Raw genomic sequence first — 57,671 nt, 5'->3', positions numbered from 1 at the left:
CTATATCCGGCGAAAATTTACCATTAAAAGCAGCATGAGCTTTGGCTGCCAAAATCAGGTTTTGCGAAGCACGCGGTCCGGCACCCCAATCCAAATAATTGTTTACGTATTCAGAAGCCAAGTTGCTTTTCGGACGGGTTTTGCCTACCAAAGTCACCGCGTATTCAATTACATTGTCGGCTACGGGAACGCGACGAATTAAATGCTGGAAGTCGATGATTTCCTGGGCGGTAAACAAAGCATTAATAGTAGCCTTAGCATCGCTGGTGGTACTTTTCACCACTTGAACTTCCTCTTCATAGGTTGGATAATCCAATTTAATGGCAAACATAAAACGGTCTAATTGCGCTTCCGGTAATGGATAAGTGCCTTCTTGCTCAATTGGGTTTTGGGTAGCCAATACAAAATACGGCAAGGACAATTTATAGTTCTGACCGGCTATGGTTACCGAACGCTCCTGCATGGCTTCGAGCAAAGCAGCTTGCGTTTTCGGTGGTGTTCTGTTGATTTCATCCGCCAAAATAATATTGGCAAAGATTGGTCCTTTGATGAACTTGAACTGACGGTTTTCGTCTAAAATTTCACTTCCTAAAATATCGGAAGGCATCAAATCAGGTGTAAACTGTATGCGTTTGAAATCCAATCCCAAAGCTTGCGAAATAGTGTTGACCATTAAGGTTTTGGCCAAACCGGGAACGCCGACTAACAAAGCGTGTCCGCCGGAAAATATGCTCAACAAAATCTGGTCGACTACGTCTTCCTGACCTACAATAATTTTGGAGATTTCCTTCTTGAGTTCAATTCTTTTTTGAACTAAATTTTGAATGGCAGCTACATCAGACATTAGATTTCGAATTTATGCTGTTAGGGATTAGTTTAACAAGTACAAGTTACATTAAAATTCAACCAAGACACTATTTTTTCAACCAATTATTGAGAAACAAACAATCTCTGTATTCTCCATTGATCTTGATGTAGGTTTCTTTGATTTTCTCATCGGTCCATTTGGCAATGGCTTTGATTTGCTTTTCTTTGAGCGCTAAATCTTTGATTTTGATATAATCTTTGGCGTAATCCGCAGTATGCTCATTGATACGGTTGGTTACGGTTATGATTTTGTATTTTTTCCCACTTCTCGGATCGTCATCTAAAATCGGAGCCGTGATGGCGCCATCTTTCAAGTTAGACACTTCACTGTACAAGGTTGGATCCATTTTGGTCAATTCGAAACGTGTATCTTGGGTTTTCGGATTGATCAAAGTTCCGCCATTGGCTCGGGTTTCTTTCTCATCAGACAAAGTTCGAGCCGCTTCGGCAAAAGTAAGCTCACCTTTTTCGATGCGAGATTTGATGGCTATAATTTTCTCACGGGCGTCTTTTAGAGCTTGGTCGGACACTTTCGGCATCATTAAAATATGACGCAACTCAACTTCTTGACCTCTGATTTTTTCTACCATAATGATGTGGTATCCATATTCGGTTTCGAAAGGTTCTGAAATTTCACCTTCGCCCAAACTAAAAGCCACATCTTTAAATTCTTTCACAAACTGTGTCTTTCTGTTGATTTTATAAAATCCACCGCTAGAAGCCGATGCACGGTCGTCGGTATAAATAACGGCTCTGGTTTTAAAGCTGGCACCGGCCAACACCTCTGCTTTAATTTCTTTGAGTCGGCGAATCACACGTTGTTTTTCTTCATCCGTAATTTTTGGGATAATCACAATTTGAGCCACTTCCATTTCAGCACCGAAAACCGGCAATTCGTCTTGCGGAATCGATTTGAAGAAAGTTCGGGTTTCTTCCGGCGTAATTTCTACAGCATCTACAATTTTTCTGCGCATTTCACCCGAAAGCTTATTGGTTTTGATAATATCGAACAAATCTGTTCTGAAATCGTCTTCCGTATCTTTTTTGAAATACTGGATTACTTTTTCCATAGAACCTAATTGCTCCACCATATAAGCAATTTGCTCGCTCATTTTCTCCTTTACTTCCTCGTCTTTTACCACTATACTGTCTTGTATGGCTTGGTGAGCGTACAATTTGTCTTCTAACAAACCGCCTAACATTTGACAACGACTGATGTCTTTGGTAGATTGACCTTGACTGGCCAACTCCAAATAAGCTTTATCAATATCGGAATCCAAAACCAAATAATCGCCTACAGTAGCAATAATGCCGTCTACCTTTAATTTTTTGGTTGGACCGGCTTGTGGTTTGGGTTTAATGCTGTCTTTGATAATTTCTTGTGCATTGACAGCGCCAACGGAACAAATCACCGCTAAAACGGCTATAGCCAGTTGGTTATTTATATATTTCATAATCATTGTTTTTAATGGCATCATCGGTAATTTCTTTTTCAAACTGCTTTATTAATTCTAATTTTCTTTTGTTCAGGATAACTTCCTTTAAGGTGGGTTTGATGTATTCAAATGGTGACACTTGATTTTTATCAATCACATTGGTTATTTTTATCAGATAGACATCGTCATTCGATTGTATTTCTGCTTTTTTTCCGGGTCTGATGATTTCATCTCTGTTGTCGGGATTGATCACCGGGAGTTTGTAATACACCTGGCTCAAATCGACCCAAACCGAATCATTCATAGCGAAACTTTTAAACTGTAACGCGTAGGTATCCCAGAACTTTTTGTCTTTCTTACTATAATTAAAGAACTTATTTCTAATGGTGGCAAAGCGTGGATTATCTTTGGCAACATTGATAAACCGCAGGCGGACTAACGTACCGTTGGTTTTAAAATTTTCTTTATTCTCTTTGTAATAGGCCTTTAATTCGTCCTCATTCACCAAAGTATCAACCGTGTTTTTTACGACTTCTTCGATATAAGCCTTGGTGTACAAATCTATTTTATATTGCTTGATTAAAGCATTGTACTCGCTTTTCTTCTTATCACTCAAGTTGCGCTCAGCTGCTTCAATCAGAAGTTTTTGACTCGCCCATCGATTGATAAAATCCCGAACCAAAAGAATACTGTCGGCTTTAGACGTTCCTGCCGGAACCAGCGTAGCAATATCACTTTTGTACAAGTAGCTTTTTCCGACTCTGGCAATCGATTCCGGTTTTTGTTCAGGCTTGAAATAATTACAAGAAGCGAACAAACATAAGAGTAAAAAAAAACTACTTCTGATCATTTAGGGATGCAACTGTTTTTTAACACGCTCAAAGACGTCTTGGTTGACTTTCACGTTGAATTCTTGCTTCAAGTCATCTACCCATCTTTGTTCTAAATATTGTTGGTATTCGTTAACCAATTTACCGCGACACTCGTCTAAGGTTTTCACTGCTGCCGGCAACACTTTGTCGACTTTCACCACAAAATAATATTCTCCTTCTTTAAAGATATCCGAAATACCTACTTCAAACTTGGTAGCTTTCGGCAAGGCACTGTTGCCTTCTTCAAACTTACCGGTGTTGGCCATAATATTAACTACATTGTCAACATTAAGCTTGTCTTTAATCGCTTGCGGATCCGTATTCTTTTTCAACAAAGCCAAGGCTTTCTTGATGGTTTCCATTTTGGTGGAAGACAAGATAGTGGCTTCAACCCTATTTTTCCACATGTGGTTGAATTTGGTCGAATTGTAAAAACCTTGTAAACCTACCGTATCAGTCTTAGCACGTTCCCAAATTTCTTTTTCCATTAAATCAAACAACAGCAAACCATCGCGGTATTCGTCCATCACATAGGCAAAATCAGGAAACTCTGTCTCTAAATTTTCATCATAATAAGACGTCAATTGCTCATCCAAAAATTGCTCATAAAGTTGATCAATTAAAAGAGATAGCGGTTTTACTTTAAGACCGGCTTTTTGCTTTTTGTCTACAAAATCCAAGAACTTCTTACCTTCAATTTTTTTAGCATTGATGGTTAATAATATGCCGGTATAATCTTTGGCAGCTTCCGGTTGCGACCATTTTGATTCGTAAAAATCAGGAGTAATCCATTTAGCCAATTGAGCGTAAACTTTAGTATCTTTTTTATAAGTGTATTTTTTTCTGAGTTTCTCGTTAAGTGAAGCCGTTATTTTTTTGGAACGATCATCTTTACCGATTTTATTTTCCAATTCCATTTTCATTTCAGACATGGTACGAATCGGATGTTTTTCGATTAACTTCACGATATGCCATCCGAATTCTGATTGAAATGGTTTAGAGATATCGTTAGGCTTGGCAAGAGAAAAGGCTACTTCTTCAAACTCCTCTGAGCTAAGTTGACCCGATCCGAATTTACTCAGCAATCCGCCTTTGGGTGAAGAGGATTTGTCTTCTGAAAATTGTTTGGCTAAGTCTTCGAACTTTTCGCCTTGTTGGATTTTTTGGTAAATCTCGTTGATGGTTTTTTCCGGTTTGCCTTGGTCAGCATCTTCCGGTTTCGCTTTTAAAATCATAATGTGTGCCACCGTAACCTCGCCTCTGTTAGGCCTAATATCATTTACCTTTACAATGTGATATCCAAAACGAGTGCGGGTAATTTTAGAAACTTTCCCTTTAGCAGTGTTGTAAGCGGCATTCTCAAAACCGTATACCATTCTGAATGCGGTAAAATATCCCAAGTCACCTTTGTTTTCTTTGGCCGACGGGTCTTCGGAAAACTGCTCCGCTAAAACCGCAAAGTCTTCACCGTTATTAGCTCTTTTGACAATATCTTCAATTTTTTTATAGGCTTTTAGCGTGTCTTCGGGTGTCGCATTTTCGTCAACTAAAATTAAAATATGAGACGCTCTGACTTCTTTTTGCAATCGATTATAAGCTTCTTCGATTAAGGCTTCGGTAATCTTGGTATCGTTAAAATAGTTTTTAGCCAATTGATTTCGGTACGATTTCAACTCGGCTTGGTATTTAGCACTGTTTTGCAACCCTAATTTATACGCCTTGTTTACTTTTAATTTGTAACCGATAAAAAGTTCTAAGTATTGGTTTAAATCTTTTTGAGATTCGTCTTTCACCAAGTCTAAGTTTTTCTTGTAAACCCTTGCAAACTCATCAGTATCGTATGCTTTATCATTGATGGTAAACAAAACTTCTTTGGTGTTGGTTTGCCCGAAACCGGCCGCAGCCACCAACAGGAACAATCCTAAAAAAAACGGTTTTATACTCATAGGTCTTTGTTTCTTTGTAAAATCAGCATTAAATTTTTGATTTCGTTGCCACATCTTAAACAAATCATTTTATAGTGGTAACAATCAACAAAAGTAACAATTCAAACACATTATACAAGTATAGCGCTGACTATTAACAAAATTTTATTAACAGAATTTTAGGGTCATTTCAGAAGAAAAAAAACTCCGAAAGATTAGGAGCTCGAATTCTGAGTAAATAATAGTATTTTTGCAAACCATTTATCAAAAATTCATGAGTTTTTTAAAAGAAATACAACGTCGCAGAACATTCGGTATTATTTCGCACCCCGATGCCGGTAAAACGACCTTGACGGAAAAATTATTGCTTTTCGGAGGTGCTATCCAAGAAGCTGGTGCCGTTAAAAACAACAAAATCAAAAAAGGAGCTACTTCCGATTTCATGGAAATAGAGCGCCAAAGAGGGATTTCGGTAGCCACATCGGTTTTGGCATTCAACTATCAAGACAAGAAAATCAACATACTCGATACTCCGGGACACAAAGATTTTGCCGAGGACACTTTCAGAACCCTAACGGCTGTAGACAGCGTAATTGTGGTAATTGACGTAGCCAAAGGGGTTGAGGAACAAACCGAAAAATTGGTGGAAGTTTGCCGAATGAGAAACATTCCGATGATTGTTTTCATTAACAAACTCGACCGTGAAGGAAAAGATGCTTTTGACTTGATGGATGAAGTAGAACAAAAACTCAAACTGAGCGTTACGCCGTTGAGTTTCCCTATCGGTATGGGTTATGACTTCCAAGGAATTTACAATATTTGGGAGCAAAACATCAATCTGTTTAGCGGCGACAGCAGAAAAAATATTGAAGACACTATTGCTTTTTCCGACATCAATAGTCCGGAATTAGAAAAAATTATAGGCGAGAAACCGGCGGTTAAACTGCGAGAAGAATTGGAATTAATAGATGAAGTTTATCCGGCTTTTGACCGTGAAGCTTATTTGAACGGCGATTTACAACCGGTGTTTTTCGGATCGGCTTTGAACAATTTCGGGGTTAGAGAACTATTGGATTGCTTTGTCCAAATTGCTCCTTCCCCAAGACCGAAAGAATCGGAAACCCGTTTAGTACATCCGGAAGAAGAAAAAATGAGCGGCTTTGTCTTTAAAATACACGCCAATATGGACCCGAAACACCGCGACCGTTTGGCTTTCGTAAAAATTGTATCGGGAACTTTCGAAAGAAACAAGCCTTACACCCATGTTCGTTTGAATAAAAATTTAAAATTTTCGAGTCCAAATGCTTTTTTTGCCGAGAAGAAAGAAATTGTAGACATTTCATATCCCGGTGATATTGTAGGCTTACACGATACAGGTAATTTTAAAATCGGTGACACTTTGACTGAAGGTGAAATGATGAGCTTTAAAGGGATTCCGAGTTTTTCACCGGAGCATTTCCGTTACATTAACAATGCCGACCCGCTCAAAGCCAAACAATTGGACAAAGGTGTTGATCAATTAATGGACGAAGGTGTAGCACAATTGTTCACCTTAGAAATGAACAACCGAAAAGTTATCGGTACGGTTGGGGCATTGCAATACGAAGTAATTCAATACCGTTTGGAGCACGAATACGGCGCCAAATGCAGTTATGAAAACTTCCCGGTTCACAAGGCTTGCTGGGTAAAACCGAACGACCCAAAAAGCGAAGAGTTTAAAGAATTCAAGCGCATCAAGCAAAAGTTTTTGGCGCATGATAAATACGGACAATTGGTATTCTTGGCAGACTCGGAATTTACCATTCAAATGACGCAGAGTAAATTCCCGAATGTAAAATTATTCTTTACTTCTGAATTCGATTGATAACCTGAATTTTATCGGATAAATTTTTTAAGTTTAAAAATGATTGCTATATTTACCATCTGAAATAAAATGACTATGAAACACTTATCAAAAATATATTTGCTGGCCTTTTTGGTTTTCGCTGATATAACAGCTTTTGCCGGACCTGGTGATGATACCGGAGGAGGTGAATTAGGAGGAGGCGACCCGCCAGCGACACCGATAAATACTTATCTTATAGTTATGATAGTTTTAGGTTTGCTTATGGGGTTTTATTCTTTTAAGAAAACACAGAAATCAAATTAGTTCCTTTCCCAAACAAAAGACTTTTAAAACTAAAATAAAAAAAACCATCTTTTCAGATGGTTTTTTTGTTTTATATGACAACTATTTTTTATAATTAAGTTTAACTAATAACATCCATAAAACCATTTTTATCATTAACCATAAAAAAAACCACTCAGTTGAGTGGTTTTTTTATGGTATAATAAATTCTGATTATTCGTCTTCAGCCACTTGAATAGTTGAGATTTTAAGGTCTTTTCTGAGCGTTGTTCTTGGAAACAATACTTTTTTAGTTACCGATTTACCGTCTTGGGTTTTAATCTTCACCAACAATACTTCGGTAGCAAAACCAACCTTAATTAAAGCTTGACTATTGTTAATGTCTTTTTGTTGGAACAACAAGCGACCTGCCAAATCGTAAATCATTACATGGTCCATTACAAAGTTTCCTGTATTGATGGAAATCTCGTTAGATGGCGTTTTGTAGATAACCACTTGGTTCTCAGTCAACACCGGATCTGTAACCCCTAAAGTTGACGCTTGGAATACTACTTCAAAACGAGCGTTAAAAGTACCCGATTCAGTAGCAAACGAGTAAGCACCATCGGATAAATTATGAACCGTACCGGTTACAGTATCTCTTAAATATACCGCTTGTCCTGAAGCAAACAAACCATCTACTCTATCCACAGCTATACTGTAAGTACCGGCTGTAGTAGCAGTAAACTGCATCGGAATCACATCAGAAGTCGAGAAAGGCAAGGCTTTACATTGGATAGCGTAAGGTTCAGCATCTAAAACAGAAGCCAAAGCAATTTCACCATCGTTAATATATTTACCGTCGTAGTTCATATCGAAACCATTAGTAGCATTGGTTACATAACCAATCATGGCTTGCGAGAACGCTCCAGCTGCATTGGTAACATTCAACCAAATTCTGTTTCTTTCCACAGTATTAGCAGAATGGGCAGTATTAGCCGTTCTTAAGAAACTGTTGGTATGATCGTCAACACGCATAGTATTATCAAACACTACATTTCCTGAACCCGCTCCGGTACCTTCCACAAAGAATCCTTGTCCGGTTTGAATTACTTGATAAGGTAGGTTAGCAACTTCATTAGCTCTCTCTTCACCGTTAGTAATAAAACCACCTAAGTTGAACGTACAGTAAGAAGGCTTATTGGAACCATTGGTTTTACGCCACAAATACAAAGTACCGGTGATAGCAGCAGCATTATTAGGATTAGTAATAAATGCCTCAGGATCCATTGGAGACGGATAAGGATTACCCACTAAGGTAAAGCGTTTACCGGGACCAAAGTTAGCCAACGGAATGGTATAAGTACCACTATTTGGTACTCCGGTAAAAGTTCCTGTCCATGATTGAGGTTGTGAAGCTGAGTGTGTATTAGCCACGCGAATTAAAACTCCTTTAGCCGTTTCAAAAGAAGTGGTTGACGGACTTGTAACAACAGTATAAAAATTAGTATTAGAATCATAATTATAAAAACGGTTTGCCAAAGTTAAAGGCGAAAAAGCTTGCATTTGTTGTCCGGCTACCGGAGCAGACCACAAAGTATAATCTAAACGTTTGATTGGAGACGAATTGGCCTTCACAATTACAGTACCACTATTTAAGTTGGTTGTACCACTTTGAATTAAATGGGCTTGGGCTTCAAAAGTCATAGTACTTCCGGTAGTTACCGTTAATGCGCCTGATAAAATTACACTATCTTGCGGCACTACAGTAACCACGGCGTTATTTTGAACGGTTAAAGAACATCCTTGCAAATTATAATTAGCACCCGGTGAGGTATAATTAGCCGAAATAATCAAAGCTTTATTAGCTGTAGGCTCTCCACCAACCCAAGACGTACCGTTCCAAGTAGTGGAAGCGAAAGATAAAGTAGCTGCAGAAGAATAAGCTTCAGCACAAGCACCGTTTTGAACAACAGCTCTAAACTTAGTCTCTTGCGTTAAAGCATCACTAGTGTAAGTTGTTGCCGTGTTGGCAATTGGAGTCCAGGTGGTAAATGGACTTACTGCACTTTCCCAACGAATCACATTACCGGTGTGACCGGATAAAGTTAACAATCCGCTAGTGGCACCGGAACAAATTGTAGCAGTTCCAGAAACCGACCCTCCTACTGAAAAAGGAGACACAGTAACTGTTCTTGTTGCGGTAGCATTAGCACAACCTCCTGTTCCTGTTACGGTATAGGTCATTGTAGCTGTTCCGGAAGTAACCGGTGTTACCACTCCTGAAGCACTATTGATAGTAGCTACAGCAGTATTACCCGAAGTCCAAGCACCTCCTGATACAGAAGAACCAAAGGTAGTAGTACCATTTGAACAAATCGTTTGAGTACCACTTAAAGTTCCTGCTGATGGTGCTGCGGTTACAGTAACGGTTCTGGTAGCAGTAGCATTAGCACAACCTCCTGTCCCTGTTACAGTATATGTCATAGTAGCCGTTCCGGCAGCAACCGGAGTTACTACTCCTGTAGCACTATTGATTGTTGCTACAGCTGTATTACCTGATGTCCAAGCACCTCCTGATACAGTAGAACCAAAGGTAGTCGTACCATTCGAACAAATCGTTTGAGTTCCACTTAATGTTCCGGCTGTTGGTGCGGCAGTTACTGTAACAGTTCTGGTAGCGGTTGCATTCGCACAACCACCTGTACCTGTTATGGTATAGGTCATAGTAGCCGTTCCGGCAGCAACCGGAGTTACTACTCCTGTAGCACTATTGATTGTTGCTACAGCTGTATTACCTGATGTCCAAGCACCTCCTGATACAGTAGAACCAAAGGTAGTAGTACCATTCGAACAAATCGTTTGAGTTCCACTTAAAGTTCCTGCTGTTGGTGCAGCAGTTACTGTAACAGTTCTGGTAGCGGTTGCATTAGCACAACCTCCTGTCCCTGTTACGGTATAGGTCATTGTAGCCGTTCCGGCAGCAACCGGAGTTACTACTCCTGAAGCACTGTTGATAGTAGCTACAGCAGTATTACCCGAAGTCCAAGCACCGCCTGACACAGTTGAAGCAAATGTAGTTGTACCGTTAGAACAAACAGATTGAGTACCGCTCAAAGTTCCTGCTGATGGTGCAGCAGTTACTGTAACGGTTCTGGTAGCGGTTGCGTTAGCACAACCTCCTGTCCCTGTTACGGTATAGGTCATTGTAGCAGTTCCGGCAGCAACCGGAGTTACTACTCCTGAAGCACTGTTGATTGTTGCTACAGCTGTATTACCGGATGTCCAAGCACCGCCTGACACAGTTGAAGCAAATGTAGTTGTACCGTTAGAACAAATAGATTGAGTACCGCTTAATGTTCCGGCTGATGGAGGAGTACTTACAGTAATGGTGGCTGAGGCTGAACTAGCTTGAGCACAATCTCCACTTTGAACAATCGTTCTAAATCTTGTTGTTTCTGTTAAAGAACCACTTGTATAAGTGGTATTGGCATTTACAATTGGCACCCATGTTGTAAAAGGACTCACAGCACTTTCCCAACGAACAATGCTTCCTGTATGACCAGATAAAGTTAAAAGACCACTATTGGATCCAGCACAGATATTTGCTGTTCCAGAAACTGAACCTCCTACAGTGGCAGGTGTAATTGCTACAGAAGAAGTACTAGCAGAAGCCGAACATCCGAATGAGTTTGTAACAGTAACTGTGTAAACTGTAGCAACCGTTTGAGTTACTCCTGTAGGGTTTTGTAGTGATGAAGTAAATCCTGAAGGAGTTGATGTCCAAGCATAAGTAGGCGCAGGAGGTGTAGCAGCGGTACCCGTTACACTAACATTGTCTATAGCCCAATAATACGCATACACTCCTGCATATCTAAAACGAATAGAGACAGTGGGCTGATTTAAATAACCCGATAAGTTTGTGGTTACCAAAAGGAAACCATTAGAAGCACCTTGAGTGGTAGTATATGTATTTAAAGCAGTCCAATTAGTACCATCAGTAGAAACTTCTACATAAGCAAAATCGGTCCCATCCCAGTCTCGGTAATAGTGAAAGAAATTCAAACTTGCATCGGTTAAGCCTACTGTACTGAATGTTGGAGATTGCAATATAGTAGCAGTTGTACCACCACTACCTTGACGATCACTGTCTGAAAGATAAAAACTAGAACTGTCATTACTATTCAAGTTTTCTGTAGTTCCACAAGTAGGACATACACTGTAACCATTAGTTCTAATTGTCCAAGCAGAATTCGCAGGCGTACCACCTGCACTGGTATTCGCAGTTGTCCACCCTGTGGCAGAACCGTTGAAATTTTCATTAACTAAAGTGACCGCAGTACTTGAATTAGAAGTAGCTGATGATGTTAAATTGAAAGGTGAACCAGCACAAATTGAAGTAACACTGGCACCTGCAGTAATAGCAGAAGGAAGTGGATTTACCACCAAAGTTTTTGAGGCTGTTGCCACACCACAAGATCCTCCTGATGAAGTAAGCGTTAAGGTAGCCGTTCCAGAATAATTTGCCGGAGGCGTCCAAGTTGCATCTAAATTAGTTGCATTTGGGGTAAAAGTTCCACCGGAAACACTTGAAGACCAAGTACCACCTGTAGCAGAACCTCCGACACTACCGCCTAAGGCTGCTGAGGTGCCGCCCTGACAAATCGCTACCAAAGCACCACCGGCATTAGCCGTTGCCGGCACACATCCTTTGAAAGAGACACCGGTCATTGACCCTAAAGTAGCATTACTCAAATTTGTAGAACAAGTTGAACTGGTATTTGAGGTTGGAACACTCCTGTTTCCAACACCGTTTCTTACCCCATCAGTAGTGGTCCATGTTTGTTCATTAGCACTGGTAAAGTTAGTCGGAAAAGAGTATGTTCTGGGAGTAGTACTACCACTTCTCAAACTACTAACCACTAAAACTGCTTGGTCATTTGCATTGATAGTTAAAGCTGTACCAAACACAAAAGGATCTGCAGTACCGGTACCGGTATTGTAATTTTCAGAGTCTGTTACTGGGGTAGTTTGATCAACATAATCAAAAACAGCGGCCCATACGGTGGTTACTCTTGTAGATTGCCCTGAAACCCTAAACACTAAGTTAGTGTTACTGGCAAGATCAAGATCAGCTTCATTTAAATAATAAATAGCTGTATGCTGCCTCGGAGTCGTTGAAGTCATGTCACCGGCAGCGAGCGTCAGGTTCCTCCCCCCATAAGAAATGGAGACAGTTCTTGAACCGGCACTAGTCTGAGACGAAGCAATGGCAACCGCTAAAATCCTGTTACTATTAGAACCGGTTGGTACAGTATAAGACACTGTTTGCTGGTTTGTGGAAGTATTGTTATACAACACTGACCAGTTTTGTAAGGTGGTTACCTGCGCGTTAGCAACAGTGCCACCAAGAAGCAAAACCAGCAAAAACAAAAACCGGCTTACATGCTTTGTAGATTTAGGCATTGGTAAAAAATTTCTCATAATACTTTGTAGGTTAATGATATTAATTTGTTTTTCGTTGACAAAGGTGATTTAAAAAAACAGGTCGAATCAAAAAAAATCGATAGCAGTGCAATAAAATCGATAAAGTTCAATTTTTGTACGTATTTCACCACTTTCGAACAGAATCTAACCCATTCAAGCTAAATCAACAATCAAAAATAGATTAAAAAAGGATTACAAACCAAATTTTTTATCGACAAAATGCAATTTTTATCGATTATTTACATTTTATAGTGTTTTTTATAGTCTATATATTACAATATGATAGAATTTAGCAACAAATTATTAACTATAAAATTTAAAGCTATACTTTGGGTAGTTTAAATTGCTTTACTTTGACCAAAGCAGTAAAGTAAAGCCTATAAAAAAACCTGTCTTCGCAGACAGGTTTTTTTATAAAATATGTAAGGTGAATTTATTTAACGAACTTCTTAGTAATGGTTTCTCCGGTAACAGCCGTAATTTGCAACAACACTACTTGATTGGTGGCCGGCAAAGCCAAAGTGGCTTGTGAAGCATTGATAGCATTGCTCTCCGTTAACAAACGACCTCTGATATCGAACACTTTAATACTATTCATTACTATAGTACCGGTAGCAACAGTAACACTATAAGCATCTGCAGCGTAAACTACTACTTGATTTTGGGTTAAAGTAGGCGTATCAGTACCTAAAGTAGCTTGATATACCACTTCAAAACGGCTATCAAAAGCACCGGCTTCTACTGCAAAAGTATAAGCACCATCATTTAAATTGTGGGTAACCCCCAAAACATTATCGCGCAAAAATACAGTTTGATCGTTGGCAAATATTCCATCAGCATGGTCTATGGCAATAGTGTAAGTTCCGGCAGTAGTAGCTTTAAAACGCATTGGCACTACATCGGCAGCGTCAAACGGCAAAGCACGTCCTTGGATAGCCATAGGGTTGGCATCCAATAAGGAAGTCAAAGCAATCTCACCATCGTTAATATATTTACCATCAATTTGAGCATCAAATCCGTTAGAGGCATTAGTCATATAGCCAATCATAGTTTGTGAAAACGCACCGGTGCCGTTAGTAGCATTCAACCAAACACGATTGCGTTCTACTGAAGTAGTAGTTTGCGCATTACGGAAGAATTGGTTCGCGTTATTGTCGGCACGCATGGCATTGGTAAATAACAATTGGTTGTTCGTTCCGGTAGCTTCTACAAAGAAAGCCTGACCGGTTTGTATTACATCATTTAAGTCGAAGGTTTGATCGTCATTATTGGTAACAAAACCTCCTGAAGTCCAAGTACAATAACTAGGATTAGCGCTACCGTTGGTTTTTCTCCAGAAATATAAAGTACCGGTAATGCTACCACTGTTGTTAGCATCTTCAATGAAAGATAAGGCATTAATAGGTGACGGATAAGGATTTCCAACCAAGTTGAATCGCTCACCGGCCACAGCATCCTGCATAGTCACGCTGTAATCACCATTATGAGGCACACCCACAAATTGTCCGGCAAAAGCCGTTGGCGTAACCGCAGGGTGGTTATTAGGTACACGAATCAAGAAGCCTTTTCCGGCATCAAAAGTAGTAGTAGACGGACTAGGAACTGATTCATAAAAGTTAGTAGTCGAATTGTAAAGATAAAAACGATTCGTAAGGGTTTGCGGAGAGAAGTTCAATAAATTTTGACCCACTACCGGCGAAGACCATAACGTATAATCCAAACGTTTTAACAAAGAGCTGTTGCGTTTAACGGTTACTGAACCGGTATTGTCAACATCTGCCGTTTGAATCAAATTGGCATTGTTTTCAACCACCACATCAGCAGCTGTTAAATTGTTTACCAATTCATTTACAACAGTAATAGTATTTCCTGAATTAACAGTTAAAGAACCCGAGTTAACGGTTACTTTTTTTGCGGTAAACTCGCCGTTAACAGCAGTACTGTAAACACCGGCAATAACCGCTTCAATATCGGCATCCGGTCCGGTAGTATTGGTCCAAGCAGTACCGTTCCATGTACAAGATACCGGTTTGGTGGTTACTGAAATTTCATTTGAACTTCCGGTAGCAACTGTTCCGTTTACGGCTCTCACACGGTAAAAATATTGTGTTTCAGGATCAAGACCTGTTACAGCATAAGCAGTAACATTCCCAACATTTAAACTTTGGTATCCTGAAGCATAAACCAATGATTCACTATCTACAGTCACTACAATATCGTCAATAAAGAATCGAGCGTTGCTAATTTGAAAAGCTCTGAATGTAACTTGAGTTGCAGCAGTAGCACCGGTTACATTCACTGTATAGTTGGTAAAAGCTCCTTTAGTCATGGTTACCGAACTTTGACTCAAAGTTCCGCCACCGGTTACTTCTAAAAGTAGCGTGGTTTGCTCTGAAGCACTATCCCAAGCACCGGCTCTAAAAGTCACAACGGCATTACCGGCAATTCCAAAGGCTGGAGTAGTTAAAGCACCACGAGCACTACCCGCTCCCATTTTAGCACAATTGTCTCCTTTGTATCCTGATGCGTCTGTCCAACTAACAATATCAAAGGTATTACCGGCAACACTTCCGCTCCATCCGCCGGAATTCCCTCCGGTACCATTGGTTGTTCCTAAATTGGTCCAAGTAAAATCTTGGTTAATTACCTCTGTAACACCTCCGGTTTTAGTATAAACATCTAATTCATAAGAAGTCGCTCCCGAAACAGCATTCCATTTTGCTGTAAATCCAACCGGTAACACTGCAGTAACTGCCGTAGCCGTTGGTACCGTTAAAGCGGTAATGTCAGCTGATAAACCTGTGGGTTGCGAAACACTGTAATGAGCCGCTTTGGTACCTGCCAAACTGTAACCGGTTACCGTAACCGCAATGCCTACGCCAGGTAAAGCGGAAGCAAAAGTAGCCGTTGGCGTACCTGTAATAGATACAGCAGACTCATCGCCTGAAACGAAACCGCTCAATCCCGGCGCCCCGCTTAAAGTAGCAGTGGTTGTACCATCTTGCACTTTATCATCTGCCACCACTCCTGTTATGGTTAGGTTTTTAACCGCAACCGTCAAGTTTTGATTAACAGCAGTAGCTGCCGTATAATTAGCATTACCGGCCTGAGTAGCCGTAATAGTAGCTGAACCTGCTCCCAATATAGTAACCGTATTACCCGAAACGGTAGCCACAGCAGTATTAGAGCTGCTGTAGGATACTGTTAAACCGGAAGAGGCAGTAGCCGTTAATGCAAAAGCAGCATCTCCGTAAACTTTAGACGCCAATGTTCCAAATGTAATAGTTTGCGAAGCCTGACTTATAGTAATAGTAATTGTTGCAGCGGCACTGGTTCCACCACCGTTGGCAGCTGTAACGCCTACTGCAAAAGTCCCCACTTGCGTAGGAGTACCGGAAATTAAACCGGTAGTAGTATTTAAACTCAATCCTGTTGGTAGTGTACCCGAAGCCACAGCGTAAGACGTTGGCGCATTGGTAGCAACTACATTATAAGAGAAAGCTGTATTATAAGTACCTGTTGGGGAAGCCGGAGTAACTACCGGAGTAGCGGCATTCACGGTCAATACTCCATTATCGGCAGTAGTATCCCAAATACCATTGGTGTCACCATAACGGTATTCTGTGCTGCCGGTTCTTTGGAAACGAGACGCATAATAGTAAGTACCCGGGGTCAATCCTGTCCCTAAGTTAGCTACATATTCATCGTCATTGCCTTGATCGGCATTGAAAGTTGCCGGCACCCAATTGGTCCAAGTATTTGGATTAGTATTCGAAGTACTGTATCCTATCCAAGCGGTAATACCGGCACCCGGACTACCTGCATTGGTTACCCCGCCCAAATATACTTTAGCGTATACATTATAAGCATCGCCGGCAGTTATAGTCCCGGAAGTAGGATATTGTACATTACACCAATCTACCAATAAAGAAGTTACGGTTAAAATACGATTGTCTGTAGTACTATTCCAAATACCATTGATATCACCATAAACATATGAACCCGCTCCGATTCTATATCTGTAAGCCAAGTAATAGGTAGCCGGAGTTAAACCTGTTAGCGCTGCTTTATACTCATCATTATTACCTACATCGGTATTATAAGTCGCAGGAACCCATGTCCAACCTGCTCCACTAGGATCACTATTAGTCGTACTGTAGCCTAACCAAGCATCAATAAGTGTTCCCTCTCCGGCGCTATCAGTTAATCCAGCCGAATAAACTTGACCATAATATGTTATAGATGAACCCTCGTTTATGGAAGTAGTAAAATCAGGATATTGAATATTGGCATAGGTTATAGAGTATGCCGATGTGGTTGACCCATTTCCGGAACTTTCAGCTGAATAATTGAATGCCTTATCAGCCGTGTAAACTTTATACCAATACTGAGTCCCTTGAGACAAACCCGTATCTGTAAATGAAGTCCCAGTACCAACATATCTAACAGTTCCCACTAAAGAACCTGTACCATTTGAAGTTGTATTACCAACTCCATAAATCCCGTTTTGGTTAATATCATTATCGGCATTGGGAGCACTAGCATAGCGAACAACAACATAACCTCCTCCATCAACACCTCCCGTAGCAGCTGCCCATGAAACGTTAAGAGTTGAAGTTGTAGCAGCTGAAACAGTTACAGTTCCCGGCGAATTAGGAGCAGTATTATCTATCGCAGAACCGGGATAAATTACAAAATCGTCTACAAAAAAACTACCGGCAGCAGCTCTTCCTGCAATACCAATTCCTGATGTTGTTACTGCTGTTGTGGCGGTTGACAACACATAACTTACTTTAGTCCAAGTGGCATTTGCAGCTAATGTTGCAGCCGTTGAGTAAGCAGGATTTGAAGTCCCATTGGTAGTAACAGCTGCTTGAAAACTGTTAACACTTGCCGCATTCTGCACAAAAAACTGAACCACATACGAAGTATTGGCTGCTGGGCCGGCAGAGGCAGTAGCACTCTGAGGCGATTGTAAGTTTCTTGAAACAGTAGAAACACTCACCGCCGACGCATGTTTTGTACCACTTCTGGGTGAGGTCGTCACAATACTGGAAGAAGCTCCGGATTGATTCTGACGGCTCCAAGCGGCACTAGATAATGTAGTACCAAGGGCCCCTGTTGTTTGATTTTCAAATCCTCCATCCATAAAAGGAAAAGAGCCTATGGTTTGTGTTTGTGCAAACACAATTGATGAAGTTAATGCATTTGTTATTAAAAACAAAAACAGCACTACTCTTCTCAACGAGAAAAGATTCGTAATTTTATTCATAGTTTGATTATGTTTAGAAACTGTTTCCGAGCATCCCCACGATACACAAAAACAAGCAACCAAAAGTAGCATTTTTTTTTGCTGCTGCAAATTAAGGCCATCCGTTTTGGGTTAATTGTTAACATCTTTCTCATAAAACGGCAAAAAAAGCAATAACATTTAGAACCAAGCATTTATGAATAAGAAAATTCTAATATTTTAATAATAAAAAACCATTCAATAAATGAGTTTAAATAACAAAATCGAGGATCTTAGAGAAAATATATTGACTCATTTTTAAATATTTAGGTGAAATTAAATCTGTTTTTTTATTCATTAATTAACCCCTGTTTATTTAATCCAACGGTCATCATAAAATCAAATAAACAGCCCCGTTGGAAGATAAAAACATTAGTTGAATCATTCTCAAGGTCGACTATGCTTTTTCACCGCCTCTTTGAGGGTATGGTAAAATTAAGCGAGGGCACACAAAATATTATCCAAAGAAAGCTTAGCGAAAGACTTATTATCATTCAGAGGTCATCAGCCGCAAAATATTTTTAGCTATTTTTTTATCTAATTCTCTAACAATAAAAAACCCTCTCCGGTTGGAGAGGGTTTTGATTATTTCAGTTGCTTATTAGGCCTGACCTGCAGGTCCGAAGTTCAAAGGAACTTGCGGTTGCTCGGTATCCTTGATTTCGCCGTTAGCCAGCTCATATCTGTGGATATTTTCGCCTAATGCTTTTAGAAAACGTTTGGCATGTTGCGGCGTGAGCACAATTCTCGATTTTACTTTGGCCTTAGGCACACCCGGCATTAGGGTTACAAAATCAACTACAAATTCGGAAGCCGAATGGTTAATGATGGCCAAATTAGAATAGATTCCTTCGGCTGTTTTTTCATCCAACTCGATGTTGATTTGCCCTTGTTGTGGATTGTTATCGCTCATTTGATATTAGATTTTAAATATTAGATATAAAGCTTACTACGGATAGCAATATAAAAAGCCACTAATTTAGAATATAAAGTAGTGGCTTTTATTGAATTAACTATTACTAAAGATATTAGTAAATGTATTCTTCTTTGTTAGCCATGATTTCATTGTAATCTTCTTTCGAACCTACAATGGTATGATCGTAATCTCTCATACCCGTTCCTGCCGGAATTCTGTGACCTACAATTACATTTTCTTTCAATCCTTCTAAAGTATCTACTTTACCGGCTACAGCGGCTTCGTTTAATACTTTAGTAGTTTCCTGGAAGGAAGCTGCCGAGATGAACGATTTAGTTTGTAACGACGCTCTGGTAATACCTTGTAATACCGGAGTAGCGGTAGCGGTGATTACATCACGAGCGACTACTAAGTTTTTATCGTTGCGTTTCAACATCGAATTCTCATCTCTTAATTCACGTGGCGATACAATTTGACCCGGTTTTAAAGTTTCCGAATCACCGGCATCTTCCACTACTTTCATTCCATACAATTTATCGTTTTCTTCAATGAAGTCAGCGGTGTGAATCAATTGTTCTTCTAAGAACAAAGTATCTCCCGGATCTTGCACTTGAACTTTACGCATCATTTGACGAATAACTACTTCGAAGTGTTTGTCGTTGATTTTTACCCCTTGTAAACGGTAAACCTCTTGAATTTCATTTACCAAGTACTGTTGAACAGCAGATGGCCCTTGAATTCTTAAGATATCTTCCGGTGTAATAGCACCGTCAGACAATGGCATACCTGCTTTCACGAAGTCGTTTTCTTGTACTAAGATTTGACTTGACAATTTCACCAAGTATTTCTTAATCTCACCAAATTTAGATTCGATGATGATTTCACGGTTACCACGTTTGATTTTACCGAAAGACACTACCCCGTCAATTTCAGACACTACGGCCGGATTAGATGGATTACGAGCTTCTAACAACTCGGTAATTCTTGGTAAACCTCCGGTGATATCCCCGGCTTTAGAAGAACGACGAGGAATTTTAACCAAGATTTTACCGGCTTTAATTTTCTCTCCGTCTTCTACCATCAAGTGCGCTCCAACCGGTAAGTTGTATGAACGGATTAACTCACCGTCTTTACCGTATACCAATAAGGTTGGGATTAATTTTTTATTTCTTCCTTCAGAAATTACTTTTTCTTGGAAACCGGTTTGCTCATCGATTTCAACTTGGAACGATTGTCCTTGTTCTAAATCTTCGTAAGCAATTTTTCCGGTAAACTCAGAAACAATAACTCCGTTGTATGGATCCCATTTACAAATGACAGCGCCTTTCTCAACCACATCTCCATCTTTCACACTGATAACAGAACCGTAAGGTATGTTGTGCGTACTTAATAGGATTCCGGTTTTAACATCTATCAATTTTAATTCGGTTGAACGTGACACAACGATATCTACTTTGTTACCGTCGTTATCTTCTCCAACTACCGTTTTCAAATCTTCGATTTCTAATCTACCACCGAATTTAGCAATGATGCTGGACTCTTCAGAAACACCTCCGGCAACCCCTCCAACGTGGAAGGTACGTAGGGTTAACTGCGTTCCAGGCTCCCCAATAGACTGTGCTGCGATTACTCCGACAGCTTCTCCTTTTTGGGTCATTTTTCCGGTAGCTAAGTTTCTTCCGTAACATTTAGCACAGATACCTTTCTTAGCTTCACAAGTCAATGGAGAACGTACATCTACTCTCTCTAACGGAGATTCCTCGATGGCTTTTACGATAGCTTCCGTGATTTGCTCACCTGAATGTACTAAGATTTCGTTATTTAAAGGATTGATTACATCTTGTAACGCCACACGTCCTAAGATTCTTTCTCCTAAGGTTTCTACGATTTCTTCGTTTTTCTTCAAAGCCGAAACTTCGATTCCTCTTAACGTACCACAATCTACAGAGTTTACGATTACGTCTTGAGAAACGTCGTGTAAACGACGAGTTAAGTAACCCGCATCCGCCGTTTTCAAAGCGGTATCCGCTAATCCTTTACGAGCACCGTGCGTAGAGATGAAGTATTCCAAAATCGATAGACCTTCCTTAAAGTTGGAAAGAATCGGGTTTTCGATAATTTCTCCACCACCAGCAGTTGATTTTTTCGGCTTAGCCATCAAACCACGCATACCGGTTAACTGACGAATCTGCTCTTTTGATCCACGCGCTCCGGAGTCAAGCATCATATATACTGAGTTGAATCCTTGTTGGTCTTCGCGGATGTTTTTCATCGCTAACTCAGTTAACAATGCATTGGTTGAAGTCCACACGTCGATTACTTGGTTGTAACGCTCGTTGTTGGTGATAAGACCCATGTTATAGTTCATGGTAATTCCGTCCACTTGCTCACGAGCATCAGCAATTAATTCATCTTTTCTTTGTGGGATGATGATATCCCCTAATGAGAATGACAATCCACCTTTGAAAGCGAATTTGTACCCCATATCTTTCATGTTATCCAAGAACGCTGCAGTAGTTGGCACATCAGTTACGGCTAAAATTTTACCAATAATATCACGTAATGATTTTTTGGTCAATACCTCATTGATGTAACCGGCAGCTTCAGGCACTACTTCGTTAAATAATACTCTACCGGCGGTAGTTTGGATAAGTTGGTATACTAATTCACCGTTTTCGTTAAAGTCTTTGGCTCTGATTTTCACGCGAGCATTCAACTCTAATCTACCTTCATTCAAAGCGATGTTTACTTCTTCTGCAGAGTAGAAGGTTAAGCCTTCGCCTAAAATTTTATGATCCGGTGTAGATAATCTTTCTTTGGTCATGTAGTACAGACCCAAAACCATGTCCTGAGAAGGTACGGTAATTGGCGCACCATTAGCCGGGTTCAAGATATTGTGAGAAGCCAACATTAACAATTGTGCTTCCAAAATAGCCTCCGGTCCTAACGGCAAGTGTACTGCCATCTGGTCACCGTCGAAATCCGCGTTAAACGCCGTACACACTAACGGGTGCAATTGAATCGCTTTTCCTTCGATTAACTTTGGCTGGAACGCTTGGATACCCAAACGGTGCAAAGTAGGAGCACGGTTTAGCAATACCGGATGTCCTTTGATTACGTTTTCAAGGATATCCCATACTACAGGCTCTTTTTTATCGATGATTTTCTTAGCCGATTTAACGGTTTTAACGATTCCTCTTTCGATTAACTTACGAATAACGAATGGTTTGTATAGTTCCGCCGCCATGTCTTTTGGCAAACCACATTCGAACAATTTCATTTCAGGTCCAACCACAATTACCGAACGAGCAGAATAATCCACACGTTTCCCTAATAAGTTTTGACGGAAACGACCTTGTTTACCTTTCAAGGAATCCGAAAGGGATTTCAATGGACGGTTTGATTCAGTTTTAACCGCAGAAGCTTTACGCGTGTTGTCGAATAATGAATCTACTGATTCTTGCAACATACGTTTTTCGTTTCTCAAGATTACTTCCGGCGCTTTAATTTCCATCAATCTTTTCAAACGGTTGTTACGGATGATTACTCTTCGGTACAAATCGTTCAAATCGGAAGTCGCAAAACGACCACCATCTAGCGGCACCAACGGACGCAATTCAGGCGGAATCACCGGAATTACTTTCAAAATCATCCACTCAGGACGGTTTTCTCTGTTAAGGTTAGCCTCGCGGAAAGATTCTACTACTTGTAATCTTTTTAACGCTTCTGTTTTTCTTTGTTTAGACGTTTCGTTGTTAGCGCTGTGACGCAACTCGTATGACAAAGCATCTAAGTCGGTGCGAGCCAACAAGTCCATAATACATTCAGCACCCATTTTGGCGATGAATTTATTCGGATCATTATCATCTAAATATTGGTTCTCCATCGGAAGAGTGTCTAAAATATTCAAATACTCTTCTTCCGTTAAGAAGTCTAATCTTTGTAAAGATTCGCCGTCTGCATTTTTAGCAATACCGGCTTGGATTACTACGTATCTTTCGTAGTAAATGATCATGTCTAATTTTTTAGACGGTAACCCAAGGATGTAACCAATTTTGTTGGGTAACGAACGGAAGTACCAGATGTGAGCGATTGGCACCACCAAGTTGATGTGACCTACTCTGTCTCTACGTACTTTTTTCTCTGTTACTTCAACACCACAACGGTCACAAACGATTCCTTTGTAACGGATTCTTTTGTATTTACCACAAGCACATTCGAAATCCTTTACAGGTCCGAAGATACGCTCACAGAAAAGACCGTCACGTTCCGGTTTGTGGGTTCTATAGTTGATAGTTTCCGGCTTCAAAACCTCACCTCTTGACTCAGCCAAGATGGATTCGGGAGAAGCTAGTCCTATCGAAATTCTGTCAAATCTTTTGATAGTATTTTTAGTATCTTTATTTCTATTCATCATAGTCGTAAACTTTTAAATGTTACAGTCGCAGTTTTCAGTCACAGTCAGCAGTAATTGCCAACTGAGACCGAGACTGGTTTACTGATTTATTCTTCTAATCTGATATCTAATCCGAGACCTTTCAATTCATGCATTAACACATTGAATGATTCTGGTAATCCCGGCTCCGGCATAGTTTCTCCCTTAACGATAGCTTCGTAAGTTTTAGCTCTACCGATTACGTCATCCGATTTAACAGTCAAAATTTCTCTAAGCGTACTTGAAGCACCATAAGCCTCAAGTGCCCAAACCTCCATTTCTCCGAAACGCTGACCTCCGAACTGAGCTTTACCTCCTAACGGTTGTTGCGTAATCAATGAGTATGGACCAATAGAACGTGCGTGCATTTTATCATCTACCATGTGTCCTAATTTCAACATGTAGATTACACCCACTGTTGCCGGTTGGTGGAAGCGTTCACCTGTTCCTCCGTCGTACAAATAAGTATGACCGAATCTTGGGATTCCTGCTTCGTCCGTGAAGGCGTTGATTTGGTCTAAAGAAGCACCGTCGAAGATTGGCGTAGCGAATTTTCTACCCAAGTTCATACCGGCCCAACCCAATACGGTTTCGTAAATCTGACCAATGTTCATACGCGATGGTACCCCTAGCGGATTCAATACGATATCTACCGGTGTTCCGTCTTCCAAGAAAGGCATGTCTTCATGACGAACGATACGAGCCACAATACCTTTGTTTCCGTGACGTCCCGCCATTTTATCACCCACTTTCAATTTACGTTTCTTAGCGATATAAACTTTCGCTAATTTCAAGATACCCGCTGGTAATTCGTCACCCACAGTAATGGTAAATTTCTCTCTTCTTAATGCCCCTTGCAAATCGTTTAATTTGATTTTGTAGTTGTGGATTAAGTCGTTTACCAATTTGTTAGTTTCGTCATCAGCTACCCATTGTCCTTTAGTCAAGTGAGCGAAATCTTCAACGGCATGTAACATTTTTTGGGTGTATTTTTTACCTTTTGGCAATACTTCTTCACCCAAGTCGTTCATTACACCTTGCGATGTTTTTCCGTTCACGATGTTGAACAATTTGTCAACCAATTTGTCTTTTAATTCAACAAATTTAGTTTCGAATTCCATTTCCAAAGTCGTCAAATCGTCTTTGTCTTTGGTACGTTTCTTTTTATCTTTTACCGCTCTCGCGAATAATTTTTTATCTAAAACCACACCGTGTAATGATGGAGACGCTTTTAAGGAAGCATCTTTCACATCACCTGCTTTGTCTCCGAAGATGGCTCTTAACAACTTCTCTTCCGGAGTTGGATCAGATTCTCCTTTTGGTGTAATTTTTCCGATTAGAATGTCACCCGGTTTTACCTCGGCTCCGATTCTGATCATACCGTTTTCATCTAGGTCTTTAGTCGCTTCTTCAGAAACGTTAGGGATATCGTTAGTTAACTCTTCGTTACCTAATTTGGTATCACGAACTTCCAAAGAATAGTCATCAATATGAATAGACGTAAAGATGTCATCGCGTACTACTTTTTCAGAAATTACAATCGCATCCTCGAAGTTGTACCCTTTCCAAGGCATAAAGGCCACTTTAAGGTTTCTACCTAAGGCCAACTCTCCGTTTTGCGTTGCATAACCTTCACAAAGTACTTGTCCTCTGGTTACTCTGTCGCCTTTTCTTACGATAGGCTTCAAGTTGATAGATGTACTTTGATTGGTTTTTCTGAACTTGATTAATTGGTATGTTTTTTCATCCGGGTCGAAGCTTACCATTCTTTCTTCTTCCGTTCTGTCGTATTTGATGGTAATGATGTTGGCATCAACGTACTCTACAGTACCTTCGCCTTCCGCATTAATTAATACTCTTGAGTCAGAAGCCACTTGGCGCTCTAAACCGGTTCCTACGATTGGGGCTTCAGGACGTAATAATGGTACGGCCTGACGCATCATGTTGGATCCCATCAACGCACGGTTCGCGTCATCGTGTTCCAAGAACGGAATTAACGAAGCTGAAATCGAAGCGATTTGGTTTGGTGCCACGTCGGTATAATGAATCTCGGTTGGATCAACTACCGGGAAGTCACCTTCCTCACGGGCAATAACTTTATCAGCCGTAATTTTACCATTGTTATCCATGGTGATGTTCGCTTGTGCAATCATCTTACCTTCTTCTTCCTCTGCACTTAAATAGATGGGTTCTGAAACCAAATCTACTTGTCCGTTAGTTACTTTACGGTATGGTGTTTCAATGAATCCCATTCCATTTACTTTGGCGTAAACCCCTAATGAAGAAATCAAACCGATGTTTGGTCCTTCCGGCGTTTCAATCGGACACAAACGACCGTAGTGTGTATAGTGAACGTCACGCACCTCGAAACCGGCTCTTTCACGAGAAAGACCACCAGGTCCTAGGGCAGACAATCTTCTTTTGTGGGTAATCTCGGCCAATGGATTGGTTTGATCCATAAACTGAGACAACTGGTTGGTACCAAAGAAAGAGTTGATAACCGAAGACAATGTTTTGGCATTGATCAAATCGATAGGTGTAAACACCTCGTTATCTCTAACGTTCATTCTTTCGCGGATGGTACGCGCCATACGAGCTAAACCTACACCGAATTGTTGAGACAATTGCTCACCAACAGTTCTTACACGACGGTTAGACAAGTGATCGATATCATCAATCTCTGCTTTAGAGTTGATCAATTCGATTAAATATTTAACGATAGTGATGATATCTTCTTTGGTAAGCACTTGCTTTTCCATTGGGATATCAAGGTTTAACTTTTTGTTCATTCTGTAACGACCTACTTCACCTAAGTTGTAACGTTGGTCAGAGAAGAACAATTTATCGATGATACCGCGAGCCGTTTCCTCATCAGGCGGTTCTGCATTACGCAACTGACGGTAAATGTGCTCAACAGCTTCTTTTTCAGAGTTGGTTGGGTCTTTTTGTAATGTATTGTGGATGATAGCGTAATCGCCTTGATTCGCGTCTTCCTTATGCAACAAAATAGACTTCACATTAGAATCGATAATTTCTTCCACATTATCTTTGTCGATAATAGTGTCACGATCTAAGATGATTTCGTTACGCTCGATAGATACAACTTCTCCGGTATCTTCGTCTACGAAATCTTCATGCCAAGTATTCAATACTCTCGCGGCTAATCGTCTTCCAATGTATTTTTTTAATCCGGTTTTAGATACTTTGATTTCTTCGGCAAGGTCGAAAATCTCTAAGATATCTTTATCTCTTTCGAACCCGATGGCACGGAAAAGAGTAGTAACCGGTAATTTTTTCTTTCTATCAATGTAAGCGTACATTACGCTGTTGATGTCGGTAGCAAATTCAATCCATGAACCTTTGAAAGGAATTACTCTGGCAGAATACAACTTGGTTCCGTTAGCATGGAAAGACTGACCGAAGAATACGCCCGGAGAACGGTGTAATTGAGAAACAACCACACGCTCAGCACCATTGATAACGAAAGTTCCGCTTGGTGTCATGTAAGGAATAGTCCCTAAATAAACGTCTTGTACGATAGTTTCAAAATCTTCGTGTTCCGGATCGGTACAGTACAATTTCAGACGCGCCTTCAAAGGCACACTGTATGTTAAACCTCTTTCAATACACTCTTGAATGGTGTAGCGCGGTGGGTCAACAAAATAATCCAGGAATTCTAATACAAATTGGTTTCTTGTATCAGTAATTGGAAAGTTTTCCATGAAGGTGTTGTAAAGCCCTTCGTTGCCTCTTTCGTCAGATTTGGTTTCCAATTGGAAGAAATCTTTAAAAGATTTTACCTGAACATCCAAGAAATCCGGATATTGAGGTATGTTTTTCGTAGAGGCAAAATTCAATCTTTCAGTCTGATTTGTTATCATCAATGGACAAAATTTTGATTTAAAAAAAGTAATTTTTTGTGTGAGAGCACACTGTTTTATATCTACTTTCCTTTAAAATTAACCATTACCTCTTTAAAAATAAACCAGGAAATTTGTTTGTTTTTTTCTTCGTAATGGCTAAAGATGGGTTTCGCATTTGACTATATAAATGAGATAAAAATTTATATAATTTTATTATACGAAAAATGGTTTAGGCCCTTGGACGCATTGTCCAAGGCCTAAACCTAGTTTTCAAACCGGTGTTGGATTATTTTAACTCAACAACAGCTCCAGCTTCTTCTAAAGATTTTTTCAAACCTTCAGCTTCTGCTTTAGATACTCCTTCTTTGATGTTTGACGGCGCGCCATCAACGATATCTTTTGCTTCTTTCAAGCCAAGACCTGTTAATTCTTTTACAGCTTTAACTACTGCTAATTTAGAAGCACCAGCATCTTTCAATACTACTGTGAATTCTGTTTGCTCTTCAGCAGCTTCAGCACCACCACCACCAGCAGCAACTACTACTGCAGCAGCAGCAGGCTCGATACCGTACTCATCTTTTAATATTGTAGCTAAATCATTAACTTCTTTTACTGTTAAGTTAACTAATTGTTCTGCGAATTGTTTTAAATCTGCCATTTTTTCTATCGTTTAAAATGTTCTTTTTTAATATTTATTTTTTAGTCTGCTCTAATTATTCTGCTGCAGCTTCTCCTTTTTGCTCAGCATTGTTTAACAAAGCTGAAAGGATGCGTTTAGCAGGCGATTGAAGTAATCCGATGATTTCACCGATAACTTCTTCTTTAGATTTAAGGGAAGCTAAGCTATCTAATAAGTTATCTCCGATGTAGATCTCTTGGTTGATGTAAGCCCCTTTGAATACCGGTTTATCCGATTTCTTTCTGAAGTCTTTGATGATTTTTGCAGGAGCATTAGCCACATCAGCCATAAAAACTGATGAGTTACCCTTTAATACAGATGGTAAATCTCCGTAATCATTAGTTGAAGCTTCCATTGCTTTTTCAAGCAAAGTATTTTTAACAACTTCTAATTTAATTCCGGCTTTGAAACAAGCTCTTCTTAAATTGGAAGTAGTTTCAGCGTCTAAACCTGAAGTATCTGCAATGTAGATAATATTAGTTTCAGCCAACTTTGCAGTTAAATCTTCTATCGCGATTGATTTTTCTTCTCTTGTCATAATAAAATATGTTTAACTACCAATTATACAGCTTTAGGATCTAAAGCGATAGCAGGACTCATAGTACTTGACAAGTGGATAGACTTGATGTAAGTACCTTTAGCTGCAGTTGGTTTTAATTTAACTAATGTTTGAATAATTTCGTGAGCGTTATCTACAATTTTATCAGCGTCGAAAGAGATTCTTCCGATACCGGCATGTACGATTCCGGTTTTATCCACTTTGAAGTCGATTTTACCCGCTTTAACTTCAGCAACAGCTTTACCAATTTCCATAGTAACTGTTCCAGTTTTAGGGTTTGGCATTAAACCTCTTGGTCCTAATACACGTCCTAAAGGTCCTAATTTACCCATGATAGCCGGCATAGTGATGATAACATCAACATCAGTCCAACCATCTTTAATTTTTTGAAGGTAATCGTCTAATCCAACGAAATCAGCTCCGGCTGCTTTAGCTTCAGCTTCTTTGTCCGGAGTAACTAAAGCTAATACTTTAGTATCTTTACCGGTTCCGTGAGGAAGGGTTACAACACCTCTTACCATTTGATTTGCTTTTCTTGGATCAACACCTAAACGAACAGCAATATCTACTGACTCATCAAATTTTGCAGAAGCAACTGTTTTCAATAAAGATGAAGCATCTTTTAAAGAATACAATTTATTTTTCTCAATTTTTGAAGCAGCCTCTTTTTGTTTTTTTGTCAATTTTGCCATGTCTTATCCTTTGTTTAGAGGAGAATCTCCAGTTACAGTTAATCCCATTGATCTAGCTGTTCCAGCAACCATGCTCATAGCAGATTCGATAGTGAATGCATTTAAATCTGGCATTTTGTCCTCTGCAATCGTTTTGATTTGGTCCCAAGAAACGTTACCAACTTTACGACGATTAGGCTCTCCTGAACCGGATTTAATTTTAGCAGCATCCAATAACTGAATTGCAGCAGGTGGAGTTTTCACGACAAAATCGAATGATTTGTCTTTGTACACGGTAATTTGTACCGGTAACACTTTGCCAGGTTGATCTTGGGTTCTAGCATTAAATTGCTTACAGAACTCCATGATGTTAACCCCAGCAGCTCCCAAAGCAGGTCCAACCGGTGGCGACGGGTTCGCAGCACCTCCCTTAACTTGTAGTTTAACTACTTTACTAATTTCTTTAGCCATTTCTTAAAAAAAATTTTGCATCTCTCAATTGGAAGCGATTGACGCGGGTTATAATGTATGTAACAAAAAATTATACTTTTTCAACTTGCATAAAACTCAATTCTAATGGTGTTTTTCTACCGAAGATTTTTACCATTACTTCAAGCTTACGCTTTTCTTCATTGATTTTATCAATAGTTCCGTTGAAACCATTGAAAGGACCATCAATTACCTTAATTGTTTCGCCAACAGTGAAAGGAATATTCTGAGTATCAGTATTCACCGCCAACTCATCTACTTTTCCTAGCATTCTGTTCACTTCTGACAAACGCAATGGCACAGGATCTCCTCCTTTTACTTCACCTAAAAAACCAATTACACCGGTAATCGATTTGATGATGTGAGGAATTTCCCCAACCAAATTAGCTTCTATCATTACATAGCCAGGAAAATATACTTTGTCCTTAGCTATCTTTTTTCCATCTCTAACCTGTACCACTTTTTCAGTAGGGACAAGCACTTGAGAGATGTAATCTGACATGCCTAACCTGTTAATCTCAGTTTCAATATAAGCTTTCACTTTATTTTCCTGACCACTAACAGCTCTTACGACATACCATTTTTTTAAATTAATATCAGCCATTTCAGTATATTAAGAATTTAACCATGTAAAGAATCCAGCAATAACTTTCGCACAAGCTTCATCAACTCCCCACGTAGCTAGAGCACAAACAACTGAAAATACAGCTACCACAATAGTGTATCTTTGAACCTCAGCCCATTCCGGCCAAGTAACATTTGTTTTCAATTCTTCAAATGCTTCTGATATATAGTTAACAATTTTTGCCATTGTATATTTTTTTTGCACGGGCGGGAGGATTCGAACCACCATCAACGGTTTTGGAGACCGCTATTCTACCCTTGAACTACGCCCGTTTCATTAAAAACCAGTGTCGCCTTGACTGACGACACTGGTAATTTATTTACTAAATAATTAGTCTAAAATTTCAGTTACCTGACCAGCACCAACTGTTCTACCACCTTCACGGATAGCGAAACGTAAACCTACGTTTAATGCAATTGGGCTTAACAAGCTTACTTCAATAGTTAAGTTATCACCTGGCATTACCATCTCTACACCTGCTGGTAAAGAAATAACTCCTGTTACGTCAGTTGTACGTACGTAGAACTGCGGACGGTAGTTATTGTGGAATGGCGTGTGACGACCACCTTCTTCTTTTTTCAAGATATAAACCTCAGCTTTGAATTTAGCGTGTGGTTTTACTGAACCTGGTTTACAAATAACCATACCTCTTTTGATATCAGCTTTATCGATACCTCTTAACAAAAGACCTACGTTATCTCCAGCTTCACCTCTGTCAAGGATTTTACGGAACATCTCAACTCCAGTGATTGTAGAAGTCAATTTGTCAGCTCCCATACCGATAATTTCTACCGGATCTCCAGTATTAGCAACTCCAGTTTCGATACGACCTGTAGCAACAGTTCCACGACCTGTAATTGTAAATACGTCCTCAACAGGCATCAAGAATGGTTTAGCGTTGTCACGTACCGGCTCTTCGATCCAGTTGTCAACAGCTTCCATCAATTCGATGATTTTTGGTACCCAGTTAGGGTCATTGTTCAATCCACCTAAAGCAGAACCTTGAACTACAGGACCATTGTCTCCATCATATTCATAGAAAGACAATAAGTCTCTGATTTCCATTTCTACTAATTCTAATAATTCCGGATCGTCAACCATGTCCACTTTGTTCATGAATACAACGATTCTAGGAATACCTACCTGACGTCCTAAAAGGATGTGCTCACGAGTTTGTGGCATTGGTCCGTCAGTTGCAGCTACTACTAAGATAGCACCGTCCATTTGAGCAGCACCAGTAACCATGTTCTTAACGTAATCCGCGTGACCTGGACAGTCAACGTGAGCGTAGTGACGGTTAGCAGTTTCGTACTCAACGTGTGAAGTGTTGATAGTAATACCTCTTTCTTTTTCTTCCGGAGCGTTATCAATTTGATCAAATGATTTCGCTTGACAGTAACCTGCATCAGACAATACTTTAGTAATTGCTGCAGTTAAAGTAGTTTTTCCGTGGTCTACGTGTCCAATTGTACCTATATTAAGGTGTGGCTTGGTACGACTAAAATTTTCTTTTGCCATTTTACTTAATTTTTAATCTTAGTTTATATATTAGTGTTCAAATTTTACAATTTTGAGCCAACTACGGGATTTGAACCCGTGACCTCTTCCTTACCAAGGAAGCACTCTACCCCTGAGCTAAGTCGGCTTGTACTAGCTTAGAAGTTAAACCTCAGAATTCAGAAACTTCCAAATCCTTATTGCTAAACTCCAATCATTTTGAATCCTCAACACATGGTTGAATTTCCAATTTTAGAATACCACCTTTTAAGTGATAATCCTGATAAGGTGATGCCTTATCCAAGCTTTAAATCTGAATTTACTCGAAAGCAAAATCTCGGATAAATTCCTATTCAAAGTTAGTGGGGAGAGCAGGATTCGAACCTGCGAAGATGTAATCAGCGGATTTACAGTCCGCCCTCGTTGGCCGCTTGAGTATCTCCCCTAACCTTTTTATTTTCAATACTATAAAAGAACCGAGCCGATGGAGGGACTCGAACCCACGACCTGCTGATTACAAATCAGCTGCTCTAGCCAACTGAGCTACACCGGCAACAATAAAAAAAGTCCGCTATTTCTAACGGACTGCAAATGTAGGCATTTTATCTTTTAATCAAAACATTTTTGAAAAAATTTTCATCTTAGGTATGTGCTCTGATTTTTTCTTTCCTTTTTACCAATAATCGCTCCAAGGATTCTGAGGATAATTCTACCGCTTCCTCAAAAGTTTTACATTGTTTTTTTACCACAAAATCATCTCCGGGAACATGAATTTTCACCTCTACAATTTTATTTTCCTTCTCACTAGTGTTGTCTACCTTCAAAAAAACATCTGAAGAAACGACTTTGTCGTAGAATTTTTCGAGTTTACCTAATCTTTCATTGATAAAATCAACCAGCTTTCTGTCGACAGTAAAGTTTACTGCATGAACATTTACCTTCATAATACTATTTTTATTGATTAAACATGGTCGAATTATTTTTGGTTTCTGGGATGCGCACTACCGTAGATTTTTTTTAGCTCTGCTAAACTACTATGTGTATAGACTTGGGTAGAAGCCAAACTGGAATGTCCTAATAATTCTTTAACCGAATTAATATCTGCCCCATGATTCAAAAGATGCGTCGCAAATGTATGTCTTAAAATATGCGGACTCCTTTTTACCTTCTCTGAGACATTACTAAAGTAATAATTTATTAGCCGATAAACAAACGAATCGTTCAATTTAACGCCTTTTAACAATAGAAAAAAAGAGTCATCATCGATAATTCTCTGTAAACGTGACCTTTCGTCCAAATAAATCCTAATCTGATTTTGAACCACAGGCAAAACAGGAATGATTCTTTCCTTATTTCTCTTCCCTAACACTTTTATCGTTCCGTTGGACAAATCAACATTGTGCAACTTTAGTCCTATCAGCTCTGCGCGTCGAATACCGGTAGTGTAAAACAAATCCACCACCAACTTGTCGCGCACACCTTCAAAACCCTCCGGATACACAATTTGATTGAGTACCAAATCCAACTCTTTTTCCGAAAAGGGAATTTGAAGCTTCTTGGGAGATTTCAAGGCTTTGTGCTTGAGTAACGGACTTGTTTCGATTTGCTTGGTCTTGAGCAAGAATTTGTAAAACGATTTTAAAGAAGATATCTTTCTGTTAATAGAACTATTGGATACACCGTCATCAGACAACGAAACTATCCAAGCACGAATTTGATTGTAGTTGACGCGAATTAAATCATCATCCTCAAAAGCACCTTTCAAAAAAGCCTGAAAAAAACCCAAGTCGTTCAAGTACGCGGTTACCGTATGTGGAGAATAGTTTTTCTCCAAACCCAAATAGTCCCGAAATCTAGCCTTGATACTTACCATAAAAAAAACCGCTGACCTCAAAGTTAAAAAACTTTAATGATCAGCGGTTGTATCTTATCAGGAAATTAACTTATCCTTCTAAATTGTCTCTCAATGTTTGAATATAAGCAGCTTTTTGAATTTGTGCTCTTCTCACTACTGATGGCTTAGTAAACGCCTGACGCGCTCTAAGTTGTCTTACAGTTCCGGTTTTATCGAATTTTCTCTTGTAGCGCTTTAATGCTCTATCAATGTTTTCTCCGTCTTTAATTGGTATAATCAACATAATTTAGACACCTCCTCTCATTTAGTGGGTGCAAAAGTAACAATAATTTTGACTCGAACAAACAAATTTCAATTTGTTTTGGAAATAGGCGAAGCAATGATAAATTGTAAATTATTTTTTGGGCGTGCCGGTGCCTACAGCCATCATCTTGAATAGAAACCATTCACACAGCCACCGTCGGGCTGTACGTTGCAATCTTTTACTGCGTAAAAGGATTTCCTCTTCCATCCCTCACGCGAAAGTAAGGAACAAGTGAAAAGACAAAAGGGATAAGTAAAAAGTCATTTCAACTTATCCCTTTTCCCTAATCCCTTATTTCTCATTATTTAACCGCCGGCTGATAGCTTTTATTGTCTATAATCAATTTAGACAAAATCTCTCTCAAGATTTCAGAAGTTCCGCCGCCAATCGGCCCTAAACGACTGTCCCTTAACAAGCGCGCCAACGGATATTCTTCCATATAACCATAACCGCCCAACATTTGCAAGCAACTGTAAATCACTTCATCGGCCACTTTAGTCGATTTTAACTTGGCCATGGTCGCTTCTTTAACCACATATTCTCCTTGATTCAATCTAGCGACTGCCGCATAATTGAAAATTTTACAGTGCTCTACTTCAGTTGCATTATCTACCATGGCATGACGTAAGGCTTGGAACTTATCAATAGATCTACCGAAAGCTTCGCGTTGCGACATATATTCTAAAGTATAATTGATAGCATATTCCGCTCGAGCGTGGGCATTAATCGCCATAATCAATCGTTCCAAAGCAAAGTGTTGCATGATATACGGGAAACCTTTCCCTTCTTCTCCCATTAAGTTGGCCACAGGAATTTCCACATTGTCAAAAGAAATTTCTGCCGTATCGGAAGCTCTCCAACCCAATTTATCCAATTTGGTAGCATTGATACCTTTAGTGGCTGTGTCTACTAAAAATATACTGATGCCTTTGTTTCCTAACTCCGGACTGGTTTTCGCAGCCACTACATAGTAATCCGCATAAACACCATTAGTGATAAAGGTTTTAGAACCGTTAATCACATATTTATCGCCATTTTTTACTGCCGTAGTTCGCATTCCGGCCACATCGCTTCCGCCAAAAGGCTCAGTCAAACATAAGGCTCCGATTTTATCACCGGCTATACTGGGCGCTAAATAATCTTGTTTGATTCTCTCATCGCCTTCCGCATTCAAATGCGTCATGGCCAAATAAGCATGCGCCCACATGGCAGCCGCAAAACCCGACGATTTTATTTTTTGAAGTTCTTCTAAAAACACTACGGTGTAAAACAAATCCAAATTCATCCCGCCGTAAGCTTCAGGGTAAGTCAACCCGAAAAAGCCCATATCTCCAAACTTCTTCCAAATAAAACGTTCAATTGTTCCGGTCTTTTCCCATTTTTCAATGTGTGGTACCACCTCTTTTTGCAAAAAATCTTGCAAACTCTTCCTGAACAACTCGTGCTCTTCCGTAAAGTATGTTGAATTCATAGTAAATAAAACTGTTTTTCTTAGCTATTTTTTTAGAATTCCAAATATAAAGCAATTATTTTTATTTTATCGACAGGAAATCCTTTAATTTTTGACAAATCCTCAGTTTTGATATCGCCATTCATACTGCGAAAAACGACTATTTCTTTGGCCAAAGCATACTTGAAAAACGGAAAATGTGATAACTCTTTGATTGAAGCGTTGTTAATGTTAATTTTCTGAATGCCTGCAGTGGATTTTACCTCAAAGTTTTGGTTGAGTTTGGCAATAACTTCGGGCGACAAACCCCAAACATCATCGAGTTGTTCCATCGATACAAAAGCACCGAGCTTATTTTTATACTCCAAAATACGATCTGAAATCTTATCTCCTATACCGTAGACTTTCATCAAATCTGCTTTAGTAGCTTGATTGATATCAACAACAACTATCTTTTCAGGCTTGTTAAATGTTGGTTTAGCGATTGAAGTAGTATACTCTTTTTTGTTATTCACCCAATCCGGGAACTTAAAATAGGGCGATATGGCGTTGAGCAACGAATCAGAAACCTTGGTGACCGCTTGGAATTCTGCGGCTGAATTGACAAACTTGTTTTGCTTTCGGTAGGCCAATAATCGATCAATTTCCGCTACTGACATCCCGAGCTTATAGCCTTTAAAATCGGTTATAAAATTAGGATTGAACGGATAAATAGTCGGCTTTACGTTATAAGACTGCGACTTCAAACTATCCACCACCGACTGATGAGCCAGCCATTTCCGGGCTTCTGCAGTATTCAACTCCTCGGATTTAAAATCGTGAATCACATAAAAACTTTGACAAAGCACTATGAGTCCAAAGAGCAAAATAATTCCGATTCGCTGGCTTTTCGAATAGTGTGAAAGAGTTGCCCAAATGGAATTAGATTGCCGCATACGTTATAAATCAAAAACTGAGGTTCTTTTACCCCGAATCAAATCTTTCAATTTGAGCCAAAAAGCTAAGGTTAAGTAAATCCCAAAACCCAAACCGGCTGTTACAAATGAGATATAAATAAAAAACAGGCGCACATTGGAAGCCCGCATACCTAATTTATCGGCCAAGCGTGAAGAAACGTGAAAACCGTGTTTTTCAAAGAAATATTTGAGTTGGATGATGGGTGACATTGTATTGTATTTTTTTACCTCATTGGGTTATAATTATTGTTTGGGTAAGCTTTTGAAATTATTATTCATTACTCCTTTAAAAGATGTACTCCGACAGCACACTGCAAACACCTGCCTTTACTGCAATAATTGTTCTTTAGTTGCAAAAGCGATTGGGTTTCAAAAGCACTTTCGGCAGTAATGCCAAAATTAGCAAACTTTTCAATGACAATATTCTTTTCCGGCGGTATTGTTTGCAGGAGTTGTACCAGTGATTCCGAAATTTCTTTTCCCAGACTTTCCGCATAGGCAAATTGAAGCGGAACTATGGTATTCATAACCAGCAAATCAATAAAGCTTTTGGACAAGCGCTTTTTTTTGGCTGGACTGACTTTATCCAATTGATAGTGATTTTCCCAATAAGCAGAAACGCCTGAATTAAGTAACTCATACAAATCGTTCATCGATGCAGCCGCTATAATTTTAGCAAACAAATTTTGCTGCAAATGATACAACATGGCCAATTGCGCCAATCGAATGGTTGGAAAATTATCAGGACGATGTTGGAAAAACTGAACGGGTTCAACCCAAGTTTTTTTCAAGCGATATTTTTGTGTGAGATAAGATGTCCTACCCCGCAAATCCTTCGCATAAGCATCTTCTGCAGTCTCTGACAGCAAATCCAGCTGACTAAAAAACAACGCTTCCAGGTTTTGAACTTCAAAACTTTCTTTTCGAATAACCGAAAACGGAATCGACTGAAGTGCTTTGAAAAAAATTTCTCCATTGGTATTCAGTCCGAAGTTTTTGGCCAAGCTATAAAACAATACCGCTTCCCAATCGTTGTTGGTGGCAGTTAATAAAATTTTTATCGGAACAGCTTTGCTTTCTAATCGTTCAAAGAACAACCGCTCCAACCAATTTTTCAAAACAAAAGTATCAGTTAACCGAATTTGGCTTTCGCAAAAAATCCAGGATTTGGGCGTGGCTAATGCTAAATACTGTTGCAAGACAGCTTTCGACACAAAACTTTTAAGCGAAACCGTCGGAATAACCGAATTGTCATTTCTGAAAATAGGCACATCATGTTCCCAAACTACGTGTAATATAACATTGTTGTACTGATTGTCTTGTTCATGTTGGTGCAAATACCAATCAGATGACTTGACATGAATTTCTACATTGCCGGCCCATTTTTGATTCCCAATTATAATTTGAGCGTTGAAAAAATCAGGCCCGGCTTGTTGTAAATACTGACCGGTATGGACAACCGTTATTGCTTCTCCCGAAACCGTGGTTAGGTTAGAAAAATCAAACTTCTTATATTGCCAGATATAATGAAGAAAATCTTCTCTCATAACCTCAAATTTTTAACTAAAGTAAGAATTTTACTTTATAATAAAAATATTTGTAATGAAAAATTTACTTTTTACCTTTTTGCTGTTTGCTTCAGGAACTATTTTTTCACAGCATTACAAAATTACTTACCTCAAAAACTCTAATGGCAAACCTATTCAAGACCAAGATCCCATTTGGGTATTTGTACATCCTAAAAGCACACACATCACTTCCGAGAGCATTGTAAATCGAACAGCCTCTTATCCCAACGAGGAAATTGTTGTATTTAAAGACACGAATACAATAGTTCAAATAGCTCATTTGGAAATTGGAAACAACATTAGCGCCACTGATAGTGTGGCCTTAACAAAACAAACTTTTGAATACTTGGACGAAACGAAAAAAATCTTAGGATATAACTGTAAAAAAGCCAAAACCATCATCAATTCGAATACTATAGAATTTTGGTATACAGATGAATTAAATTGTAAAGGTGCACCAACTGTTTTAGGACAGAACCTCGGATTAGTATTGGAAATGGTCCGCAATGGGAATTATGCCGTTACAGCAACAAAAATAGAAAAGCCTAAAACATTTCCGGGCTTTGTTTTACCGAAGAAAAACTTCGATTTAATAACCTACAAAGATTTACTCTGGAAAAGCCGATTCACCACCATCCCTATTTTTAAAGACCAAGTGATTAACTTTTCAAGCGAATCGAAATCAAATGATACTATTTTGCGTTTTGCCAACGGAACCATAGCGGTGCGAAAAATGAAATTTCCTGAAATTACAATCGGCAGCCAGATTTTTGCTGATGTTACCGAACAATCTAACGGAGATGCTTACGACAGAACGGGCTCCTTATTTATGATTCCGACCGACAAAGCCCTGTCCTACTTAGACGGTTTACAGAACGGCGCCAAAACACTACCAATTTACACGAACGGAAACGGCAAAGAATACCAAGGCGTAGTGGCTACCGAGCAGTACAATCCGGTGGTGGAATTGATGCGCTTTTTTACGCCTTTCGGTGTGAAGCAATACAATTATTTGGAACAGAAAGACAAAACTTGGGCAGAAAACGTTTTGTACCGGCAGGATATCTCCGACTTGCTGCCTTTGTTGAGTGGTAAAGAAGTTTGGATTGGCATCAACATTGGGAATTACGACAAAGGCGGTCATAAAGTATCCGCGAATATCACCATCCATTCCGAAGGCGAATCGAAGGCCAAACCTACTCGAATTGTACCTTTGTTTTGCACCAACAATATTATGGAAATGGCCGGACAAGAATACGGCACTATGTTCAACAACGAAAAAGGGTTGGAAGTCAGTTTTACCCTTGACCAACCGATGAAAAATATCAAATTGCGTTATATCACTACCGGTCACGGCGGTTGGGAAAACGGCGATGAGTTTGTGCCGAAAAAGAATACCATTTATTTGAATGGGAAAGAAACTTTTGGATTTACCCCTTGGCGACAAGATTGCGGTTCGTATCGCTTATCAAATCCGGCTTCGGGGAATTTTGGCAATGGTTTGTCGTCTTCTGATTATAGTCGCTCTAACTGGTGTCCGGGAACAGTTACCAATCCAATCTTTATTGATTTAGGTGATTTACCGGCCGGAAATCATACTTTAAAAGTTAGCATTCCTCAAGGTTTGCCGGAAGGTGGCAGTTTTAGTTCCTGGAATATTTCCGGGCTTTTGATTGGAGAGTAATTCTAGGGATAAGGGATAAGTAAAAAGGGATAAGTAAAAAAGAGTCAAGATTAAAACTTATAGTATCTAAACCTTGACTCTTACTTTTGACTTATCCCTAGTCCCTTTAACCTATTTAATAGAACTAATAATATCGTGTTTGGTAATAATATGGTGTTTTCCGTTGCCTAAATCGACCAATACCGCTTGGTTGTCTTTATTGATGAGTTTAGAAATCTCTTCAACCGGCGCATTGGCATTGACAATCGGATACGGTTTTCCCATGATTTCTTTGATAGGCTTATCGGCTATATTTTTGTCTTCGATATAGCTACGGAACAAATCGGTTTCGTCTATGCTACCCACAAAACCGGTGGTATCGATTACCGGAATTTGAGAGATGTTGTATTTTTTCAAACGTTCGATGGCGTGTGATACTAATTCTTCCGTACGTACTATGACCAATGGTTTGTCTTTGTGGTCTTTGATTACGTCTTCTGCTTTGGTGATTTCTTCTTCTAAGAAACCTCTTTCGCGCATCCAGTCGTCGTTGAACATTTTCCCCACATAACGGCTTCCGCTATCGTGGAAAAGCACTACTACAACATCATTCGGACCGAAATGCTCTTTCAATTGGTGCAAACCTTTGACACAAGCACCGGCTGAATTCCCAACAAAAATCCCTTCTTCCAAAGCAATTTTACGAGTATAAACTGCGGCGTCTTTATCGGTTACTTTGGTAAACCCATCGATAACTGAGAAGTCAACGTTTTTAGGCAAGATGTCTTCCCCGATGCCTTCAGTGATATAAGAGTAGATTTCGTTTTCATCGAAGATACCTGTTTCGTGGTATTTTTTGAATACTGAACCGTAGGTATCAATGCCCCAAACTTTCACATTCGGGTTTTGCTCTTTTAAATATTTTCCGATGCCGGAAATGGTTCCGCCGGTTCCAACGCCTACAACAAAATGAGTTACTTTACCATCGGTTTGTTCCCAAATCTCAGGACCGGTTTGTTGGTAATGTGCTAGTGCATTGCTTGGATTATCGTATTGGTTTACGTACCAAGAATTAGGAATTTCGGTACTCAATCTTTTCGAAACAGAATAGTACGAACGCGGGTCAGTTGGTTCTACATCGGTTGGACAAACGATTACTTTAGCGCCAACGGCACGAAGGATGTCCATTTTTTCTTTCGATTGTTTGTCGGTGATTACAAAAATACATTTGTATCCTTTTACAATTGCGGCTAAGGCTAAGCCCATACCGGTATTTCCGGAAGTTCCTTCGATAATGGTTCCACCAGGTTTTAGTCGGCCATCAGCCTCGGCATCTTCTACCATTTTAAGCGCCATGCGGTCTTTGGTAGAGTTTCCGGGATTGAAGGTTTCTACTTTGGCCAAAACCAAGGCGTCGATGCCTTTCACCACTTTATTCAATTTTACTAAAGGCGTGTGGCCAATAGTGCCTAGTATATTTTCTGCGTAGTTCATTTTTGAGTAGCTGAGTAGCTGAGCTTTAAATTTAGGTTACAAAGATATTGATAAAAAGAAGGTTTGCAAGTTTGAAGCACCTTAATTCGAAATCGTTTGCGTGCGGGATGGGAACGGCATCCTTTTGTTTCGTTGGTAAACGAGACAAAAGATACAGTGGACAGCGCGGTAACACGCCCAAAAAAAATTACTGGAAGAAGTTCCATACTAAACCGAAGCGAATCATAAAATCGCGGTACGGATAGTTGGGCGCGGTATAGAAAGTATTACCGGTCATGCGAGAATTCAAATGCTCTACTTTAAAGAAAATGCGCGTTTGACGGATTCGGGCGTTGACAAAGAAATCGACCATAGGAAACTCCCCTATTTCTCGGGTGTTTTGCACGAAGGCTTCGGCCAAGATCGGATTGTAATCGTTGGCGTAATATTTTGTAAAATAATTGAAGGTAAAACCGGTTTGCAGGTACAGCGCTTTTTTGAAAAAATAATCGGTGTAATACAAAGAGTTTCGGGTTACGATTTGCGGCACATTGAGCACATCGTCTTCTTGGTCTACTTGTTGGTATAAAACGGTGTTATCGAGCGCCAATTTCCACCATTTGAATTCGCGGCTGACTTTAACCGACAAATAATTGATGGTTTTATCGTATTGTTTCGGGGTAACAATTTGCTGTTGCGGATCGGTAGCATCATTGCTAAAAAACAAGTAATCGTTAAGCGAACTGATTTGCATGGCCGCATTGAACCATTGGGTTTTGGCCATCACTTCCAGATTGTTGATTTTTTCGTTTTTGAAATCATAGTACCAATTGTAACCGATAAAACTGCTTTGGTGCAAGTTGTAGAGATGATCGGGAATTTTATTGAGCATTTGGTATTGGAACTGCAGCTCGTTTTTGGCGTTGATTTGGTATTTGAGTTGGGCGTTGAAGTTGGTAAGCGATTGATTGGAAATGGAATTAGAATAGGTAAAAACGCCATTCCATTTGTTTTTGCGGTATTCGTATTGACCGCCAACGGTGTTGATTTCATCGCTTAAAGAACCGGGAATAATACCGGAATCCAAAATCAGTACTTTATCATAAAAGTAGTTGAATCGGTAATCTTCGGCGAAGAATTGGAACTTCCCTAATAAGGCATTCTCGTAGATGGCGCCGACTTTATTGTGCATGCGGTTGTAGCGACTTTGATCGTTGATACCACCGGAAACATAGGCTTCGCCAAAATGCAGTATTTGCGTATTCCCTACTGTTGAAGCCAGTGTTTTTTGATTGTATTCAAAAAACTTAGTTTCATAGGTAAATTGATGTGTCAGGTACAAATTATTATTGCCTTTTTTGGTGTTGATTCGGAAATTATGGTCGAAGAAATACCTTTTTCCTTTCATGAATGACTTGGCATCTTTCAGGTATACTTCTAATCGGGCTCGGTTTTGGAAGGCCGGATCTTCACTTTCGAAATCCTCGAGCGTTGTAATTCCACCGTTTTCACCGTTTGAAAAATCCTGACCGGTGAAATGAAAATTAAGGTAATATCTTTTATTGAGTGTATTGTAGCTGGTAGTGAAGCGGAAGTTTCCGGTACTCGACAATTGGTTGATGTATTTCCCTAACGAACGCAAGCCTTTAAAAGCGACTGACATATTGAAGCGTTCTGAGGTATTTACAGTAATGAACGCGTCTACAGATTGTCCTTGCTCCATTACGGTTTTGAAGTACAACTCGGTTATCGGCGTGGCAACAGAGTAATACTTAATATCGTCTATTTGCAGGTAATTAAAATGTTTTCCGGAATGCCCCAATTCAGGGTAAGCCGCAAATTTTTTCAATCCGTAATCTAAAACGGTGTAGGTTTGACCTTCATTGGCAAAAGGCAACAAACCGAAAATATCTTTACGCAGGTAATTGTATTCGTACTCCTTTTTGATAGTTAACGAAGTATCAACGTAGGTAGTGTCTTTTTGCAGGCTTATAATTCTGTAAAAATCATAGGGTGCCTTTTTCACTTCCTTAGTGGCGGAGGTATCTTTAACAGAAGTATTTCTGGAGGTTGGTTTAACATTTTGGTCCAGTGTACCGAGCTTAGCACTTCTGTCTCTTTGGGAAGAAACAGATTGGATTGAAAGTAAAAAAACTATAAATAAAAGATAGCGCATTGGAATAATTTTCGGGACAAAAATACACAAAAGTATTGGTAATAAAATCATAAAAAAACCATCCTATATCTAGGATGGTTTCGCATATCAAAAGTGAATTGAAGTTATTCTTTGATGAATTTTTTGGTAGTTACACCGTAATCCGACTTAAAGTTTACAAAGTATACTCCTGAAGCCAATGAAGAAACGTCGATACTTTCCGAAGAAAGTGAATTTACTCTTTTGTATACTTCTTTCCCGGAAATATCAATGATGGTTACTTCTTGTAAATTCAACAACGATTTAGTACCGATATTCAAAACCGAGTTAGCTGGGTTTGGATAAACCATAATCTGACTGTTATCGGCTGAAAACTCATTATTTGAGAGTGTAATATTGTTACCTGATGAAACGATTAACGAGAATTTTTGAGGTCCATTAGAAATGCTGTTTTTGTGGGTAACCGTAATAGTGTAAACACCACTTGGATTATCTACTTGGACTTTTTCAAAGTTATCTCTGAAGTTATCTGCGGTTCTAACAGGTTCATCATAAGGAGCAGCAGGATTTAAGGTCCAAGGAAAGTAGGTATTAGTTCCTTGTGTTACTCTTATATCTAAGTCGTTAACCAAATTGAGATTAGTTGGATCAATAGCATTAGATGTATTGGCCACACCTGCAGGGTCAGTCCAAGATATTGAAGCCATCAAAGGCGCTGTACCAGTTGAAGCAACATCAATAGTATAACTTTGACCGGTCGCTAATTGCAATTCATATATAACTGCATTCTGTTGTTGGTGCTTTTGAATTACAGTAGCAGCTGCTTGAGCATTAACTAATCCCCAACCATATTCATAATCAGGCCCGGTGTAGTAACCCGCTTCGTCAGCCGTGTGCAAAATTAGACCTTTGAGAGTAGCAGCTCTCATGTAGGTTGAAAATAAAGACTCATAGTATTGTTGTAATAACAACGAAACTCCTGTAATACCAGGCGATGCCATAGAAGTCCCTTGCATTATGCCACTGGCAGTATCTGAATTTGACATGGTAGATCTTACAGAGACACCTTTAGTAACTATCTCAGGCTTAATTCTACCGTCGTCAGAAGGTCCCCAACTACTAAAAGAAGACATGACAACACTATTGGCGTCAACATAATTGAGTACTTGATTAACAGCACCAACCGTTAAAATATTCTTTGCATTGTGCATCCCTCTTACTAAGTTGTAACCAAATTTTTGATTCAAATAAGGTCCAATTATAGCATCTTCATAATCACTTCGATCATTACCGGCTGAAGTTACAGGTAGATAGTAAGGCGCTGCAAATGTAATTTGGTCTAATTGTCTTGCTCTTGAATCATAAGCCCCAAAATTCCAAGGTGTACTTTGAACAGCCCCTATAAAATAAGAATGATTGGAAACCAACATCCCGTTAGCTGCCTGATCAGTCATTTCTGCATAATCATTATCCCAGTCAGATGAATAAGCACTGGCATTAAAGGCCAATCCTCTTAAGTTGGCAGTAATTCCCTGAGCCACAATTGTGCCTGTAACGTGGGTAGCATGGTCTTCGAAAGTTGAGCCATCCAATATAAAAACCTTATTATTAGGAAACTCAACATGCGTATTACGTGCAGAACCGCCATCCCAAACATAGGCATACATTCCTTGACCTTCGATATTTAGTCCCATAGCACCCCCAGAGTACAAACGGTCGGCTCTGGCAGTTCTGGCAGCGTTAAAATTAGAGGTAGAATAGTACAATACCTCAGAATTATTTATTACATCATACATTTCTCTCTTAGCACCATTAACATAATAAACTTTTTTAGCAGAAGGATGAGAGGACAAATAAGCTTCAATTCGTTCCTTTCGTTTGAAATATTCAAAGTTAAACTGCTCAGAAAGTGATTTCAGAGTGGTAACATCCGTATTTTTGATAATCTCTTGTCTTTGTTGTTGCGATTGAGAAAAGCCAAAAGTGACAGATATTAAAAGAAAAAAACCAATTTTAATTGTATTTTTCATAGCATATAAAAAATTAGATAAAAAAAAACCCTAACAAAGTTAGGATTTTTTCTTGTATAAATTATAAAAATCTAAAGATTAGATTCCGGTAAACACTTCTTCTTTGTTTCCGTAAGAACCAACATTAGGAATGTAATAATTTACATAAACCTTCATAGTTCTTGTACATGGGTTGAAAGAAGATACTTGAGTAGCGTCAGTTGACATTCTAGCCCAAATGTAACCATTGTATTGTGCTACAAAATAACCAGTATTTTGAGGCGCAAAAGTTACAACATAAGCATCATTGTAAGACAAGATGAAGTTAGGAGCTGTAGCATTATCAGACCAAAAATCATTAATCTGGATAGTGTTTGGATCAACACCCTCAGCTACAGTATGAGTTGAACTACCCAACCACCATGATGTAGCATCAAAGTCACCAACAAAAGTGTTGATAGGACATGACAAACTTACATTAACAGTATATACTTCATTAAATGTAGCGTTGTCAAGTGTTGAAGAAGACATTTTAAATTTAGCAATCTTACCTGTTTGCACAGCACCACCTTCTAAAAATCTTACTGTAAATTGACCAGTGATTTCACCATCTGTCAACTCGTCAGAACCGTCAACAATTTCGAAATCCACACCTTCAACAGCAGTTGAGTTTTCAGTATCAAGAACTAATGATACTGTATTATCGCCTGCGACAGGCTTCAAAACACCATAATCAATATTGATTTCAGTAAAACCAGTACCTGAGAAAACAAAAACGTCTCTAGAAACACCTTTGTGGAAGTTCAATAAGGAAGCACCTTTGTAAACTCTTTCCCCTTTGTCATCATCGGTACAGCTTGTAAAAGTTGCCACCATGAAAAGCGACAATAAGCTTAATAATTTAATTTTTTTCATAGTTTTTTATTTTTAATTGTATCCTGGATTTTGTTGAATAGTAGGATTACCAGCAATTTCATCTTGAGGAATTGGCAAAGTAAATCTGTGATCATTATTAGGAATAGTAGTTGGTAAAGACAAAATCAAATCGTCAGTAATATTTCTGTCGATACTTTTGTTAGCCGCAACACCTAAACGTTTGATATCCATATATCTGTGACCTTCAAAACACAACTCTTTTCTTCTTTCTTTTAAGATATCTGCCCAAGCTTGTTGTTGGTCTGCATAAGAAGGAAGTGGTTGAGCTGATAAGCGGTTTCTTGCATCACGGATGTTTTTGATATATCCAGCTGCAGTAGCCAATTGGTTTTCTGCAACAGCACACTCAGCTAAGATAAAGTACATTTCAGACAATCTGAAGATTTTAATATCACTTCTTAATGGCTGAGTTGGTTTACCTGGGTATTTATCGATTACCAAAACATCAGATGTATTGTATGCCGGATTTGTTAAATAAGAGGCATCAATTAAAGATGTAGGATCAACAAAAGCTAAACCACGGATATCACCATTAACTTCTCTTAACTCATTGAATAAGTTTCTACCCATATCTAAGTAAGCACCACCGGTAGCTGAAGTAGTATTAAAGAAGAAGTTAGCTGCAATGTTACCCCAAGAACCTCCAGTTGGTCTAGATAAAGCAAAAAGCACTTCACCTTGGCTTAAATCAGCCCAGATTCTTCTGTAAGGATTAGTTGTTGTAGTCTCGTTGTAGAAATTAGCAGCAACATACGGAGTAGCTAATGTTAATGAAAGACCTGAACTAGTAACAACTTGTTGAGCGTATTGTTTAGCTAAAGTATAATTTTTTCTGTACAAATACATTCTTGCGCGTAAAGCAGCAATCATATTACTACTTGCATACTTATATCCTGATGCAGTAGTTCTATTGTAAATATTTGAATCAGCAAAAGCCAAGTCGCTTTCGATCAAAGCAAATACCTCACCGTTAGTAGATCTTGGTAATTTTTCATCAATAGCAGGAACATAATCAAACAACATTACTCCTAAAGCACTATCATCTGATAAATCAGTTGAGAAATAGGATAATAATTGGAAGTAAGAGTAAGCTCTAACCGCTCTAGCCTCAGCTAAAATCGCATTGTAATAATCTACCTCAGAGATAAAAACTCCCGGCTCAACTTCAACATCTACAGCGGCATTTGGAGTGATTAAAGCAGAAGCTTCAATCAATCTGTTTACCCTGTTGATTACAGTATAATGACCAATCCACATTCCTGAAACATAACCAGTTGTTTGGTTAAGGTTAAAACGGTGTAACTCTAATTCTTGTCCACCATTGTTAGGACCGATACCACACTCGTCTGTAAAAGACGCAGATATCATAATCTCATTAGTATTCCCTAAACTGGAATAAACAGAACCATTGAGAAACTGAGCCAAGTCATTAACTGTTCTGAAAGTGTTGCCATTTCCTAACTCACCGTCTTGAATAATATCTGTGGCATCATTACAAGATGATACAGAAAATATCAATCCCAATATTATTATTAAACTCTTTATACTTTTCATAAAATTATATTTTTTTTAATTAAAATCTGATACTTGCACCAAAAGAAACAGTCTTTGGATTAGGGAAAGCTGTAACACTTAATAATTGAGTGTTTTCAGGATCGAAACCTCTCCATTTTGTCCAAGTATACAAGTTCTCACCTTGAACGTATAAACGCAAACTTTGGATAAAAGTACCTTTCAAGAATGCAGAAGGGAAGTTGTAACCAAAAGTTAAGTTTTTAAATCTCAAGAATGATGAATCATATAAAAATCTATCTGTATCAGTTGAACCATAAGTTGAACCATTGGTAGCATTTAATGCAGGGAAATTAGTAGGATTAGCAGCAGTCCAAGCGTTCAATAAATCTGAAGAAACGTTGTCGTCACCGATAAAGTCTACGTTGTAAGCCCAAGCCAACTGATTATCAACTCTCCAAGAATCTTTAGTCCAAGAGAATAAAGTATTTAAGAAGAACCCTTTGTAAGTAGAATTAAATCCGAAACCTCCTTGGTAAACCGGAATATAACTCTTACCTGTTAATCTTCTATCTGCTACTAAATCTGGGTTTTCGGTTACATTACCGTCAGCATCCAAGAATAATAAATTACCATTTGCTTGGTTTACACCAACGTAAGGAATCAAATTCCATTGGTTAGCCATTTGACCAACAAGGTTTACAGTAGCATTTCCAGACTGATCAGTTTCTAACAAAGAAGTGATTTCATTTTTGTTGTATGCCATGTTAGCAAAAAGCTGTAAGTCAAGCTCTTTGTTTTTAAATACATTATATTTCAACTGTAACTCAACACCACTATTTCTTAAACCACCGTTATTACCGGTTTGAGAATAAAGACTGGTTGAAGCAGAACGTGTAATATCACTGTATAATTTTTCAGTTTGTTTTCTGTAGACATCAATGTTACCTTCAATTCTGTTGTTTAATAAAATGAAGTCTAAACCAATGTTAGCTTGAGAAATTTCTTCCCAACGCAAAGATGTATTTGCAATGTTTGAAACAAAAATACCAGGATCATTGTTGTAACCAGCTCCAGTAGCATTTAAATCACGTACAATACTTGTTCCTAATAACAATGGATTAGTTCCATATCCCGGAGCAATAATGTTTTGATTCCCTTGAGTACCGTAAGAAGCACGTAATTTCAACATAGAGAAAGTTGAACCTTCCATAAACTTCTCTTTGTCTATGTTCCATCTACCTGAAACAGACCAGAAAGTTCCCCATTTGAAATCATCAACAAAACGGTAAGTAGCATCTCTTCTGATTACTGCTCCAAAACCGTACTTATCATTGTAATCATAATCTAAAGTTGCAAAGTATGACAAAGTTCCTGCGTCAATCTTAGAAGCACCAATTGTAGGCGCATAAGAGTTAGGATTTGCTGGATTGAAAGCAATATAACCTGTACCTGCTCCAGGAGCATAAGTCAATGGATTCAAACCATTTTGTGTTTGTGTAGAAGATCTGAAATGAGACTTCATGTACTCCATATAAACGTTTGCATCAATTCTGTGCAATTCCTTAATTTTCTTAGAATAACCTAAGCTTACAATGTTAGTAAAAGTAAAGTCTTTAGATTGAGAAATACGTTCAAACCCACCAAATTCTTCACCTCTACTCTCGCGTACTGCAATAGCCAAATATGACCATGGTGCTCTTGCAAATACTCTGTCATTTTGTTTGAAGTCAATACCAAATCTATTTGACAAAGTCAAATCTTTAGTTAACTTGTATGAAGCTGAAATGTTAGCCAGAATAGCACTTTCGTCAGCCCAACTTGGCAAACTATTCTTTTTAAGAATATCTTCCAATACATAAGTATCATTAGGCCCTGAGAAATCTGTACCGATTTCATCGTACAAATCTTGACCTGTTGCAAATTGGTTAGCAGCTACATAAGGAAGACCCATAGTAGCACCGTGCAATGGATTTTGAATAGTATTGTTGTTTACACCATCATTAGTTTCTTGGTTCAACTCATTTCTTCTTGAGTAAGCCAATGACAATTGAGAGTTGTAAGTAAATTTACCATTGTTAGACTTACCATTGATATTATTTCTGAAAGTAAATCTTTGGAAATCTGTAGTTGGCACCATACCACCTTGCTTGAAATAACCAAAAGAAGAGTAAGTAGAAATATTTTCTCCACCAAAAGTCAACCCTAAGTTGTGTTGTTGGGTAACATCTACACCAAAAAATTCTTCTCTCCAATTAGTATTCACATCGTAAGCCGCAATTTCAGCATCAGTTAAAGTAGCTCCTAAACCTGTGTTTTTGTTTTTCTCAATAGTCAATACTTGTCTTGAATTAGACATATTGTATTTGTTTTTCGGCAAAACATTCACACCAGTAACAGCATCATAGGTAATTTTTAATGCAGAACCGTATTTACCTTGTTTAGTTGTAATAACTAAAACCCCGTTTGCTCCACGGTTACCATAGATTGATGTTGCAGCAGCATCTCTCAAAATCGATACAGTTTCAATATCATTTTGGTTCAAACTTCTGAACTGATTCCCATTAGTAGGAACACCATCAATTACAATCAAAGGGTCTGTTGAAGCATTCAAAGAAGAAGCACCTCTAATTAACAAATCAATTTTTGCCGAACCAGGAGAACCTGAAGACGATAAAATTGATGCTCCGGGAGCAGTTCCTTGCAATGAATTCAAGAAGGAAGCATTAGGTCTGTTTTCAATAACTTCTGCAGTTACTGTTGTCAAAGCAGACGTTGTAGTCGCTTTCGTTCTTGCACGGTTATAACCCTCAGAAACGATAACAACTTCTTTAAGGGTTTCACCCTCTGTCAAGGTTACTGTGTAATTACTTGCTGCAGTTACACTGATTGACTGTGTGCTGTATCCTGTAAAAGAAACAACCAAAACATCACCTTGTTTTGCTTTGATGGAAAACTTTCCGTCAAAATCTGTTTGGGTGCTGTTTTTAGTGCCTTTAACAATAATGTTAGCACCAGGAAGTGGTCCAGTTTTATCTGAAACAACTCCAGTAACAGTTTTCTCTTGTGCAAACGAAAACTGCATTGTAAACGCCAATAAAAGCGTAAAAATCCATTTGAACTTCGATCTCATATTAATTTTATTTGAGTTAGTTATTTCGCAAACTTCTTAATTATTTCTTAAATAAACAAATATTACTTCGGAATAATATTTTTTTAACAATTGACAAACCAATTGATTTAAGGAGTTTGAGAACACTACAAATGGTTGATGAAAGAATTTTAAATTGGTTGCGTGAGTTTGTTTATTTTTACTTAAAAAAAAAACAATGTTATTAAATCATTATTCTGATTTTCTTATAGAATGTGGCACCGACGAAGCCGGCAAGGGTTGCCTAGCAGGACCGGTAACAGCTGCCGCTATAATTTTACCTAAAAATTTCAGTTTGCATTTATTAAACGACTCCAAACAACTTTCTGAAAAAACAAGAGCACTACTCAAACCAATCATTGAAACCGAAGCCATTTCATTTGCCGTGACTCATCTTGACCCTTTAGTGATAGATGACATAAACATTTTGAATGCTTCTATTAAAGCGATGCAAGAAAGTATCTTGAAGTTAAATCCCATTCCGGAATACATAATTGTGGATGGCAACCGATTCAAACCCTTAAATCAAATTCCATACACCACTATTGTAAAAGGCGACAGCAAATACCTTAGCATAGCCGCAGCTTCAGTCTTAGCCAAAACCTATCGCGATGAATATATGGATAAAATACACGAGGAGTTTCCCATGTACAATTGGAAAAAAAACAAAGGTTATCCGACTGTAGAGCATCGTGAAGCCATCAAAAAATACGGCACCACCAAATACCATCGAATGTCTTTTCGATTATTGCCGGAACAATTGAAATTGGATTTTTAAATAAAAGCTGCTTCAAAAAGAGCAGCAAAGTGCTTCTGAATTTTAGCCTTCACTTCTTGCTCGTCTACTTTTTGTCCGAGTTCAACATGCATAGAAGTAACCGCTTTACCGCGAATACCACAAGGAATAATGTTATCAAAATAACCCAAATCAGCATTGACATTTAATGCAAAACCATGCATGGTAACCCAGCGGCTGGCTCTTACGCCCATAGCACAAATTTTTCGAGCAAAAGGCGTTCCTACATCCAACCAAACACCGGTTTCTCCTTCGCTTCTTGTACCTATTATATTATATTCGGCTAAAGTGAGTATAATAACTTCCTCCAACAACCTTAAATACTTGTGAATATCGGTAAAAAAGTTTTCCAAATCCAATATCGGATAGCCAACAATTTGTCCGGGACCGTGATAAGTAATGTCGCCGCCTCGGTTGATTTTATAAAAAGTAGCGCCTTTGGCGGCCAATTGTTTTTCGGACAATAATAAATTGGAAATATCTCCACTTTTTCCAAGTGTATAAACATGAGGATGTTCTACAAATAAAAAAAAGTTCGGAGTAACCAATTGCGGATTGTTTCGTTTCTCCAACTTAACATCCACGATTTCTTTAAACAAGGTTTCTTGATAATCCCACGTTTCTTTGTAGTCTTTGTTCCCTAAGTCGCGTAATTGTATATTTTTATTCATTTTATTTGAAAAACGCAAAGTTACAAAGTTTACAAGTTAACTCGACGTTAATCTTTTAGCCCCGATTGCAGTGAAAATCCTTTTGTTTGTAGCTAAGTCCTTCGATTTTGCAAAGGGCGACCCAACAAAAGATTGAAACGAAAAGCGGGAAAACGGACTCCCGAATAAGCCCGAGCGCTTTGCTCAAAAACAAAAAAATTGAAACGGCCAGACTTTGATACTTTAGCACTTATCGTTATCTTTGCGGGCTTAAAAACCTTTGTATATGCAACTTTCGGAACAAGAAATTATCAGAAGAGAAAAACTTCAAGCCCTTCGCGACTTAGGCATTAACCCTTATCCTGCGGATTTATTCCCGGTAGACCACACGTCTAAACAGGTTAAGGAAACTTTTGAAGAAGGTAAGAAGGTAGTAGTTGCCGGAAGATTGATGAGCATACGCGACCAAGGAAAAGCGGCTTTTGTGGAATTACAAGACAGTGAAGGCCGCATTCAATTGTATTTTAACCGCGACGTAATTTGTCCGGGTGAAGACAAAACAAAATACAATCAAGTTTTTAGAAAACTAACCGACTTGGGCGACTTTATTGGTGTGGAAGGCGAATTGTTTTTGACTAAAGTAGGCGAAAAAACTATTCATGTAAACAATTTTACCTTTTTGAGTAAAACTTTGCGACCACTACCATTACCAAAAATGGACGACGAAGGTCACGTGTTCGACGCTTTTACCGATCCGGAATTGCGTTACCGTATGCGTTATGTAGATTTAGTAGTAAATCCGCAAGTGAAAGAAGTGTTCCTCAAAAGAACCAAGTTGTTCAATGCGATGCGAAGCTTTTTCAACACAGCCGGTTATATGGAAGTGGAAACACCGGTATTGCAATCGATTGCCGGTGGTGCAGCAGCGCGTCCGTTTATCACTCACCACAATAGTCTAGACATTCCTTTATACATGAGAATTGCCAACGAATTGTATCTGAAAAGATTGATTGTAGGCGGTTTTGACGGGGTTTATGAATTTTCAAAAAACTTCCGAAACGAAGGAATGGATCGCACGCACAATCCGGAGTTCACCGCTATGGAAATCTATGTAGCCTACAAAGATTACAACTGGATGATGGCATTCACAGAGCAGTTATTGGAATATTGCGCACTGCAAGTAAACGGCACAACCGAAACGACTTTTGGCGAACACAAAGTAGATTTCAAAGCACCTTATGCTCGTGTTACGATGACGGATGCTATCAAACAATTTACCGGTTTTGACATTTCCGGCAAAAGTGAATCAGAGTTATTTGAAGCCGCTAAAAATATGGGCATCGAAGTAGATGAAACGATGGGTAAAGGCAAATTAATCGATGAGATTTTTGGTGCTAAGTGTGAAGGCAACTTTATTCAGCCGACTTTCATCACGGATTACCCTAAAGAAATGTCGCCTTTATGCAAAGAACACCGTGACAATCCGGAGTTGACCGAACGTTTCGAGTTGATGGTATGCGGAAAAGAAATCGCCAATGCTTATTCGGAATTGAATGATCCGATTGACCAAAGAGAGCGTTTTGAAGCCCAATTGAAATTGGCCGAGCGCGGCGACGATGAAGCGACACAATTTATTGACCATGATTTCTTGAGAGCGTTAGAATACGGCATGCCGCCAACCTCAGGATTAGGCATTGGGATGGACCGTTTGATTATGTTCTTAACCAACAATCAATCGATACAAGAAGTGTTGTTCTTCCCACAAATGCGTCCGGAGAAAAAACAATTAGAATTGACTGAAGAAGAGAAAATCATTATTGGTTTATTAAAAGTCGAAAACAATCAAGCCTTGAGTGCTTTAAAAGAGAAATCACAACTCAGCGGCAAAAAATGGGACGCCGCTATGAAAGGATTAGCCAAACACGGCTTAACCAAAGTGGTGGTTGACGGCGACAACAAAACCGTAGTTTTAAACTAAATACAGAAGAGCTCATTTGAGCTCTTTTTTTATAAAATTTTGTTAGCCCTTAAACCTTATCCAAAGTTAGAAGTCAAAAGCACATAATTCTAATACGTAACAAAGATGAAAAAATTATTTTTAGCCCTTTTATTGTTAGTTGGCATAACCACTTGGGCACAAGGAAAAAGAGAAAGAAGACCGGAAGGCGACCGTTTGACTAAAGAAGAAAAAGTCGATCTTCAAGTAAAACGCATGACGAAAGACTTGGATTTGAACGAAAAGCAGGCCAAGGAGGTTCGCACTTTAGTGACCAAAGAAGTTGAAAAAAGAGAAGCCAAAAGAGCCGAAATGACCGAGGAGAAAAAAGCAAAAAGAGAAGCTATGAAGGCGGAAATGAAAGAAGCACAAGCAGCTCACAGCGCAGAAATGAAAAAAATTCTGACTCCGGAACAATATGCCAAATGGGAAAAATTGCGCGAGGAACGTAAAGATAAACTCAAAGAGCGAATGGCCGAAAAAAGAGGTAAAGGAAAACCAACTCCAGAAGAATAACTAAAATAAATTTTGAAGTTTCAACAAAATAATTTAGTTTTGAAGCTATTATTCTTCTAAACAACTAAAACAATGAAAAAATTTATTGCTGCTTTAACCTTACTGTTAGCTTTTACGATAAATGCAAACGCCCAAGAGAAAAAAGAACTGACTTCTGCAGAGAAAGCTAAAAAAGAAGCTGTGGCTTTATCTCAGTTTTTAGGTCTAAACGATACTCAAACTGCTGACTTCCAAAGATTATTCGAACAAAAACACAGAACGCTTGAAGACAAAACCCTATCTCAAGAAAGAAGAGCAGAAGTATCAAGAATCATTGAAATGAAAATATCAGCAACTATCACTGATGATCAAATGACCAAATTGAGACAGAATAAAGAGTTATTCAAAGAATTGATTACCAACTAATCAGTATTGATTTAATATAAAAAAAACCTCTCAGTTATGAGAGGTTTTTTATTTATAAGGTCTTTGCTACTTTGTTAACCGCTTCTATCGTAATATCTAAATCTTCGTACGTTAGCGCATCGGTTATAAACCAAGTTTCATAAGCAGAAGGCGCTATGTAAACTCCTTCATGCAGCATCCCGTGGAAAAACTTTTTAAAAGTATCATTATCACCGTTTTTGGCTGTTTGAAAATCAACTACCGGATTAGCGTCAAAATGAACAGAAATCATAGAACCAACTCTGTTAATCGTAAAAACGATATTGTTTGCTTTCAACACTTTTTCAATACCTTGGTGCAAATAAGCCGTTTTAGCCTCTAATCTATCGTAGATAGCGACATCACTGTTCAAGGCTTGTAACATAGCATAACCGGCAGCCATAGCCAAAGGATTTCCCGAAAGTGTTCCGGCTTGATAAACCGGTCCTAAAGGCGCTAAAAAGTTCATAATTTCCTCGCGAGCCGCAAAAGCACCAACCGGCAATCCACCACCAATAACTTTTCCGAAACAAGCAATATCAGCATTAACACCATACAACTCTTGCGCACCTCCTTTAGCTAAACGGAAACCGGTCATCACTTCATCGAAAATCAACAAAGCGTTGTGGTTATGACACACTTCTTTCAGGGCTTGTAAAAATCCTTCTTTTGGTGGCACACAACCCATATTCCCTGCTACAGGCTCAATAATAACAGCCGCAATTTCGTTAAGATTGGCTTCAAACAATGCTTTCACATTCTCGATATCATTATAATGTGCCAGTAAAGTATCTTTAGCAGTACCTTGAGTTACACCGGGACTGTTAGGCACTCCAAACGTACTCAAACCACTACCGGCAGCAATCAGGAAAGAATCAGAATGTCCATGATAGCAACCTGAAAACTTAATTATTTTATCTTTTTTGGTATAAGCTCTGGCCAATCGAATGGCGCTCATACAGGCTTCGGTCCCCGAATTTACAAAACGAATCTTATCGATATTCGGCACCATAGCAATGGCCAATTCGGCTATCTTGGTTTCCAATTCGGTTGGCATTCCGAAAGAAGTACCTTTTTTTGCTTTTTCAATCACTGCATCTACAACAGGTTGATAAGCGTGACCTAAAATCATCGGCCCCCACGAATTGATATAATCAATCAAACGATTATCATCTTCATCATACAAATAGGCACCTTTGGCACTTTTAGCAAAAAGAGGCGTTCCTCCTACTCCTTTGAAAGCCCTTACCGGAGAATTCACTCCACCGGGTATTACTTTTTCAGCTTCAGCAAACAGCTGACTGCTTCTTTGATATATCATAATAAATCTAAAATTATAAAGCTATTTTACAATAATGGTTTGCCCTAACGATAAGGTGTTGTCCACCATATTATTCTTTCTTTTAAGTTCTTCGACTGTAATATTAAATCGCTTAGAAATAGAATACAAAGTATCGCCTTTGACTACGGTATATTTTTGGGAGTCATCCGTATAACTGATTTCCTTTTGCGGAACAACAGCCATATAATCATTCCCTAATACCTCTGCATCATATTTACTCAATTGATAACGTTCAATCAAACCAATCAGTTTTTCCGGATATTTAGGATCGGTAGCATAACCCGCTGCTTTTAAACCTCGAGCCCAAGCTGCGTAATCGTCTTTTCCCAACTGGAATAATGAAGCATATCTCGGTCGACTGGTTAAAAAATAAGAGTGGTCTTTAAAAGAACCACTAGGTTCCTCATATTTACGAAAACATTCGTTTTCTGCATCATCGGTATAGCGGATACTCGGCCCTGTCCACTCTTTGTGGCATTTAATCCCGAAATGATTGTTGGCTTGCACACTCAACGGCCCTGTTCCGGCACCTGATTCCAAAATAGCTTGACCCAACGTAATACTGGCCGGAATTCCGGTATTCACCATATTCTCCTTAGCTATATTTTTGTATTTTTCGATGTAAGCCAAAACCATTTCAGTGGTAACTTTTACACGGGTTGTTGCTTCCAAAATTTCAGAAGAAGCAGTATTAGTAGCCGGATTCGATGTTGATTTTTGGGTCGTAACACCGCCGCTTTTTGCAGTTGCCGGTCGGTAAATAGGTTTTTTAACCCTTTGCGCTACCGGTTCACTTGTTTTTGGCTGATTGGATTTTGAGGTCCTAACCACAGACTGACTGGTATTACAAGCTGCCATCAAAAGGACAAGCCCAACTAAAAAAAGTTTTTTACTCATAGAATTATTTCGATTTGGTTTTTCTGTTTTAACAAAATATTCATTCCGGCAATTCCTTGCAAACCTCCGGTGTGAATCATCAGTATTTTGGAGCCTTTCGGAAATTTCTTTTTTTCGATTAAATCCAAAACTCCGAAAGCCATTTTACCGGTATAAATAGGATCCAAAGGCACTTGAAATTTTTGATAAAAATTATTGATAAATTCAATCAGTTCCTTGGTCACTTTGGCATAACCTCCAAAATGATAATCGGTTACCAATTGCCAATTGGATTGAGTTACAAACTTACAAATATCTTCGC

40 protein-coding genes and 4 tRNA genes (2 of these 44 cut by a window edge) are annotated in these 57,671 nt (G+C 38.9%); 7 read left to right on the top strand and 37 right to left on the bottom strand.

Annotation, left to right across the window (positions count from 1 at the left end; all coding sequences use genetic code 11):
* The 4 genes from SK086_RS05275 to SK086_RS05260 form a co-directional block, all read right to left on the bottom strand.
* Positions 1–844: the 5' portion of an AAA family ATPase gene (locus tag SK086_RS05275; protein WP_324690286.1), read on the bottom strand. 110 nt of this gene lie to the left of the window's left edge; only the first 844 of its 954 coding nucleotides appear in the window; it begins with the start codon at positions 842–844; its stop codon lies off the left edge, out of view.
* A 70-nt stretch (positions 845–914) separates the two neighbouring features.
* Positions 915–2,342: a peptidylprolyl isomerase gene (locus SK086_RS05270; protein ID WP_290876899.1), complete on the bottom strand. Its 1,428-nt coding sequence runs from the start codon at positions 2,340–2,342 to the stop codon at positions 915–917.
* Entirely contained in the window at positions 2,305–3,153 is an 849-nt protein-coding gene (locus tag SK086_RS05265; protein WP_324690285.1) for a peptidylprolyl isomerase, read from the bottom strand. The genes SK086_RS05270 and SK086_RS05265 overlap by 38 nt, the downstream gene beginning before the upstream one ends.
* Complete coding sequence (locus SK086_RS05260) at positions 3,154–5,121, bottom strand: peptidylprolyl isomerase (RefSeq protein ID WP_324690283.1); 1,968 nt, start codon at positions 5,119–5,121, stop codon at positions 3,154–3,156.
* A gap of 253 nt (positions 5,122–5,374) precedes the next feature.
* On the opposite strand from SK086_RS05260, the gene SK086_RS05255 reads away from it, so the two are divergent.
* The gene (locus SK086_RS05255) at positions 5,375–6,964 is read left to right on the top strand and encodes a peptide chain release factor 3 (protein WP_290876888.1); all 1,590 of its coding nucleotides are present in this window, start codon (positions 5,375–5,377) and stop codon (positions 6,962–6,964) included.
* A 75-nt stretch (positions 6,965–7,039) separates the two neighbouring features.
* Positions 7,040–7,249 carry a hypothetical protein gene (locus tag SK086_RS05250; RefSeq protein ID WP_324690280.1) on the top strand — a complete coding sequence of 70 codons (210 nt, stop codon included), beginning with the start codon at positions 7,040–7,042 and terminating at the stop codon, positions 7,247–7,249.
* Between the two features lie 192 nt (positions 7,250–7,441).
* On the opposite strand, the gene SK086_RS05245 is transcribed toward SK086_RS05250, so the two are convergent.
* The 23 genes from SK086_RS05245 to SK086_RS05135 all read right to left on the bottom strand — a co-directional run bounded on the left by SK086_RS05245 (position 7,442) and on the right by SK086_RS05135 (position 37,830).
* Positions 7,442–12,673: a T9SS sorting signal type C domain-containing protein gene (locus tag SK086_RS05245; protein WP_324690278.1), complete on the bottom strand. Its 5,232-nt coding sequence runs from the start codon at positions 12,671–12,673 to the stop codon at positions 7,442–7,444.
* A 454-nt stretch (positions 12,674–13,127) separates the two neighbouring features.
* Entirely contained in the window at positions 13,128–17,966 is a 4,839-nt protein-coding gene (locus SK086_RS05240; protein WP_324690276.1) for a beta strand repeat-containing protein, read from the bottom strand.
* A gap of 619 nt (positions 17,967–18,585) precedes the next feature.
* The gene (locus SK086_RS05235; protein WP_324690275.1) at positions 18,586–18,897 is read right to left on the bottom strand and encodes a DUF3467 domain-containing protein; all 312 of its coding nucleotides are present in this window, start codon (positions 18,895–18,897) and stop codon (positions 18,586–18,588) included.
* A gap of 115 nt (positions 18,898–19,012) precedes the next feature.
* Positions 19,013–23,317, bottom strand: a complete 4,305-nt coding sequence (rpoC, locus tag SK086_RS05230; RefSeq protein WP_324690273.1) for a DNA-directed RNA polymerase subunit beta' — start codon at positions 23,315–23,317, stop codon at positions 19,013–19,015.
* Between the two features lie 86 nt (positions 23,318–23,403).
* Positions 23,404–27,216 carry a DNA-directed RNA polymerase subunit beta gene (gene rpoB / locus SK086_RS05225; protein ID WP_324690272.1) on the bottom strand — a complete coding sequence of 1,271 codons (3,813 nt, stop codon included), beginning with the start codon at positions 27,214–27,216 and terminating at the stop codon, positions 23,404–23,406.
* Between the two features lie 268 nt (positions 27,217–27,484).
* Positions 27,485–27,856 (bottom strand): 50S ribosomal protein L7/L12, encoded by a 372-nt coding sequence (gene rplL / locus SK086_RS05220; RefSeq protein WP_290877172.1) that lies wholly within the window; start codon positions 27,854–27,856, stop codon positions 27,485–27,487.
* A 55-nt stretch (positions 27,857–27,911) separates the two neighbouring features.
* Complete coding sequence (gene rplJ, locus SK086_RS05215; protein WP_290877169.1) at positions 27,912–28,415, bottom strand: 50S ribosomal protein L10; 504 nt, start codon at positions 28,413–28,415, stop codon at positions 27,912–27,914.
* Positions 28,416–28,438: 23 nt separating this feature from the next.
* Positions 28,439–29,128 carry a 50S ribosomal protein L1 gene (gene rplA / locus SK086_RS05210; RefSeq protein WP_290877166.1) on the bottom strand — a complete coding sequence of 230 codons (690 nt, stop codon included), beginning with the start codon at positions 29,126–29,128 and terminating at the stop codon, positions 28,439–28,441.
* A 3-nt stretch (positions 29,129–29,131) separates the two neighbouring features.
* On the bottom strand, positions 29,132–29,578 hold the full coding sequence (gene rplK, locus SK086_RS05205; RefSeq protein WP_283239161.1) for a 50S ribosomal protein L11: 447 nt from the start codon (positions 29,576–29,578) through the stop codon (positions 29,132–29,134).
* A 70-nt stretch (positions 29,579–29,648) separates the two neighbouring features.
* Entirely contained in the window at positions 29,649–30,200 is a 552-nt protein-coding gene (gene nusG, locus SK086_RS05200; RefSeq protein ID WP_290877158.1) for a transcription termination/antitermination protein NusG, read from the bottom strand.
* A gap of 9 nt (positions 30,201–30,209) precedes the next feature.
* The gene (gene secE, locus SK086_RS05195) at positions 30,210–30,407 is read right to left on the bottom strand and encodes a preprotein translocase subunit SecE (protein ID WP_324690266.1); all 198 of its coding nucleotides are present in this window, start codon (positions 30,405–30,407) and stop codon (positions 30,210–30,212) included.
* A gap of 15 nt (positions 30,408–30,422) precedes the next feature.
* Positions 30,423–30,493, bottom strand: a tRNA-Trp gene (locus SK086_RS05190).
* Between the two features lie 58 nt (positions 30,494–30,551).
* Positions 30,552–31,739 carry an elongation factor Tu gene (tuf, locus tag SK086_RS05185; RefSeq protein WP_324690264.1) on the bottom strand — a complete coding sequence of 396 codons (1,188 nt, stop codon included), beginning with the start codon at positions 31,737–31,739 and terminating at the stop codon, positions 30,552–30,554.
* Positions 31,740–31,794: 55 nt separating this feature from the next.
* Positions 31,795–31,866 (bottom strand) — tRNA-Thr (locus SK086_RS05180).
* A gap of 215 nt (positions 31,867–32,081) precedes the next feature.
* Positions 32,082–32,163 (bottom strand) — tRNA-Tyr (locus tag SK086_RS05175).
* A 34-nt stretch (positions 32,164–32,197) separates the two neighbouring features.
* Positions 32,198–32,271: transfer RNA gene (locus SK086_RS05170), tRNA-Thr, on the bottom strand.
* 88 nt (positions 32,272–32,359) lie between these two features.
* On the bottom strand, positions 32,360–32,662 hold the full coding sequence (gene hpf / locus SK086_RS05165) for a ribosome hibernation-promoting factor, HPF/YfiA family (RefSeq protein ID WP_290875139.1): 303 nt from the start codon (positions 32,660–32,662) through the stop codon (positions 32,360–32,362).
* A 32-nt stretch (positions 32,663–32,694) separates the two neighbouring features.
* The gene (locus tag SK086_RS05160; protein ID WP_324690262.1) at positions 32,695–33,591 is read right to left on the bottom strand and encodes a tyrosine-type recombinase/integrase; all 897 of its coding nucleotides are present in this window, start codon (positions 33,589–33,591) and stop codon (positions 32,695–32,697) included.
* Between the two features lie 70 nt (positions 33,592–33,661).
* The gene (rpsU, locus tag SK086_RS05155; protein WP_290875143.1) at positions 33,662–33,856 is read right to left on the bottom strand and encodes a 30S ribosomal protein S21; all 195 of its coding nucleotides are present in this window, start codon (positions 33,854–33,856) and stop codon (positions 33,662–33,664) included.
* A 322-nt stretch (positions 33,857–34,178) separates the two neighbouring features.
* The gene (locus tag SK086_RS05150; protein WP_324690261.1) at positions 34,179–35,348 is read right to left on the bottom strand and encodes an acyl-CoA dehydrogenase family protein; all 1,170 of its coding nucleotides are present in this window, start codon (positions 35,346–35,348) and stop codon (positions 34,179–34,181) included.
* 32 nt (positions 35,349–35,380) lie between these two features.
* Entirely contained in the window at positions 35,381–36,262 is an 882-nt protein-coding gene (locus SK086_RS05145; protein ID WP_324690260.1) for a ComEA family DNA-binding protein, read from the bottom strand.
* A gap of 3 nt (positions 36,263–36,265) precedes the next feature.
* On the bottom strand, positions 36,266–36,493 hold the full coding sequence (locus SK086_RS05140; RefSeq protein WP_290875149.1) for a PspC domain-containing protein: 228 nt from the start codon (positions 36,491–36,493) through the stop codon (positions 36,266–36,268).
* A gap of 68 nt (positions 36,494–36,561) precedes the next feature.
* A complete protein-coding gene (locus SK086_RS05135) occupies positions 36,562–37,830 on the bottom strand; it encodes a DUF2851 family protein (RefSeq protein WP_324690258.1) in 1,269 nt (422 codons plus the stop codon).
* A 55-nt stretch (positions 37,831–37,885) separates the two neighbouring features.
* Between SK086_RS05135 and SK086_RS05130 the strand changes: the two genes are divergently transcribed.
* A complete protein-coding gene (locus SK086_RS05130; RefSeq protein ID WP_324690257.1) occupies positions 37,886–39,535 on the top strand; it encodes a GLPGLI family protein in 1,650 nt (549 codons plus the stop codon).
* A gap of 111 nt (positions 39,536–39,646) precedes the next feature.
* Here the strand turns inward: SK086_RS05130 and SK086_RS05125 are convergent, their stop codons facing one another.
* From SK086_RS05125 to SK086_RS05100, 6 genes are all read right to left on the bottom strand, one after another.
* Entirely contained in the window at positions 39,647–41,008 is a 1,362-nt protein-coding gene (locus tag SK086_RS05125; RefSeq protein WP_324690255.1) for a pyridoxal-phosphate dependent enzyme, read from the bottom strand.
* 187 nt (positions 41,009–41,195) lie between these two features.
* The gene (locus tag SK086_RS05120; protein WP_324690254.1) at positions 41,196–43,163 is read right to left on the bottom strand and encodes a putative porin; all 1,968 of its coding nucleotides are present in this window, start codon (positions 43,161–43,163) and stop codon (positions 41,196–41,198) included.
* A 104-nt stretch (positions 43,164–43,267) separates the two neighbouring features.
* Positions 43,268–45,172: a S8 family serine peptidase gene (locus SK086_RS05115; protein ID WP_324690252.1), complete on the bottom strand. Its 1,905-nt coding sequence runs from the start codon at positions 45,170–45,172 to the stop codon at positions 43,268–43,270.
* Between the two features lie 78 nt (positions 45,173–45,250).
* Positions 45,251–46,066 (bottom strand): hypothetical protein, encoded by an 816-nt coding sequence (locus SK086_RS05110; RefSeq protein WP_324690251.1) that lies wholly within the window; start codon positions 46,064–46,066, stop codon positions 45,251–45,253.
* A gap of 12 nt (positions 46,067–46,078) precedes the next feature.
* Entirely contained in the window at positions 46,079–47,641 is a 1,563-nt protein-coding gene (locus SK086_RS05105) for a RagB/SusD family nutrient uptake outer membrane protein (RefSeq protein ID WP_324690250.1), read from the bottom strand.
* A gap of 19 nt (positions 47,642–47,660) precedes the next feature.
* Positions 47,661–50,732: a SusC/RagA family TonB-linked outer membrane protein gene (locus SK086_RS05100; RefSeq protein WP_324690248.1), complete on the bottom strand. Its 3,072-nt coding sequence runs from the start codon at positions 50,730–50,732 to the stop codon at positions 47,661–47,663.
* A gap of 196 nt (positions 50,733–50,928) precedes the next feature.
* On the opposite strand from SK086_RS05100, the gene SK086_RS05095 reads away from it, so the two are divergent.
* The gene (locus tag SK086_RS05095) at positions 50,929–51,528 is read left to right on the top strand and encodes a ribonuclease HII (RefSeq protein ID WP_324690247.1); all 600 of its coding nucleotides are present in this window, start codon (positions 50,929–50,931) and stop codon (positions 51,526–51,528) included.
* On the opposite strand, the gene lipB is transcribed toward SK086_RS05095, so the two are convergent.
* Positions 51,525–52,217: a lipoyl(octanoyl) transferase LipB gene (lipB, locus tag SK086_RS05090; RefSeq protein ID WP_324690245.1), complete on the bottom strand. Its 693-nt coding sequence runs from the start codon at positions 52,215–52,217 to the stop codon at positions 51,525–51,527. The genes SK086_RS05095 and lipB overlap by 4 nt on opposite strands.
* A 265-nt stretch (positions 52,218–52,482) precedes the next feature.
* Here lipB and lysS point away from each other — a divergent pair, with 265 nt between their 5' ends.
* The 3 genes from lysS to SK086_RS05075 all read left to right on the top strand — a co-directional run bounded on the left by lysS (position 52,483) and on the right by SK086_RS05075 (position 55,113).
* The gene (gene lysS / locus SK086_RS05085; protein ID WP_324690243.1) at positions 52,483–54,174 is read left to right on the top strand and encodes a lysine--tRNA ligase; all 1,692 of its coding nucleotides are present in this window, start codon (positions 52,483–52,485) and stop codon (positions 54,172–54,174) included.
* Between the two features lie 105 nt (positions 54,175–54,279).
* A complete protein-coding gene (locus SK086_RS05080) occupies positions 54,280–54,708 on the top strand; it encodes a hypothetical protein (protein WP_324690241.1) in 429 nt (142 codons plus the stop codon).
* 72 nt (positions 54,709–54,780) lie between these two features.
* On the top strand, positions 54,781–55,113 hold the full coding sequence (locus SK086_RS05075; RefSeq protein WP_324690240.1) for a hypothetical protein: 333 nt from the start codon (positions 54,781–54,783) through the stop codon (positions 55,111–55,113).
* A gap of 52 nt (positions 55,114–55,165) precedes the next feature.
* On the opposite strand, the gene hemL is transcribed toward SK086_RS05075, so the two are convergent.
* The 3 genes in view from hemL to SK086_RS05060 are tightly spaced (at most 21 nt apart) and all read right to left on the bottom strand, a layout consistent with a single transcriptional unit that may run on beyond the window.
* Positions 55,166–56,452: a glutamate-1-semialdehyde 2,1-aminomutase gene (hemL, locus tag SK086_RS05070; RefSeq protein WP_324690239.1), complete on the bottom strand. Its 1,287-nt coding sequence runs from the start codon at positions 56,450–56,452 to the stop codon at positions 55,166–55,168.
* Between the two features lie 21 nt (positions 56,453–56,473).
* Positions 56,474–57,370, bottom strand: coding sequence for a glucosaminidase domain-containing protein (locus tag SK086_RS05065; RefSeq protein WP_324690237.1), 897 nt, complete (start codon positions 57,368–57,370; stop codon positions 56,474–56,476).
* Positions 57,367–57,671: the 3' portion of a 1-aminocyclopropane-1-carboxylate deaminase/D-cysteine desulfhydrase gene (locus SK086_RS05060; RefSeq protein WP_324690236.1), read on the bottom strand. Its footprint extends 592 nt past the window's final position; only the last 305 of its 897 coding nucleotides appear in the window; the start codon falls outside the window, past its right edge; it ends in the stop codon at positions 57,367–57,369. The genes SK086_RS05065 and SK086_RS05060 overlap by 4 nt, the downstream gene beginning before the upstream one ends.

This window comes from Flavobacterium cheonhonense (assembly GCF_035671315.1).
Taxonomy (GTDB): domain Bacteria; phylum Bacteroidota; class Bacteroidia; order Flavobacteriales; family Flavobacteriaceae; genus Flavobacterium; species Flavobacterium cheonhonense.
The sequence above is the reverse complement of the archived record's forward strand: the minus strand, read 5'-3'. Positions and strand labels throughout refer to the sequence as shown.

Coding starts and splice junctions, on each gene's coding strand:
- SK086_RS05270 (WP_290876899.1), bottom strand. CDS start 2,342: ATGCCATTAAAAACAATGATTATGAAATATATAAATAACCAACTGGCT.
- SK086_RS05265 (WP_324690285.1), bottom strand. CDS start 3,153: ATGATCAGAAGTAGTTTTTTTTTACTCTTATGTTTGTTCGCTTCTTGT.
- SK086_RS05260 (WP_324690283.1), bottom strand. CDS start 5,121: ATGAGTATAAAACCGTTTTTTTTAGGATTGTTCCTGTTGGTGGCTGCG.
- SK086_RS05255 (WP_290876888.1), top strand. CDS start 5,375: ATGAGTTTTTTAAAAGAAATACAACGTCGCAGAACATTCGGTATTATT.
- SK086_RS05250 (WP_324690280.1), top strand. CDS start 7,040: ATGAAACACTTATCAAAAATATATTTGCTGGCCTTTTTGGTTTTCGCT.
- SK086_RS05245 (WP_324690278.1), bottom strand. CDS start 12,673: ATGCCTAAATCTACAAAGCATGTAAGCCGGTTTTTGTTTTTGCTGGTT.
- SK086_RS05240 (WP_324690276.1), bottom strand. CDS start 17,966: ATGAATAAAATTACGAATCTTTTCTCGTTGAGAAGAGTAGTGCTGTTT.
- SK086_RS05235 (WP_324690275.1), bottom strand. CDS start 18,897: ATGAGCGATAACAATCCACAACAAGGGCAAATCAACATCGAGTTGGAT.
- rpoC (WP_324690273.1), bottom strand. CDS start 23,317: ATGATGAATAGAAATAAAGATACTAAAAATACTATCAAAAGATTTGAC.
- rpoB (WP_324690272.1), bottom strand. CDS start 27,216: ATGATAACAAATCAGACTGAAAGATTGAATTTTGCCTCTACGAAAAAC.
- rplL (WP_290877172.1), bottom strand. CDS start 27,856: ATGGCAGATTTAAAACAATTCGCAGAACAATTAGTTAACTTAACAGTA.
- rplJ (WP_290877169.1), bottom strand. CDS start 28,415: ATGACAAGAGAAGAAAAATCAATCGCGATAGAAGATTTAACTGCAAAG.
- rplA (WP_290877166.1), bottom strand. CDS start 29,128: ATGGCAAAATTGACAAAAAAACAAAAAGAGGCTGCTTCAAAAATTGAG.
- rplK (WP_283239161.1), bottom strand. CDS start 29,578: ATGGCTAAAGAAATTAGTAAAGTAGTTAAACTACAAGTTAAGGGAGGT.
- nusG (WP_290877158.1), bottom strand. CDS start 30,200: ATGGCTGATATTAATTTAAAAAAATGGTATGTCGTAAGAGCTGTTAGT.
- secE (WP_324690266.1), bottom strand. CDS start 30,407: ATGGCAAAAATTGTTAACTATATATCAGAAGCATTTGAAGAATTGAAA.
- tuf (WP_324690264.1), bottom strand. CDS start 31,739: ATGGCAAAAGAAAATTTTAGTCGTACCAAGCCACACCTTAATATAGGT.
- hpf (WP_290875139.1), bottom strand. CDS start 32,662: ATGAAGGTAAATGTTCATGCAGTAAACTTTACTGTCGACAGAAAGCTG.
- SK086_RS05160 (WP_324690262.1), bottom strand. CDS start 33,591: ATGGTAAGTATCAAGGCTAGATTTCGGGACTATTTGGGTTTGGAGAAA.
- rpsU (WP_290875143.1), bottom strand. CDS start 33,856: ATGTTGATTATACCAATTAAAGACGGAGAAAACATTGATAGAGCATTA.
- SK086_RS05150 (WP_324690261.1), bottom strand. CDS start 35,348: ATGAATTCAACATACTTTACGGAAGAGCACGAGTTGTTCAGGAAGAGT.
- SK086_RS05145 (WP_324690260.1), bottom strand. CDS start 36,262: ATGCGGCAATCTAATTCCATTTGGGCAACTCTTTCACACTATTCGAAA.
- SK086_RS05140 (WP_290875149.1), bottom strand. CDS start 36,493: ATGTCACCCATCATCCAACTCAAATATTTCTTTGAAAAACACGGTTTT.
- SK086_RS05135 (WP_324690258.1), bottom strand. CDS start 37,830: ATGAGAGAAGATTTTCTTCATTATATCTGGCAATATAAGAAGTTTGAT.
- SK086_RS05130 (WP_324690257.1), top strand. CDS start 37,886: ATGAAAAATTTACTTTTTACCTTTTTGCTGTTTGCTTCAGGAACTATT.
- SK086_RS05125 (WP_324690255.1), bottom strand. CDS start 41,008: ATGAACTACGCAGAAAATATACTAGGCACTATTGGCCACACGCCTTTA.
- SK086_RS05120 (WP_324690254.1), bottom strand. CDS start 43,163: ATGCGCTATCTTTTATTTATAGTTTTTTTACTTTCAATCCAATCTGTT.
- SK086_RS05115 (WP_324690252.1), bottom strand. CDS start 45,172: ATGAAAAATACAATTAAAATTGGTTTTTTTCTTTTAATATCTGTCACT.
- SK086_RS05110 (WP_324690251.1), bottom strand. CDS start 46,066: ATGAAAAAAATTAAATTATTAAGCTTATTGTCGCTTTTCATGGTGGCA.
- SK086_RS05105 (WP_324690250.1), bottom strand. CDS start 47,641: ATGAAAAGTATAAAGAGTTTAATAATAATATTGGGATTGATATTTTCT.
- SK086_RS05100 (WP_324690248.1), bottom strand. CDS start 50,732: ATGAGATCGAAGTTCAAATGGATTTTTACGCTTTTATTGGCGTTTACA.
- SK086_RS05095 (WP_324690247.1), top strand. CDS start 50,929: ATGTTATTAAATCATTATTCTGATTTTCTTATAGAATGTGGCACCGAC.
- lipB (WP_324690245.1), bottom strand. CDS start 52,217: ATGAATAAAAATATACAATTACGCGACTTAGGGAACAAAGACTACAAA.
- lysS (WP_324690243.1), top strand. CDS start 52,483: ATGCAACTTTCGGAACAAGAAATTATCAGAAGAGAAAAACTTCAAGCC.
- SK086_RS05080 (WP_324690241.1), top strand. CDS start 54,280: ATGAAAAAATTATTTTTAGCCCTTTTATTGTTAGTTGGCATAACCACT.
- SK086_RS05075 (WP_324690240.1), top strand. CDS start 54,781: ATGAAAAAATTTATTGCTGCTTTAACCTTACTGTTAGCTTTTACGATA.
- hemL (WP_324690239.1), bottom strand. CDS start 56,452: ATGATATATCAAAGAAGCAGTCAGCTGTTTGCTGAAGCTGAAAAAGTA.
- SK086_RS05065 (WP_324690237.1), bottom strand. CDS start 57,370: ATGAGTAAAAAACTTTTTTTAGTTGGGCTTGTCCTTTTGATGGCAGCT.